The sequence below is a fragment of the Arthrobacter sp. UM1 genome (assembly GCF_020483305.1).
Taxonomy (GTDB): Bacteria; Actinomycetota; Actinomycetes; order Actinomycetales; family Micrococcaceae; genus Falsarthrobacter.
Map to the genome: position 1 here is coordinate 1 of NZ_JACWAB010000003.1, position 56464 is coordinate 56464.

Annotated in this window: 53 protein-coding genes (1 of these 53 cut by a window edge); 25 read left to right on the plus strand and 28 right to left on the minus strand. The window is 69.8% G+C overall.

Annotated elements, in window-relative coordinates:
- Positions 1 to 262: 262 nt before the first annotated feature.
- Positions 263 to 1102, minus strand: coding sequence for a PHP domain-containing protein (locus tag H9I38_RS05065; protein ID WP_226337676.1), 840 nt, complete (start codon positions 1100 to 1102; stop codon positions 263 to 265).
- 142 nt (positions 1103 to 1244) lie between these two features.
- Complete coding sequence (locus H9I38_RS05070; protein WP_226337677.1) at positions 1245 to 3281, minus strand: acyltransferase family protein; 2037 nt, start codon at positions 3279 to 3281, stop codon at positions 1245 to 1247.
- Between the two features lie 270 nt (positions 3282 to 3551).
- Here H9I38_RS05070 and H9I38_RS05075 point away from each other — a divergent pair, with 270 nt between their 5' ends.
- A complete protein-coding gene (locus H9I38_RS05075; protein ID WP_226337935.1) occupies positions 3552 to 5120 on the plus strand; it encodes an aminopeptidase P family protein in 1569 nt (522 codons plus the stop codon).
- 45 nt (positions 5121 to 5165) lie between these two features.
- On the opposite strand, the gene H9I38_RS05080 is transcribed toward H9I38_RS05075, so the two are convergent.
- Entirely contained in the window at positions 5166 to 5801 is a 636-nt protein-coding gene (locus tag H9I38_RS05080) for a general stress protein (RefSeq protein ID WP_226337678.1), read from the minus strand.
- 81 nt (positions 5802 to 5882) lie between these two features.
- Between H9I38_RS05080 and H9I38_RS05085 the strand changes: the two genes are divergently transcribed.
- Genes H9I38_RS05085 through H9I38_RS05095 form a run of 3 tightly spaced genes read left to right on the plus strand, consistent with a single transcriptional unit; the run spans position 5883 to position 8823 of the window.
- A complete protein-coding gene (locus H9I38_RS05085) occupies positions 5883 to 7142 on the plus strand; it encodes a magnesium transporter MgtE N-terminal domain-containing protein (RefSeq protein ID WP_226337679.1) in 1260 nt (419 codons plus the stop codon).
- On the plus strand, positions 7139 to 7717 hold the full coding sequence (locus H9I38_RS05090; RefSeq protein ID WP_226337680.1) for a DUF1003 domain-containing protein: 579 nt from the start codon (positions 7139 to 7141) through the stop codon (positions 7715 to 7717). Before H9I38_RS05085 ends, H9I38_RS05090 begins: the two co-directional genes overlap by 4 nt.
- A complete protein-coding gene (locus H9I38_RS05095; RefSeq protein ID WP_226337681.1) occupies positions 7714 to 8823 on the plus strand; it encodes a P-loop NTPase in 1110 nt (369 codons plus the stop codon). Before H9I38_RS05090 ends, H9I38_RS05095 begins: the two co-directional genes overlap by 4 nt.
- Positions 8824 to 8925: 102 nt before the next feature.
- On the opposite strand, the gene H9I38_RS05100 is transcribed toward H9I38_RS05095, so the two are convergent.
- Positions 8926 to 9324, minus strand: coding sequence for a Sec-independent protein translocase TatB (locus H9I38_RS05100; protein WP_226337682.1), 399 nt, complete (start codon positions 9322 to 9324; stop codon positions 8926 to 8928).
- Positions 9325 to 9401: 77 nt separating this feature from the next.
- Here H9I38_RS05100 and H9I38_RS05105 point away from each other — a divergent pair, with 77 nt between their 5' ends.
- On the plus strand, positions 9402 to 10040 hold the full coding sequence (locus H9I38_RS05105) for an O-methyltransferase (protein WP_226337683.1): 639 nt from the start codon (positions 9402 to 9404) through the stop codon (positions 10038 to 10040).
- A gap of 121 nt (positions 10041 to 10161) precedes the next feature.
- Here H9I38_RS05105 and H9I38_RS05110 read toward each other — a convergent pair whose 3' ends face one another.
- The 4 genes from H9I38_RS05110 to H9I38_RS05125 form a co-directional block, all read right to left on the minus strand.
- Positions 10162 to 10335, minus strand: coding sequence for a DUF3117 domain-containing protein (locus H9I38_RS05110; RefSeq protein WP_226337684.1), 174 nt, complete (start codon positions 10333 to 10335; stop codon positions 10162 to 10164).
- A 153-nt stretch (positions 10336 to 10488) separates the two neighbouring features.
- Positions 10489 to 11754 (minus strand): hypothetical protein, encoded by a 1266-nt coding sequence (locus H9I38_RS05115; RefSeq protein WP_226337685.1) that lies wholly within the window; start codon positions 11752 to 11754, stop codon positions 10489 to 10491.
- Positions 11751 to 12068, minus strand: coding sequence for a hypothetical protein (locus tag H9I38_RS05120; protein WP_226337686.1), 318 nt, complete (start codon positions 12066 to 12068; stop codon positions 11751 to 11753). Before H9I38_RS05120 ends, H9I38_RS05115 begins: the two co-directional genes overlap by 4 nt.
- On the minus strand, positions 12068 to 12919 hold the full coding sequence (locus H9I38_RS05125) for a TIGR00730 family Rossman fold protein (protein WP_226337687.1): 852 nt from the start codon (positions 12917 to 12919) through the stop codon (positions 12068 to 12070). Before H9I38_RS05125 ends, H9I38_RS05120 begins: the two co-directional genes overlap by 1 nt.
- 87 nt (positions 12920 to 13006) lie before the next feature.
- Here H9I38_RS05125 and H9I38_RS05130 point away from each other — a divergent pair, with 87 nt between their 5' ends.
- From H9I38_RS05130 to H9I38_RS05145, 4 genes are all read left to right on the plus strand, one after another.
- Complete coding sequence (locus H9I38_RS05130) at positions 13007 to 13789, plus strand: amino acid ABC transporter ATP-binding protein (protein WP_226337688.1); 783 nt, start codon at positions 13007 to 13009, stop codon at positions 13787 to 13789.
- Between the two features lie 47 nt (positions 13790 to 13836).
- Entirely contained in the window at positions 13837 to 14727 is an 891-nt protein-coding gene (locus H9I38_RS05135) for a glutamate ABC transporter substrate-binding protein (protein ID WP_226337689.1), read from the plus strand.
- A 99-nt stretch (positions 14728 to 14826) separates the two neighbouring features.
- A complete protein-coding gene (locus tag H9I38_RS05140) occupies positions 14827 to 15483 on the plus strand; it encodes an amino acid ABC transporter permease (RefSeq protein ID WP_226337936.1) in 657 nt (218 codons plus the stop codon).
- Entirely contained in the window at positions 15480 to 16382 is a 903-nt protein-coding gene (locus tag H9I38_RS05145; protein ID WP_226337690.1) for an amino acid ABC transporter permease, read from the plus strand. Before H9I38_RS05140 ends, H9I38_RS05145 begins: the two co-directional genes overlap by 4 nt.
- Positions 16383 to 17197: 815 nt before the next feature.
- On the opposite strand, the gene dapE is transcribed toward H9I38_RS05145, so the two are convergent.
- Entirely contained in the window at positions 17198 to 18322 is a 1125-nt protein-coding gene (gene dapE, locus H9I38_RS05150) for a succinyl-diaminopimelate desuccinylase (RefSeq protein WP_226337691.1), read from the minus strand.
- Positions 18323 to 18410: 88 nt separating this feature from the next.
- Between dapE and dapD the strand changes: the two genes are divergently transcribed.
- Genes dapD through galE form a run of 3 tightly spaced genes read left to right on the plus strand, consistent with a single transcriptional unit; the run spans position 18411 to position 21330 of the window.
- Entirely contained in the window at positions 18411 to 19340 is a 930-nt protein-coding gene (gene dapD, locus H9I38_RS05155; protein ID WP_226337692.1) for a 2,3,4,5-tetrahydropyridine-2,6-dicarboxylate N-succinyltransferase, read from the plus strand.
- Complete coding sequence (locus H9I38_RS05160) at positions 19330 to 20262, plus strand: hypothetical protein (RefSeq protein ID WP_226337693.1); 933 nt, start codon at positions 19330 to 19332, stop codon at positions 20260 to 20262. Before dapD ends, H9I38_RS05160 begins: the two co-directional genes overlap by 11 nt.
- A 51-nt stretch (positions 20263 to 20313) precedes the next feature.
- Positions 20314 to 21330, plus strand: coding sequence for a UDP-glucose 4-epimerase GalE (galE, locus tag H9I38_RS05165; protein ID WP_226337694.1), 1017 nt, complete (start codon positions 20314 to 20316; stop codon positions 21328 to 21330).
- Between the two features lie 211 nt (positions 21331 to 21541).
- Here galE and H9I38_RS05170 read toward each other — a convergent pair whose 3' ends face one another.
- The 5 genes from H9I38_RS05170 to fdxA all read right to left on the minus strand — a co-directional run bounded on the left by H9I38_RS05170 (position 21542) and on the right by fdxA (position 26349).
- Positions 21542 to 22297, minus strand: coding sequence for an ABC transporter permease (locus H9I38_RS05170; RefSeq protein WP_226337695.1), 756 nt, complete (start codon positions 22295 to 22297; stop codon positions 21542 to 21544).
- Positions 22294 to 23256 carry an ATP-binding cassette domain-containing protein gene (locus tag H9I38_RS05175; protein WP_226337696.1) on the minus strand — a complete coding sequence of 321 codons (963 nt, stop codon included), beginning with the start codon at positions 23254 to 23256 and terminating at the stop codon, positions 22294 to 22296. The genes H9I38_RS05170 and H9I38_RS05175 overlap by 4 nt, the downstream gene beginning before the upstream one ends.
- Positions 23257 to 23381: 125 nt before the next feature.
- On the minus strand, positions 23382 to 24665 hold the full coding sequence (locus H9I38_RS05180; protein WP_226337697.1) for a citrate synthase: 1284 nt from the start codon (positions 24663 to 24665) through the stop codon (positions 23382 to 23384).
- A gap of 207 nt (positions 24666 to 24872) precedes the next feature.
- Positions 24873 to 26021 carry a succinyldiaminopimelate transaminase gene (gene dapC, locus H9I38_RS05185; RefSeq protein ID WP_226337698.1) on the minus strand — a complete coding sequence of 383 codons (1149 nt, stop codon included), beginning with the start codon at positions 26019 to 26021 and terminating at the stop codon, positions 24873 to 24875.
- 7 nt (positions 26022 to 26028) lie between these two features.
- A complete protein-coding gene (fdxA, locus tag H9I38_RS05190; RefSeq protein WP_226337937.1) occupies positions 26029 to 26349 on the minus strand; it encodes a ferredoxin in 321 nt (106 codons plus the stop codon).
- 95 nt (positions 26350 to 26444) lie between these two features.
- Here fdxA and H9I38_RS05195 point away from each other — a divergent pair, with 95 nt between their 5' ends.
- The 3 genes from H9I38_RS05195 (at position 26445) to ppk2 (ending at position 28485) form a co-directional block, all read left to right on the plus strand.
- Positions 26445 to 26720 (plus strand): hypothetical protein, encoded by a 276-nt coding sequence (locus H9I38_RS05195; protein ID WP_226337699.1) that lies wholly within the window; start codon positions 26445 to 26447, stop codon positions 26718 to 26720.
- A 46-nt stretch (positions 26721 to 26766) separates the two neighbouring features.
- Positions 26767 to 27264, plus strand: coding sequence for an ArsR/SmtB family transcription factor (locus tag H9I38_RS05200; RefSeq protein WP_226337700.1), 498 nt, complete (start codon positions 26767 to 26769; stop codon positions 27262 to 27264).
- A gap of 150 nt (positions 27265 to 27414) precedes the next feature.
- Positions 27415 to 28485, plus strand: coding sequence for a polyphosphate kinase 2 (gene ppk2 / locus H9I38_RS05205; protein ID WP_226337701.1), 1071 nt, complete (start codon positions 27415 to 27417; stop codon positions 28483 to 28485).
- Positions 28486 to 28598: 113 nt separating this feature from the next.
- Here ppk2 and typA read toward each other — a convergent pair whose 3' ends face one another.
- The 6 genes from typA to H9I38_RS05235 all read right to left on the minus strand — a co-directional run bounded on the left by typA (position 28599) and on the right by H9I38_RS05235 (position 39107).
- The gene (gene typA, locus H9I38_RS05210) at positions 28599 to 30518 is read right to left on the minus strand and encodes a translational GTPase TypA (RefSeq protein ID WP_226337702.1); all 1920 of its coding nucleotides are present in this window, start codon (positions 30516 to 30518) and stop codon (positions 28599 to 28601) included.
- 216 nt (positions 30519 to 30734) lie between these two features.
- Positions 30735 to 32660 (minus strand): BCCT family transporter, encoded by a 1926-nt coding sequence (locus H9I38_RS05215; protein ID WP_226337703.1) that lies wholly within the window; start codon positions 32658 to 32660, stop codon positions 30735 to 30737.
- Positions 32661 to 33438: 778 nt separating this feature from the next.
- The gene (locus H9I38_RS05220) at positions 33439 to 35079 is read right to left on the minus strand and encodes a dipeptide ABC transporter ATP-binding protein (RefSeq protein WP_226337938.1); all 1641 of its coding nucleotides are present in this window, start codon (positions 35077 to 35079) and stop codon (positions 33439 to 33441) included.
- A gap of 149 nt (positions 35080 to 35228) precedes the next feature.
- Positions 35229 to 36197, minus strand: coding sequence for an ABC transporter permease (locus tag H9I38_RS05225; RefSeq protein WP_413463524.1), 969 nt, complete (start codon positions 36195 to 36197; stop codon positions 35229 to 35231).
- A gap of 196 nt (positions 36198 to 36393) precedes the next feature.
- On the minus strand, positions 36394 to 37320 hold the full coding sequence (locus H9I38_RS05230) for an ABC transporter permease (protein WP_226337705.1): 927 nt from the start codon (positions 37318 to 37320) through the stop codon (positions 36394 to 36396).
- Positions 37321 to 37469: 149 nt separating this feature from the next.
- The gene (locus tag H9I38_RS05235) at positions 37470 to 39107 is read right to left on the minus strand and encodes a peptide ABC transporter substrate-binding protein (protein ID WP_226337706.1); all 1638 of its coding nucleotides are present in this window, start codon (positions 39105 to 39107) and stop codon (positions 37470 to 37472) included.
- A 359-nt stretch (positions 39108 to 39466) separates the two neighbouring features.
- Here H9I38_RS05235 and pgi point away from each other — a divergent pair, with 359 nt between their 5' ends.
- On the plus strand, positions 39467 to 41149 hold the full coding sequence (pgi, locus tag H9I38_RS05240) for a glucose-6-phosphate isomerase (RefSeq protein ID WP_226337707.1): 1683 nt from the start codon (positions 39467 to 39469) through the stop codon (positions 41147 to 41149).
- A 113-nt stretch (positions 41150 to 41262) separates the two neighbouring features.
- Entirely contained in the window at positions 41263 to 41691 is a 429-nt protein-coding gene (locus H9I38_RS05245) for an organic hydroperoxide resistance protein (protein ID WP_226337708.1), read from the plus strand.
- A 23-nt stretch (positions 41692 to 41714) separates the two neighbouring features.
- Here H9I38_RS05245 and H9I38_RS05250 read toward each other — a convergent pair whose 3' ends face one another.
- Complete coding sequence (locus H9I38_RS05250; RefSeq protein WP_226337709.1) at positions 41715 to 41888, minus strand: hypothetical protein; 174 nt, start codon at positions 41886 to 41888, stop codon at positions 41715 to 41717.
- A 107-nt stretch (positions 41889 to 41995) separates the two neighbouring features.
- Here H9I38_RS05250 and H9I38_RS05255 point away from each other — a divergent pair, with 107 nt between their 5' ends.
- Entirely contained in the window at positions 41996 to 43018 is a 1023-nt protein-coding gene (locus H9I38_RS05255; RefSeq protein WP_226337710.1) for an NADP-dependent oxidoreductase, read from the plus strand.
- A 30-nt stretch (positions 43019 to 43048) separates the two neighbouring features.
- Here the strand turns inward: H9I38_RS05255 and H9I38_RS05260 are convergent, their stop codons facing one another.
- Positions 43049 to 43654 (minus strand): TetR/AcrR family transcriptional regulator, encoded by a 606-nt coding sequence (locus H9I38_RS05260; RefSeq protein WP_226337711.1) that lies wholly within the window; start codon positions 43652 to 43654, stop codon positions 43049 to 43051.
- 83 nt (positions 43655 to 43737) lie between these two features.
- Here H9I38_RS05260 and H9I38_RS05265 point away from each other — a divergent pair, with 83 nt between their 5' ends.
- The 6 genes from H9I38_RS05265 to H9I38_RS05290 all read left to right on the plus strand — a co-directional run bounded on the left by H9I38_RS05265 (position 43738) and on the right by H9I38_RS05290 (position 49688).
- Positions 43738 to 44346: a hypothetical protein gene (locus H9I38_RS05265; protein WP_226337712.1), complete on the plus strand. Its 609-nt coding sequence runs from the start codon at positions 43738 to 43740 to the stop codon at positions 44344 to 44346.
- 14 nt (positions 44347 to 44360) lie between these two features.
- Entirely contained in the window at positions 44361 to 45245 is an 885-nt protein-coding gene (locus H9I38_RS05270; RefSeq protein ID WP_226337713.1) for a siderophore-interacting protein, read from the plus strand.
- 135 nt (positions 45246 to 45380) lie between these two features.
- Complete coding sequence (locus tag H9I38_RS05275) at positions 45381 to 47609, plus strand: NADP-dependent isocitrate dehydrogenase (RefSeq protein WP_226337714.1); 2229 nt, start codon at positions 45381 to 45383, stop codon at positions 47607 to 47609.
- Between the two features lie 286 nt (positions 47610 to 47895).
- A complete protein-coding gene (locus H9I38_RS05280) occupies positions 47896 to 48558 on the plus strand; it encodes an SDR family oxidoreductase (RefSeq protein WP_226337715.1) in 663 nt (220 codons plus the stop codon).
- 44 nt (positions 48559 to 48602) lie between these two features.
- The gene (locus H9I38_RS05285; RefSeq protein ID WP_226337716.1) at positions 48603 to 49076 is read left to right on the plus strand and encodes a DedA family protein; all 474 of its coding nucleotides are present in this window, start codon (positions 48603 to 48605) and stop codon (positions 49074 to 49076) included.
- Positions 49077 to 49178: 102 nt separating this feature from the next.
- Complete coding sequence (locus tag H9I38_RS05290; RefSeq protein ID WP_226337717.1) at positions 49179 to 49688, plus strand: hypothetical protein; 510 nt, start codon at positions 49179 to 49181, stop codon at positions 49686 to 49688.
- A 104-nt stretch (positions 49689 to 49792) separates the two neighbouring features.
- Here H9I38_RS05290 and putP read toward each other — a convergent pair whose 3' ends face one another.
- The 6 genes from putP to H9I38_RS05320 form a co-directional block, all read right to left on the minus strand.
- Complete coding sequence (gene putP / locus H9I38_RS05295; RefSeq protein WP_226337718.1) at positions 49793 to 51325, minus strand: sodium/proline symporter PutP; 1533 nt, start codon at positions 51323 to 51325, stop codon at positions 49793 to 49795.
- Positions 51326 to 51464: 139 nt separating this feature from the next.
- Entirely contained in the window at positions 51465 to 52796 is a 1332-nt protein-coding gene (locus H9I38_RS05300; protein WP_226337719.1) for an MFS transporter, read from the minus strand.
- Positions 52793 to 53266, minus strand: coding sequence for a MarR family winged helix-turn-helix transcriptional regulator (locus H9I38_RS05305; protein ID WP_226337720.1), 474 nt, complete (start codon positions 53264 to 53266; stop codon positions 52793 to 52795). Before H9I38_RS05305 ends, H9I38_RS05300 begins: the two co-directional genes overlap by 4 nt.
- A 44-nt stretch (positions 53267 to 53310) precedes the next feature.
- On the minus strand, positions 53311 to 54708 hold the full coding sequence (locus tag H9I38_RS05310; RefSeq protein ID WP_226337721.1) for a carboxylesterase family protein: 1398 nt from the start codon (positions 54706 to 54708) through the stop codon (positions 53311 to 53313).
- Positions 54705 to 55361 (minus strand): DNA-3-methyladenine glycosylase, encoded by a 657-nt coding sequence (locus H9I38_RS05315; RefSeq protein ID WP_226337722.1) that lies wholly within the window; start codon positions 55359 to 55361, stop codon positions 54705 to 54707. Before H9I38_RS05315 ends, H9I38_RS05310 begins: the two co-directional genes overlap by 4 nt.
- A gap of 63 nt (positions 55362 to 55424) precedes the next feature.
- Positions 55425 to 56291, minus strand: coding sequence for a hypothetical protein (locus H9I38_RS05320; RefSeq protein ID WP_226337723.1), 867 nt, complete (start codon positions 56289 to 56291; stop codon positions 55425 to 55427).
- Between the two features lie 98 nt (positions 56292 to 56389).
- Between H9I38_RS05320 and H9I38_RS05325 the strand changes: the two genes are divergently transcribed.
- Positions 56390 to 56464, plus strand: partial view of a C4-dicarboxylate ABC transporter substrate-binding protein gene (locus H9I38_RS05325; protein ID WP_226337724.1) — the start only. It continues 1089 nt past the right edge of the window; only the first 75 of its 1164 coding nucleotides appear in the window; it begins with the start codon at positions 56390 to 56392; its stop codon lies off the right edge, out of view.

Below are 56464 nucleotides of genomic sequence, written 5' to 3' on the forward strand. Positions count from 1 at the left end.
CCGGCTGTCCGGCTGTCCGGCTGTCCGGCTGTCCGGCTGTCCGGCTGTCCGGCTGCGGGACCCTGGTTCCTTTTTGACCCCCTGTCAAATCCGTACCAATTTTGGTACGCAATTGACACAAGTACAAAAGGAAACTACGTTCCCTCGCCCCGGGGGGGGGGGGGGGGGGGACTGCGCTCCTTACCAGCGAGGCCGCCAGCGAGACGGGGCGGCTCCGAGGGGGCCGGGGCCCCGAGGACGTCACGGCCGAAGCACCGCCCGCCTAATCCAATCCGCTGCGGACCTCGGCGAGGAGACGTTCGAGCATCTCGGGCGTCGTCGTGTGCTCGCCCAGGCGATTGGGCTTGCCGCGACCGTGGAAGTCCGAGGAGCCCGTGACCAGCAGCCCGTGCTCCGCGGCGTAGTCCCGCAGCCAGCCGCGCTCGGCCTCGGGATTGTCCCGGTGGTCCACCTCGAGCCCGGCCAGTCCCGCCTCGGTCATCGCATCCATGACCTCCACGCCGACCACTCTCCCCCGAGCGCGGGCCCTGGGGTGCGCGAAGACCGGCACGCCGCCCGCGGCGCGGACGAGGCGCACGGCCTCTTCAGGGGCCGGAGCCGGGTGGGGCACGAAGTACGGGGAAGACCCGGCGAGGAGGCCTTCGAACGCCTCCTCCCGCGTGGCCACCACGCCCCGCTTGATGAGCGCGTCTGCGATGTGCGGCCGCCCGATCGCGGCACCCCGGCCGGCCACGCCCTCGACGTCGGCCCAGGTCAGCGGGAAGTCCGCGGCAAGGAGGTCGACCATGCGCCGGGCCCGGACGTCGCGGGCGTTCCGGGCCTCGTGCAGCGCAGTGCTCAGACCCTCGTGCCCGGGATCCGGCAGGTATCCGAGCAGGTGGACGCTGATGCCGTCGTCAGTCCGGCAGGAGACCTCTACGCCGCGGATGACCCGCACGCCGTGCCGCCGTCCAGCCTCGAGGGCCTCGTCCCAGCCGGCGAACGTGTCGTGGTCCGTGAGCGCGAGGACCTCGATCCCGCACTCCGCCGCCTCGGCCAGCAGCTCGTCGGGCGTCTGGGTTCCGTCGGAATGCGCGGAGTGCGTGTGGAGATCGATGGCCATGGTCCCGATCCTAGCCTTGGCCCCCGTCAGGCCCTCGTCAGTGGCCGGCCCCGGGTCAGCCCCGGGTCGGCCCCGGGACAGCCCCGAGGGGTGCAGGCCCAGGGGGAAAGCAGGCGGGAGCAGGCCCGCAGCCACGCCCGAGTCAGTCCGTCCGATTGACGTCCTTGATCGCCCGCGTCACGGTGCGGACCCAGATCCGGTCCCCCTGCGGGCCGGGGTGGACTCCGTCCGCTGCCATGTCGTGGGCCTGGGGCGCCGCCTTCTCCCAGTCGGCGATCGCAGCCTTCTTCGGGTGCGCCTTGGCGTAGGCCCGCAGGCGCGCGTTCGCGTCCGGGATCCACTCCTTCTGCCCATAGGCCGTCACGAACACGAAGCGGGTCTCGGGGCCACCCGCCTCCACCGTCTTCTCGAGGTTGCGGTCCGTGAACGTCCCGTTCGTGCCGAGGGCGACCACAACGGTGCTGCCGAGCCGCCCCTGCTCTCGGAGCCGTGAGATGCGGTCCGCGGCCGTCCACATCTGCTGTCCCACACTCGCCTCGATCCGGGACTTCGGGTACGCCTTCGCGATGGTGTCCGAGGCCGCCACCGTGACGGAGTCGCCGATGAACGTCACCTGCGAGGAGTCGATTCCCGAGGCATCGGCCGTGTCGGCCACGTGGTCGCCGGCACCCGGCCGGACCGCCGGCCCGTGCCCCTGCGGACCGCTGCCCTCCTGATTCGAGCCGCGCTGGGCCTTGGACTGCAGCGCCTCCAGGCTGGCCTGTTCCTGCGTCTTCGCAGGGGCGGTGAAAGCCGCGAACGCCGTCGCCCCGGCCAGAAGGAGGGCCGCACCGGCCGCGACGGGACGCGCCCACGCCCGGCCCTGCGGACGCGCCCACGCCCAGCCCCGCGGACGCGCCCACGCCCGGCCCTGTGGACGGACAGCCGAGCCGAGCCGAGCCCACGCTCCTCGGAAGCCGCGGGCGAGCACCGGCGCCTCGACGAGCCGATAGGAGACCTCCGCGAGGACGAACGCAGGAATGCCCGCGAGGGCGGCTCGCCCCCACAGGATGCCGGGCTCGACTGCGCCGCCGTTGGGGTCCGGAATCCACGCCGTCGCCAGAACCATGAGCGGCCAGTGCCACAGGTAGAGGGCGTAGGAGCGGTCCGCCACCCAGCGGACCGGCACGAACCACGCCTGATGCGCGGACGCTCCGCCGAGCGCGCCCGTCGTTCCGATCCTCACGAGGACCGCCACCGCGAGGCTGAACGCGAAGATGCCGCCGTACTGGCTCGCGGCCGAGGTGTCGGGCAGGAGGATGAGGCAGAGCACCGCCACGCAGATCGCGCCGGCGAACGCGAGGGCGCGCCTTACCGGCGAGGTCCTCGTGATGATCGGCATGCACGCCACATAGGCCCCGAGGAGCAGTCCGCTCGCGTGGGTGAGGGAGTTGAGATAGGCCTGGTTCGTGTCGCCGGTCGCCGCATACACCACGGCCATGCCCGCCGCCGAGGCGACGGCTGCCGCGAGCGAACCGGTCGCGAGCCGCGTCCGCAGACGCACGCCGGGCCGGGCCAGCCGGGCGGCCCCCGCGACCGCGAGAAGGACCACGGCAGGCCAGACGAGGTAGAACTGCTCCTCGACGGCCAGCGACCACATGTGCTTGAGCAGCTGCGGCGTTCCGGCGTCGAAGTAGGAGGACCCGGCGGCCAGCTGCACCCAGTTCGCCGTCGACGTGAGCGCTCCCAGGACCTGGCGTCCGAGATGCACCCGCACGTCAGGCGGCGCCGCCAGGGAGAGCGAGCAGACCGTGACCAGCATGAGCGCGAACGCCGGGAAGAGCCGCCGCAGCCTCTTCACGTAGAAGTCGCCGAGGAACCGCCGCGCCGAGACCCGCGTGCCCTCGCGGGCCTCGAGCCGCTGGGCGCTGGCGCGGCCCACGAGGCCGCGGGTGATGAGGAACCCGGAGAGCACGAAGAACAGGTCCACGCCGAGGTACCCCGCCGGGAGGGACCCGGGCAGCAGGTGGTAGACGATGACGAGCAGCACGGCCGCAGCGCGCAGCACGTCGAGGACGATGAACCTCCGCCCCAGCGACGTCCGCCTCGGCTCAGCCGGACCGTGTTCGGCGTGCCTCTGCTCCGCGCGGGCATCGTCGGGCCGGGCCTGCAGCCGCCGGAACCGGGGTACGGTGGACAAGAACGGTTCTCCTCGGAATCTTCGGATCGGTGTGCGCGAGGCCGACGGTCCGAATGCCGGGCCGCCCCGACTCGCGCGTGTGCATTCGCTTTACTCCACGGTAGGGGCGGAACACGGATGAAATCGCGTGCGACGCCAGGGAGTTGTCTTAAGGCAACCGAATCGTGACCTGCGGGCGGCCCGCGGGCCGCCGAGAGGACCGATGCCACAGACGACGAGAGGATTCGCATGTCGACAGAGCAGCCGCAGGACGAGACCCCCCGGGGCTCCATGGACACCCCGGCCCCCGGCGAGCAGCCGGGCGGGCAGCCGCTCGAGGAGCGCGGCGACAACCGCTCCCAGCGCCCCTCGAGCGAGAGCTTCAAGGCCTTCATGTCGAGCCAGTGGGGCGCCGAGCCCGCCGAGCTGCCGGAGCGGGACGCTGTGGCGGACCACGCCGCCCGCCGCCGGAAGGCCCTCTCCCTGAAGTTCCCGGGCGAGCGCCTCGTCATCCCCGCCGGCCCGCTCAAGGTCCGCTCGAACGACACGGACTACCGCTTCCGCGCCCACTCCGCCTTCGCACACCTCACGGGCCTCGGCCTCGACCACGAGCCGGACGCGGTGCTCGTCTTCGAGCCGACCGACGAGGGCGAGGGCGACGACGGCGGCAACCACCACGCCACCCTCTACTTCCGCCCGCTCGCCGGCCGGGACTCGGAGGAGTTCTACTCGAACGCCCGCTACGGCTCCTTCTGGATCGGCGAGCGCGCGGGCCTCGACGAGATCTCGGCCAGCCACGGGATCTCGACGGCGGACGCCTCCGGCCTCGAGGTCGCGGTGACCAAGGACGCCGGCGCCGTCGAGATCGGCGGGACCCGCATCCGCCTGGTCCGCGAGGTGGACCTCAACTGCGACGCGCTCGTGGACACCTCCCGCATCAACACCGGCGTGGCGCTCGAGGCCTCGGACGCCCTCGACGCCGAGCTCGCCGCGGCCTGCTCCGAGCTGCGCCTGCGCAAGGACGAGTGGGAGGCCGGCGAGATGCGCAAGGCCGTGGACGCCACGCTCAAGGGCTTCGACCGCGCAATGGGTGAGCTCGCCCGCGCCGTCGCCCACCAGCGCGGCGAGCGCGTCCTCGAGGGGGCCTTCTTCGCGAACGCCCGCGAGGAGGGCAACGACCTCGGCTACGACACGATCTCGGCCTCGGGCAACAACGCCACCACGCTGCACTGGATCCGCAACAACGGCCGCGTCAACGAGGGCGAGCTGCTCCTCATGGACGCCGGCGTCGAGGTGGACTCGCTCTACACCGCGGACGTGACGCGCACGGTTCCGGTCTCCGGCTCGTTCTCCCCCGTCCAGCGGAAGGTGTACGAGGCCGTGCTCGAGGCGGCGGACGCGGCGTTCGAGGCGGCCAAGAAGCCCGGGGCCAAGTTCGCGGACCTCCACGCGACCGCCGTCGAGGTCCTCGCGAAGAACCTCGACGCCTGGGGCGTGCTGCCGGTCAGCCTCGAGGAGGCCCTCTCCCCCGAGGGCCAGCAGCACCGCCGCTGGATGCCGCACGGCACGAGCCACCACCTCGGCCTCGACGTCCACGACTGCGCCCAGGCCAAGCGGGAGCTCTACCTCGACGCGGAGCTCGAGGAGGGCATGTGCTTCACGATCGAGCCCGGCCTCTACTTCAAGAAGGACGACCTCTCGGTCCCCGAGGAGTACCGCGGGATCGGCGTGCGCATCGAGGACGACATCCTCATGACCGCCGAGGGCCCGGTCAGCCTCTCGGCTGCGCTTCCGCGCACGGCCGACGACGTCGAGTCCTGGATCCAGTCCAAGCTCGGCGAGGCGGGCCAGCGCGGCTAGGACGGGCCGCCCGGCTGTCCCGTGAGGTCAGGCCGCGCGGCGCGGCTAGAAGGAGCGCTCGTCGAAGGGGCCCTCGCTCGGCGGGGGCCCCTTCCGCGTGTCAGGACCCTGCGGCGCTCCCGGGCCGCTCCGCTCCTGCGGCGCGTCGGTGCTCTGCGGAGTGCCAGGGCCCTGCGGGCCGCGGGCGAGCAGCGCCCGTGCCGACGCCGCCGCGTCCGGCTCGCAGACCACGTCATAGGAGCTCGCCACGATCTGGCTCTGCGAGACGAAGTCCCGCTTGCCCCGCTGCCGCGCATACCCGATGACGTTCATGATGACCCAGAGGCAGGCGCCGATGACCATCATGGGCAGCACGTGCATCCAGCTGTGGTCCGGGAGGAAGAGGGCGAACCCGATGCCGATGAGCAGGCCCATGGTCATGCCCGTCATGGCCGCGGAGAGCGCCACCTTCGGGTAGGAGAGGCGCTGGACCACGCGCTCCACGTTGACGAGGTCCTTGCCGATGATCGTGATCTTCTGCACCTCGAACTCGGCGTCCGCCAAGCGGTCCACGAGCCGCTGCGCTCCCTCGTACTCGGAGAAGGAGCCGAGCACGGCGCCCTGGACGGGCGGGGCGGAGGGCTTCACGGAGGAGGCTCCCGGGCGGCTGGGACCCGGCTGCGGCGAGATGGGGTGGCTCATGCCCTCCATCGTGCCACCCTTCCCTGGACGCAGCCGAGGGACGCTGGAAGGGCTTTGCCGCCCGCGTACTAGTCTTAAGGCGTGACTACCCCAGGAACCACCATCTTCGTCGCGCGGCTCCTCGGCCTCGACGTCTTCGACCCCCACGGCGACCGCATCGGGCGCCTCCGTGACGTCGTCGTCGTCAACCGAAGTCAGAACAGACCGCCGGCCGTGGTGGGCCTGGTCATCGAGGTGCCCGGGAAGAAGAGGGTCTTCGTTCCGATGACCCGCGTCAACGCGATCGACGCGTCCCAGATCATCACCTCCGGCCTCATCAACATGCGCCGCTTCGAGCAGCGCGGCGCGGAGCAGCTCGTCGTCGCGGACCTGTTCGACCGCCGCGTCACCCTCCGAGACGGCTCGGGGGACGCCACGGTCGAGGACGTCGGCATCGAGGCCTCCCGCTCGGGCGACTGGTCCGCGGTGGAGCTCTACGTGCGGCGCCAGGTCCGGGGCTCCCGCCTGTCCCTGCGCCGCGGCGAGCGGCTCATCGTGGACTGGGCGGACGCCCTCCAGGGCTCGAGCGTGGAGCCCCAGGGCGCCACGCAGTTCCTCGCCGCGCACGAGGACCTCAAGGCGGCCGACTTCGCCGAGGCGATGCACGACATGACGGAGAAGCGCCGCCTCGAGGTGGCCGCCGAGCTCCAGGACGAGCGGCTCGCGGACGTCCTCCAGGAGCTCCCGGACGACCACCAGGTGGAGATCCTCACGTCCTTCGACGCCGAGCGCGCCGCGCACGTCCTCGAGGAGATGGATCCCGACGACGCGGCCGACCTCCTCAACGAGCTGCCGGACGAGCAGAAGGAGGCCCTGCTCGGGCTCATGGAGCCGGAGGACGCCAAAGACGTCCGGCGCCTCCTCTCCTACGAGGAAGGCACGGCGGGCTCCATCATGACGCCGCTGCCCGTCGTCGTCGCCCCCGAGGCCACGGTGGCGGAGGCGCTCGCCATGGTGCGCAAGGAGGAGCTGACCCCCGCGCTCGCCTCGCTCATCTGCGTGGTGCGCCCGCCCCTGGAGACCCCCACGGGGCGGTACATCGGCGTGGTCCACATCCAGCAGCTGCTGCGCTCCGCTCCCCCGGAGCAGCTCGGCAACCTCGTGGACTCCACCCTGGAGCCGATCTCCGACATGGCCCCCCTGTCCGAGGTGGCGCGCATCCTGGCCACCTACAACCTGACCGCCGTGCCCGTGGTCAACGACCAGTCCCGCCTCGTGGGCCTGGTGACCATCGACGACCTCCTCGACCACCTCCTCCCCGAGGACTGGCGCGAGCACACCGATGAGGAGTGGACCGCATGAGCGATGCCCTCAAGACCAAGAAGGAGTCCTCGAAGAAGGACCCCGTCAAGAAGGAGCTCACGCCGAGCGGGCGCTCGGAGCTCTCCACCCCGTTCCACCGGCGCCGCATCTTCGAGCAGTTCCGCCCGGACCCGGACGCCTTCGGCAACATGACGGAGAGCTTCGCCCGCTTCATGGGCACCCCGGCGTTCCTCATGTGGATGACGGTCTTCTGTGCGGTCTGGCTGTGCTGGAACACCCTCATGCCGGAGTCCCAGCAGTTCGACCCCCGCTCCCAGAACTTCACGCTCCTCACTCTCATGCTCTCCCTCCAGGCGTCTTACGCGGCTCCCCTGCTCCTCTTGGCGCAGAACCGCCAGGATGACCGGGACCGCGTGGCCTTGGACGAGGACCGCCGCCAGGCCGACCGCAACCTCGCGGACACCGAGTACCTCACCCGCGAGGTCGCGAGCCTGCGCATCGCGATGCGGGACGTGGCCACGCGAGACTTCGTCCGCTCCGAGCTCCGCGACCTCCTCCAGGAGATCCTCGAGGACCGGGACCGCGAGGACGAGGACGCCCAGGAGACGCCGTGACTCGCTCGTCTGAGGAGACGGCCTCCGCGATCCGGCGGCAGCTTGCCGGTGTCCTGGACCCGGAGCTGCGCCGCGACCTCGTCAGCCTCGGCATGATCGAGGCCGTGGAGGTGCGGGAGGACGGGGCCTCGGCTCGCATCGTCCTCAAGCTCACGATCGCCGGCTGCCCCAAGAAGTCCCATCTCACCGAGGCGGTCCGCGAGGCGGCGGAGCGCGAGGTGTCCTCCGCCGAGGTCGAGCTCACCGTCATGACCCCTGAGGAGCGGGACGCCCTCACCCGCGAGGTCAAGGGACCGGAGCGCCGGATCCCGTTCGCCGAGCCGGACTCGCTGACGCGCGTCATCACCGTCGCCTCCGGCAAGGGCGGGGTGGGCAAGTCCACCGTCACCGCCAATCTCGCCTTCGCCCTCGCGGCGCGCGGGCTGAGCGTGGGCGTGGTGGACGCGGACATCCACGGCTTCTCCATCCCGCCGCTCATGGGCGTCTCCGAGGGCCCCACTAAGGTGGGCGAGCTCATGATGCCGCCCCGCGTGGCGGACGTTCCCGTCATGAGCATCGGCATGTTCGTCGGCTCCGACCAGCCGGTCTCGTGGCGGGGGCCCATGCTGCACCGGGCCGTGGAGCAGTTCCTCCGAGACACGTGGTTCGGGGACCTCGACATCCTCCTCCTCGACCTGCCCCCGGGCACCGGAGACGTGGCCATCACCGTCTCGCAGCTCCTGCCCTCCTCCTCCATGCTCGTGGTCACGACGCCGCAGGCGGACGCCTCCGCCGTCGCGGAGCGGGCGGGCGCTCTCGCCGCGCAGACGGGCCACGAGGTCCTCGGCGTCGTGGAGAACATGTCCTGGATCGAGGCCGGCGGGCAGCGGCTCACGCCGTTCGGCGAGGGCGGCGGCCAGATGCTGGCGGACCGCCTCACGGCCCGCCTCTCCGAGTCCCAGCCGTCCGGGGTGCCCCTCCTCGCGCAGATCCCCCTGAGGGACGGGGTCCGGGACCTCCCCCAGCGCCACGGGCACGACGACGCGTTCACCGGCCTCGCCGAACGTCTCGCGGCCCGGCCGCGCGGGCTTCAGGGAAAGCCGCTCGGCGTCTCTCCGGCTCGATAGGACGCGCGCTTCAGCCGCCCGAATCAGCCTGCCGGGGCGGGCTCCGGCCGGGCCGAGCTCTGGCCGGGCGGAACGCCGACAGGGGCGGTCAGGTCAGACTGCTCAGGTGGCCTCGGAGTCGAACGGCGCGGGAACGCCGGGCTCGAGACGTCGGAACGGGCGCGCCGGGGCCGGGGCCGCGGCGAAGGCGGGCGAGGGAGACTGCGCGAGGTGGCTGCCCTCGCTCTTCTCAGCGGGCTCGTCGAAGGACAGCTCCTCGGTGAGGGCTTCCTTGATGATCCGGCGCGGGTCATACTGGCGGGGGTCCATGCGGCGCCAGTCGATGTCCTGGACTTCCGGGACCTCTTCCTTGAGGCGCTGCTTGGCGTCCTCGCTCATCCGGCGGAGATCACGCACCCACTGCGCCAGGGTGCGCGAGTACTCGGGCATGCGATCGCCGAACAGCAGCACGGCGAGCAGGAGCAGGGCGGCTCCCTCGAGCCCATTGATTCCGAAAAACACCCTCCCAGTCTAGCGGGGAGCCCTCCGGCTCATGAAAGAATGAGGAGTTCCCGCCGCCCCACCAGAGAAAGGTGTCCATGCCAGCCGACAAGCGCAGCGCCTGGTCCTACGCCGAGGGCTTCCACTCAGACGACGAGACCATGCTCGCCGCGCGCGAGCGCGCTTTCGAGCTCGGCATCGACTCCGTCTCCTCCTCCGTCGCCACCGCGCTCACCGTGCTCACCACCGCCATGGCCCCGACCCACGTCGTCGAGGTCGGAACCGGGGTGGGCCTGTCCTCCCTCGCGATGCTCCGGGGCCTCGGCCCCAACGCGGCGCTCACGACGATCGACCCCGACGTCGAGCACCTGCGCGCCGCCCGCGAGACCTTCGCCGAGGCGCGCGTCCCTCTCTCCCGCATCCGGTCCATCGCCGGCCGCGGGCAGGACGTGCTCCCCCGCCTGACCACGGGCGCCTACGACCTCGTCTTCATCGACGCGGATCCGGAGAGCACGGACGAGTACGTCGAGATGAGCGCCCGCCTCCTGCGGCCCGGCGGCGTGATCGCCGTGAACAACGCGCTGGACGGAGACCGCGTCCAGCAGCCGACGAGCCGGGGCGCCAGCACGGTCAGCGCTCGCAACGCGGCCCGCTTCCTCTCCGAGCGGGAGGACTTCGTCACGAGCCTCTCCCCGCTCAGCGAGGGCCTCCTCCTCGCCGCGAAGAAGCGCGGCTAGGGCCTCACAGGAACACCCAGCAGACAGAGCGGCGCCCCCGGCTGATCAGCCGGGGGCGCCGCTCTGTCTGCACCGAGCACGGTGTCTCGGGGCCCGTCGCCGCGGGGGATGCGGCGGCCGGTCAGCGAGAGGACTGGAAGCCGGAGATGACCGACTCGAGCTCGTCGACCTCGTCCTGGTTAAGCTCGACGACGAGGCGTCCGCCTCCGTCGATCGGGAGGCGGAAGATGATGCCGCGCCCCTCCTTGGCGAGCTCCATGGGGCCGTCCCCGGTGCGAGGCTTCATAGCGGCCATGTGTTGGTCCCTTTCGCGAGTGGCAGCCCGGTCCTGCCGGCGCCGAGACGCCGTGATCCGGTGGCATGAGGATGAATTAGTCCGCTATCTATTCTCTCCCAAACTTTGTTGATTGAGAAATCAGTCACACAGTCTAAAATCCGCACACTTGTGTTAGGGCGGATAATCGCCGCCGCCGGGGAGCGGTGTCCACCGCCAGAGCCACGCGACCCAGGCCAGCTGGAGGACGACGCCGAGGGCGAGCCATGCCCAGAGCTCGGCCTTCCGGGCGCCCGGAGTCTGCGCAGGCCTGCGCCTCGAACGGCCCTTGACCGCACCGGGACCGGTCAGCTCGAGGGCCGTCAGTCCGCCGCTGCGGAACCCGGCGGCCATGACCGCGGCCACGGGGAACAGGGGCAGGAGCAGGCGGAACGTGGAGGTCTGCGGATCGAAGACAGCCGCCAGGTAGAGCACGTAGGCGAAGCACCAGCTCCAGAGCGTCACACCGGCGGCGCGCAGCGGCCTCGAGACGAGCAGCGCGGCGAAGAGCAGAACGACGAGCCCGAGGGCGGCCCAGGCCAGGGGCCCGGGGCCGAACATCGCCTCGGCCCGGTCGAGCCACGGCGAGAAGAGGTCGAGCGAGCCGCCCCTCCACACCGTCTCGGTGTCCGTGTAGGCGCTCGGCTCCCCCGTGCGGATCCAGGCGATGACGGGCCACGCGACGCCCGCGATGAGCGCGGCGACGGCGCATCCGAGCAGCGCGACGACGTCCCCCGGCGCGAGCCCCCGCTTCCGCTCCCCCGTCATCCAGTAGCCGCAGAGGACGAGCACCGTGAGCGCGAGCGGCGCCGCCGTCGGCCTCGCAAGCGCCGAGAGGACGATGAGCGGAATGGCCGCCGCGAACCGGCGCTGCCCCAGGCAGAGCAGGGTGAGCGCCACGAGCCCGAGGTGCAGAGGCTCCGCATAGGGGACCTGGAAGAGCGCGCCGAGCGGGGAGAAGAGCACGAGCGCCATGGCCCAGAGCGCCCGGCCGTGGCCGAGCAGCGGGCGGAAGAGCAGGTACAGCGCGGCCGCCGCGAAGAGCCCGCAGACCGGGGCGAGCACGGCCGCCGTCGGCATCCACTGGCCGCCGAAGAACGGCGAGACGGCGCGGACGAGCATCGGGAAGAGGGGCAGGAACGCCCACGTGTTCTCCCGGGCGGCGCCGGTGCCCGTGCGGGGAACGACGTCGGGATAGCCGTGCTCGAACACCCTGCGGTACCACTCCGAGTCCCAGAAGCCGAGGAAGTCCAGGTAACCGGGATGTGCGGCTCCCCAGGGGCTCGCCGGCTGCGTGGCCGCGACGCCGAGCAGCACGGCCGTGGAGACGGCGCGCGAGGCGAGGAAGACGCAGAGGACGGCCAGCGGCCAGGGCCAGCGGGAGAAGGCGGCCCGGCTCACGCGGGCGGGACCCGGTGGGAGCCGGTCTCGCCGTGCGCAGAGCGAGCGTCCTCGAGGGCGCGCTCGAGCTCCGCGTTCTCCGCCTCGAGGCGCGCGATGCGCCGGTCCACCTGGTCCATGCGGTAGCCGCGCAGGACGACGTCGAACCCGTCCCGGGCCCGGGCCGCCTCGGCCCGCTCCTCGACCGAGTCCGGGAGCCGGGCGTCCTCCGCGAGCGCCTCGCCGCTGAAGGCCCTCTCGCCCCGGGGACGGCGGGCGTCCACGGCGACGAGCGCGGCGAGCGCGGCCACCGCGATGAGCACGTAGACGGCCATCAGGCCTCGCCCTCGTCCGGGAGTCCGCTCAGGGAGGCGTCGGTGCCGCCGGCCGCCGCGTCAGGGCGCGCCGGCGCGGGGTCCACGCGGGGCAGGCGGCTGAGGACGGCGTCCACCGCCTCCTCGGGAGTGTCCACGAGGCGGAAGAGGTCGAGGTCCTTGGGCGAGATGGTGCCCTCGGAGACGAGCGTCGTGGAGATCCAGTCGAGCAGCGGCTGCCAGTAGTCGCGCCCCACGAGGACCACGGGCGGGGCCTTGACCTTCTCGGTCTGGATGAGGGTGATGGTCTCGAAGAGCTCGTCCAGGGTGCCCACGCCGCCGGGGAGGATGACGAACGCCTGCGAATACTTGAGGAACATCGTCTTCCGCGTGAAGAAGTAGCGGAAGTTCATGCCGAGGTCCACCCACTCGTTGAGCCCCGTCTCGAAGGGCAGCTCGATCCCGAGCCCCACCGAGATGGCCCCCGCGGCGCGCGCCCCCTTGTTGGCGGCCTCCATGATGCCCGGTCCGCCGCCCGTGATGACGGCGTGCCCCGACTCGCCGATGAGCCGGCCGACCTCCTCGGCCTGCCGGTACGCCTCCGTGTCCGGTCCGAGCCGCGCCGAGCCGAAGACCGCGATGGCCGGGCCGAGCTCCGCGAGCGCTCCGAAGCCCTCGACGAACTCGCCCTGGATGCGCAGGACGCGCCACGGATCCGTGTGGACGAAGGAGCCGCCGTCGCTCGGCGTGCGGAAGAGGTTCTCGTCCGCCATCGGGGCCTGGGACAGGCTGCCCTTGAGGCGGATCGGGCCCCGGTAGCGCTCGGCGCCGCGCTCCCGGCGGGCGCGCTCGACGTTCTCAGGTGGAGTCATGCCACCAGGCTATCGGCTTGCCGCAGCACGCGAAGGGAAAACGCATGGGGGCACCGAAATGACACAGAATGCGCTAGATTTCTGTGCATGGCATCACATCACACGCGTCCGGCGAACTCGGAGGACGGCCGCTCGGAGGAGCCGCTCGTCTCCCTCAAGCGGGTCAACAAGCACTACGGATCCCTCCACGTGCTCCAGGACATCAGCCTGGACGTGGCGCGCGGCGAGGTCGTCGTCGTCATCGGGCCGTCCGGCTCGGGCAAGTCGACCCTCTGCCGCACCGTCAACCGCCTCGAGACCATCGACGACGGCGAGATCACCATCGAGGGCCAGCCGCTGCCCGCCGAGGGCCCCGAGCTCGCGCGGCTGCGGGCCAAGGTGGGCATGGTCTTCCAGTCCTTCAACCTGTTCCCGCACAAGACCATCCTCGAGAACGTCACGCTCGGCCCGATGCGCGTCAACGGGGTCTCCAAGGCGGACGCGGAGAAGCGCGCCATGGAGCTCCTCGAGCGGGTGGGCGTGGAGAAGCAGGCCCCCAAGCTGCCCGCGCAGCTCTCCGGCGGACAGCAGCAGCGCGTGGCCATCGCCCGGGCGCTCGCCATGGACCCGGAGGTCATGCTCTTCGACGAGCCCACGAGCGCGCTGGATCCCGAGATGATCAACGAGGTCCTCGACACGATGGCCGGACTCGCGAAGCAGGGCATGACGATGATCGTGGTGACCCACGAGATGGGCTTCGCCCGCCGGGCCGCGGATCGAGTGGTGTTCATGGCGGACGGCCAGATCGTGGAGCAGGCGCCCCCGGAGGAGTTCTTCTCCAGCCCCCGCTCGGACCGCGCCCGGGACTTCCTCGGCAAGATCCTCCACTGACCTCACTCCTCGGCCCTCTCCACTCCGGCCCTCCGAAAGGACTCATCATGAAAGCACCCAAGGCCATCGCGGCGACGCTCGCGATCGCGGCCCTCGCCCTGACCGGCTGCGGCAAGTCCGGAGACCCGAGCGCCTCGGGCTCCGGCACCGGGGACGCGGCCCCGTACAAGGTCGCCTCGAACGCCTCGGTCCCGGGCTCGCCCACCTTCGAGAAGATCAAGAAGAGCGGCAAGGTCGTCGTCGGAGTCAAGCAGGACCAGCCGAACCTCGGCTACAAGGACCCGGCGACGGACACGTACTCCGGCTTCGACATCGAGATCGCCCGGTGGATCGCCGCAGACCTCGGCGTCCCGGCGGACAAGATCGAGTACAAGACCATCCCGTCCGCGAACCGCGAGGCGGCCATCGCCAACGGCGACGTCGACTACTACGTGGGCACCTATTCGATCACGGACAAGCGCAAGAAGAAGGTGGACTTCGCAGGACCGTACTTCACCACCGGGCAGTCGCTGCTCGTGCGCAAGGACGACGGCTCCATCAACTCGGACAAGGACCTGAAGGGCAAGACGGTCTGCTCGGCCACGGGCTCGACGCCGATCCAGAACATCCGCGACAACTACCCCGGCACGCAGACCAAGGAGTTCGAGACCTACTCCCAGTGCGTGGACGCCCTGAAAAGCAAGCTCGTGGACGCGGTGACCACCGACCAGGCCATTCTGCTCGGCTACGCGGCTGCGGAGCCGGACGCCCTCAAGGTGGCCGGCGAGCCGTTCACCACCGAGAAGTACGGCATCGGCATCAAGAAGGGGGACAAGGCCCTCCGCGACCACATCAACGCCATGCTGACCAAGGGCGGCGACATCTGGAAGAAGCTCTACGACGGCTCGCTCGGAAAGTCCGGCGAGAAGGCCGAGCAGCCGAAGGTCGAGAGCTACTGAGCCCGCACGGCCCGCTCCGAGCGGCGGGCCGGGGCCATGATCCCGGCCTCAGGGCCGCCGCTCCCCCTCCCTCGAGAAAGCGACTGACTCGTGGACTTCATCCGCACTCTGACCGACAACCTGGACGTCTACGGCCAGGGACTCTGGAACACCCTCGTCATGTTCCTCAGCGCCGGGGCGCTCTCGCTCGTCCTCGGCACGCTCGTGGCCGGACTCCGGGTCTCCCCGGTGCCCGTCATGCGCACCTTCGGCTGGCTGTACGTCAACCTCATCCGCAACACGCCGCTGACGCTCGTGTTCTTCTTCTTCGCGTTCGGCGTGCCCAAGCTCGCGCCGGAGGGGTCGCCGCCGCCGTCGTACCTCGCGCTGGCCATCGGGGCGCTCACGGTCTACACGGCCACGTACGTGTGCGAGGCGATCCGCTCCGGCATCAACACCGTCCCGCTGGGGCAGGCGGAGGCGGCGCGCGCCATCGGGCTGTCCTTCACGGACACGCTGCGGCTCGTCATCATGCCGCAGGCCGTCCGGTCCGTCATCCCGCCCATGATGAGCGTGTTCATCGCGCTCCTCAAGAACACGACCATCGCGGCGGGCTTCTCCGTGCTGGACCTCGGCGCCGTGCGCGCCTACATGTCCGAGCGCGGCGAGGACGCCATCTTCACGCTGCTCTGGGTGGCCCTCATCTTCGTGGTGATCGTTCTGGGACTCACCGCCCTGCAGCACTCCCTCGAGCGCAAATGGAGGATTGTCCGATGAGCGCTTCTGTTCTCTTCGACGAGCCCGGCCCCAAGGCCCGGGCCCGACACCGCGTCTGGGCCGTGGTCTCCGTGGCCGTGGTCGTGGGACTTGTCGGCTTTGTGCTGTGGCGCTTCGCGGCCACGGGGCAGTTCTCGCCGACCAAGTGGAACCTCTTCACCTACGAGAAGGTGCAGATCCAGTTCCTCGAGGCGACGCTCAACACGCTCAAGGCGTTCGCCCTCGCCTCAGTCATGTCGCTGGCGTTCGGCATGGTGCTGGCCCTCGGCCGCCTCAGCCACGTCCGGTGGCTTTCCGCGGTCTGCCGGTGGGTCACCGAGCTGTTCCGTGCGGTGCCGCTGCTCGTGCTCATCATGCTGCTCTACTACGGCCTGGCGACGGTCACCGCGGGCGATGAGCGCCTGTTCCCGTGGCTTACGCCGTTCTGGTCGGTGGTCATCGGCCTGACCCTGTACAACGGGTCCGTGCTGGCCGAGGTCTTCCGCGCCGGCGTCGAGTCCCTGCCCCGCGGCCAGACGGAGGCGGGACTCGCCATCGGGCTGAGCCGCTCCCGCACCGTGCAGCTCATCCTCATGCCGCAGGCGATCCGCGCCATGATGCCCGTCATCGTGGCGCAGCTCGTGGTGGTCCTCAAGGACACGGCCCTCGGGTTCATCGTGACGTACGAGGAGATCCTGTTCCTCGCGAAGAACCTCGGCTCGAACGTCCTCTACGGCTCGCCCATCATCCCGGCGGCGATGATCTCTGCGGTTCTCTACATCGGGCTCTGCCTGCTGCTCAGCTCCGTGGCGTACTGGCTGCAGCGCCGGATGGCCCGCGGCGGCAAGGTCGCGGGGCGGGGCTCCTCCACGCAGGCCGCCGTGGCAGGCACCTCCACCGGCGCGGGCGCGGTGGCGTAGGCCGGGGGCTGCCGCTGCGGCCGGGCGCACCCATTCCCCCTCGCCCGCCCCGTTCCACACCCATTTCCGCTCGCCACCCCCCGTTCCACACCCGAAAATGAACCGATACACCCGGAATCGAACGGTTTTCTGAGCGATTCCGGGTGTCTCGGCATTTTCGGGTGCGGCGGAGCTGGGACCATGGACTCGGCAGCGACGGTTCACGCCTCTGGCCGCCGTCGCCCTCCTGCCTTCTCCCCCGCCCCTTCCGCGTCCTCTCCGTCCCGTCCGCGTCCCCGCTCCGTCCCGCTCCCTCCCTGCTCCGTCCCCGCTGGCCGAAACGGTGCCGCCTCGCTCGGGGCACACCCGTTTCCGCCGACACACCCGGTTTTTGACGTTTACACCCGTTTCCGCGCGGGTTTTTGAGCAGAAACGGGTGTGAACTTGGGTGAGCGAGCGAAAACGGGTGCAACCGGCCGGATCTTGAGCCAGGTGGGCGGCTGACGAGGCTGAGCTAGAACAGCCAGCAGCGCTCAGGTCGGGGCAGCCACGGGAACGTTCGACGCGACCCTGGACGTGAGCGCGGGCCTGAATGCGGATCCTCACCACACCCGTTTTCGCCAACACACCCACAATCTGACGAATACACCCGTAAACGAGCATGATTTTGAGCAAAAACGGGTGTGGATCGGAACGGGCTCGCGAAAACGGGTGTGAATCGGAACGAGTGCGCGGAAGCGGGTGTAGGCGGCCACAACCTGAGCAGAAGCGGGTGCGGAAGGGCGCGGCGGGGGCAAGGGCCCCAAGGCCGACGCCGCAGGTCAGCGCCGCCCCGGTCACCCCTCCGGCTCGGCCAGCCAGGTCTGCAGGGCCTCGAGGCAGGTGCGGACGGCGCTGAGGGAGACGTGCTCGTCGTCGGTATGGGCGAGGAGGGCGTCACCCGGCCCGAAGTTCACGGCCGGGATGCCGAGCGCCGAGAGCCGGGCCACGTCCGTCCAGCCGTACTTCGGCTTGGGCTCCCCGCCCACGGCCTTGACGAAGGACGCCGCCGCGGGGTGGTTCAGGCCCGGCCGCGCACCTGAGGCGGAGTCCGTGACCCGCAGCGTGGCTCCGGGAAGGACGCTCCGCACGTACGCCTCGGCCTGCTCGGGGGTCTTGTCCGGCGCGAACCGGTAGTTGATCTCGATGGTCAGCGCGTCCGGGATGACGTTGCCCGCCGTGCCGCCCGAGATGCGGACGGCGTTGAGGCTCTCCCGGTAATCGAGACCCTCGACCGTCACGGTCTGCGGCTCGTGCTCGGCGAGGCGGCGGAGCACCTCGTGCCCCTTGTGGATCGCGTTCTCGCCCATCCACGCTCGCGCTGAGTGCGCCGCGACGCCCGTCTCCGTCGCCTCGAGCCGGATGGTGCCGTTGCAGCCGCCCTCGACCACGCCGTTGGTCGGCTCCAGGAGGACGCCGAAGTCCGCCCCCAGCAGGTCCCCGTGCCGCTCAACGAGCCGCCCGAACCCGGAAAGCTCCGCGGAGACCTCCTCGTGGTCGTAGAACACGAACGTCACGTCCCGGCTCGGCGAGAGGCGGCCCGTGCCGATGAGGTGGGCGATGGCCAGCTGCACCGCCACGCCGCCCTTCATGTCCGTGGTCCCGCGGCCGTAAAGCGTCTCCCCCTCGAGCGAGGCGGGGACGGTGCCGCGGGAGCCCGGCGTCGTCGGCAGGGGCACGGTGTCGAGGTGCCCGGCGAGCATGACTCGCTCGGAGCGGCCGAGCTCCGTGCGGGCGATGATCGAGTCGCCGGCACGCTCGAGCCGCAGCCCCTCGAGGGCGGAGAGGGCCTCCCAGACGGCGTCCGCGAGGGCGGTCTCCCCGTCGGAGACGGACTCGATGTCGACCAGATCTCGCGTGAGAAGCGCCACATCCTGGGAGAGGTCAAGCGGGCCGCGGGGGGAGTTCGCTGAGACAGTCATGGCAAAAGCCTACTGTCTGTCTCAGAATCGCCGTCCGGGCCGTCCCGCGGCTGAAATCAGCCCCTCCCGCCTGGCTAAGCTTGAACCCATGACCCTCGCATCAGGACTCGGCCTCGCAACTGTCCACTCCTCGGGAACCGTCCTGGACGTCTGGTTCCCGGAGCCCCGTCTCGGGGCCCTGGAGGACAGCCCTGAGCTGCGGCGCACCCTCGAGGGGCTGGCCTCGGAGGACGCGGACCGCGAGACGCGCGGCGAGGTAGTCCGGGTCGAGATCGAGACGGACAAGGCTCCGGCGGACACCGCCGACGCGTACCTGCGCCTCCACCTCCTCTCCCACCGCCTCATGGCGCCGAACTCCATGAACCTGGACGGCGTCTTCGGCAAGCTCGCCAACGTCGTGTGGACGAGCGAGGGCCCGTGCGCCGTCGCCGGATTCGAGACGACCCGCGCGCGCCTGCGCCGCCGCGGCCAGCTGACCGTCTTCGGCGTGGACAAGTTCCCGCGGATGGTGGACTACGTGGTGCCGTCCGGCGTGCGCATCGCGGAGGCGGACCGCGTGCGCCTCGGCGCCCACCTCGCCGAGGGCACCACCGTCATGCACGAGGGCTTCGTCAACTTCAACGCCGGCACGCTCGGCACCTCGATGGTCGAGGGCCGCATCAGCGCGTCCGTCGTGGTCGGCAACGGCTCGGACGTCGGCGGCGGCGCCTCCATCATGGGCACGCTCTCGGGCGGCGGCACGGAGAAGATCGTCATCGGCGAGGGCGTGCTGCTCGGGGCCAATGCGGGCGTCGGCATCTCCATCGGGGACCACTCGGTGGTTGAGGCCGGCCTCTACGTCACGGCCGGCACCAAGGTGGTCGTCAAGGACGCGGACGGCGAGCGCACGGTCAAGGCCCTCGAGCTCTCCGGCGTTCCCAACCTCCTCTTCCTCCGCAATTCGGTCACCGGCGCCGTCGAGGCCCGCACGCGCGTCTCCGGCACCGTCGAGCTCAACTCGGAGCTCCATGCCAACTGATCGGCGCACCGTCTTCCCCCAGCCGCGCCCTCAACGACGACGCCGCGCGGGCAGCTCCGCGGCAGGCCTGCGGCGCTCCCGGCGCACCACCGTCGTCGCACTCCTCGTGACGCTCGCCATCGTGGCGGGTGTCGGCCTCTGGGCGTTCATCGCCAAGCCGTGGAGCAGCGTTGTGGTCCGCGAGGAGTGCACGGCCTCCGCGAACGGCTCCTCTTACACCCTCACGGCGGATCAGGCGCACTTCGCGGCGAAGATCGGCGCGATCTCCCTCAAGCGCGAGCTCCCCATCCGTGCGGCCACCATCGCGACGGCGACGGCGATGCAGGAGTCCGGCCTCAAGAACCTCGACTACGGGGACGACGCCGGACCGGACTCGCGCGGCCTGTTCCAGCAGCGTCCGAGCCAAGGCTGGGGCACGGAGCAGCAGATCATGGAGCCCGCCTACGCGATCAACTCCTTCTACTCGGCGCTGGAGAAAGTGTCCGGTTACACGACCCTCCCGATCACGCAGGCGGCGCAGAAGGTCCAGCGCTCGGCCCTGCCGGACGCGTACGCGCAGCGCGAGCCGGAGGCGCGGGCCTTCGCCGCGGCGTTCCGCGGCCAGACCCACGCGAACCTGACCTGCCGTCTCCGCGACGCCTCCGCCCCGGGCAAGCCGAAGGCGGCCCAGGCGGCCCTCTTGGAGGACCTGGGCCTGACGGGCACTATGGGCGCCAACTCGATGTCCGTGGACTCCGTGGACACGCAGCACGGCTGGGCGGTGGCCCACTGGGCCGTGGCCAACGCGAACGAGTACGGGATCGACTCGGTGACCTTCGCCGGGCAGACGTGGACGCGTTCCTCCGGCACCTGGAGCGAGGCGAAGTCGGCCGACGCCGTCAGCTCTCCGACGGTGAGCGTCTCCTTCCACCCCGGATCCTGATCCCGTCCGATTTCCCGGAACGGGCGTTTTCGGCTGTGTAGGCTTGACGGCATGAAGATTCTCGTGACCGGCGGCGCCGGCTACATCGGCTCGCACACTGTTCTCCAGCTGCTCGAGGCAGGCCACGAGGTCGTGGTCTTCGACAACCTCGCGAACTCCTCGCGGGAGTCCCTCAACCGCGTGCACGAGATCGCGGGCCGGGAGTCCGAGTTCATCGAGGGAGACCTCCTGGACCGCGCGGCGCTGGACGCTGCGTTCGAGGGCCGCGGGATTGACGCGGTCATCCACTTCGCCGGGCTCAAGGCCGTGGGCGAGTCCGTGGAGAAGCCCCTCTTCTACTACTCCAACAACGTGGCGGGCACCATCAACCTGCTCTACGCCATGGACAAGGCGGGCGTGCGGCGGATCGTCTTCTCGTCGTCGGCCACGGTGTACGGCAACCGCGCCGTGGCGCCGATGGTGGAGAAGATGGAGCTGGACGCGGACAACCCGTACGGCCGCACCAAGGAGCAGATCGAGGACATCCTCGCGGACCTCGGCGCGAGCGACTCCCGCTGGTCCGTGGCCCTGCTGCGGTACTTCAACCCGGTGGGCGCCCACGAGTCGGGCCGGATCGGCGAGGATCCCAAGGGCGTCCCGAACAACCTCCTCCCATTCGTGGCGCAGGTGGCCGTGGGCCGGCGCGAGAAGGTCATGGTCTTCGGCAACGACTACCCGACGCCGGACGGCACGGGCGTGCGCGACTACATCCACGTGGTGGACCTCGCGGACGGACACCTCGCGGCCCTTGACTACATCGCCGAGCACGAGGGCGTCTTCCGCTGGAACCTGGGCACGGGCAACGGCTCGTCCGTGCTCGAGGTCATCGAGGCGTTCGGCAAGGCGGCCGGCTTCCCGATCCCCCACGAGTTCACGGACCGGCGCCCGGGCGACGCGGCCACGTCCTACGCGGACCCGAGCGCCGCCCTCGCGGATCTGGGCTGGTCCGCCCACCGCTCGCTCGAGCAGATGTGCGCGGACCACTGGCGCTGGCAGAAGAACAACCCGAACGGGTACGCAGCCGAGTAAACGGCGGCGCATGCGCGCCGGAAGCGGCCGGAGGCCGGGACTCACCATGGAGTTCCGGCCTCCGCTGTCTTCCGCGGTGTGCGCCAGGGCTCCGCTCAGGACCTCCGGCCGACTCCCCGCAGGCTCAGCGCGAAGAGCACCGCAGACCACGCGATGACCACAGCCACGTTCCAAGGGTCGGCGCCCTGCCCAGGGAAGAAGCCTTCCCGAATCAGGCAGACACGATCCTCCCGAACCGCTTCATCCCGAGGACCCAGGTCGCGGCGGCCACGATCACGAGGACCCCGGAACACAGGGCGGGATGCAGGGCGGAAACCGCTCCAGCTCGAGCCAGCTCGCTCGCATACGTGAGCGGATTGAGCAGGGTGGCCCACTGGAACAGCGGAAGAGCGTGCAGCGAGGCCCAGGTGTACTGAGCGCATCCCGTGAAACCCACGATGCTGACTGACGCCGCGGCCATCGCATCGATGTTCTTCACATCGACGAACCCTGCCAGGACCATCCCGACGCCGCTGCCGACGACGGCCGCAAGGAACGCCGCCCCGAAGACGCCCGCGCCGTAGTCGAGCGGCGAGCGCCCCACAAGCAGCCAGGCCACCAGCAGGAAGCAGAGGGCTCCCAAACAGGAGCGGATGACGGCTCGCGTCATCTTCGCCGCAGCCACGAGCGCAGCGGGGACGGGTGCGGCCAGGCGGTCTTCCAGCTCCCGCGTGTAGTGCAGCTCAATGAGGACCGGCAGGCAGACGCCGGTCACTGCCGACGTCATCGCCGTCATGACGGTCAGCCCGGGAACGAGCACCGACAGGTAGCTTCGGTCGATACCGCCCACCGCCGGCAAGACGAAGGCGAAGACGAAGAGAAAGAGGAGCGGCTGGAGGAACAGCTCGGCGAATACCCCCGGTAGCGAGGCGAGGTCCTTGCGGAGGTCGCGCTCGACGAACGCGGTGAAGACAGCGAGCCGCCTCATCGCTCCCCCACCAGCGCCATGAACACGTCCTCCAGGGTGGGCTCGCGAGCAGCGGCTCCGAGGTCGACGACTCCGGCGGCAGCAGCTCTTTCGATGACCGTTCGCGCCGCTCCGGCCTCCACGGAGTCCAAGCCCACGAACAGGGCCGCCCCCTGCCTGGAGACGCGGAGCACGCCCGGGACCTCTGCCATCGAGTGGGTCAGATGGGGCAGGGCTTCCGCCGCGCGGCTCGCCGAAGAGCAGGAGATCTCAACAATCTGCGCCCCAAGCCCGCACTCCCGCATGAGGACGTCTTTCGGCCCCTGGGCGAGGACCCGCCCTTCGTCGATGACCGCGATTCGGTCCGCGAGAAGCGCCGCCTCGTGCATGTCATGGGTCGTCAGGAGAACAGCCTTGCCCTGCCTCTTCATGAGCAGCGCAAGCTCGTGCGTCTGGCGCCGGGCCAGGACGTCCAGTCCGGTCGAGGGCTCATCGAGGAGGATCAGGTCGGGATCGTGGACCAGGGCTCGGGCCCAGGTGACCTTCTGGACTTGGCCGCCGGACAGGCTTTCCGTCTTGCGCCCGGCGAGGTGCTCGATGCCGAGCACTCCCAGAGCCCGCGCCGCGTGCTCTCTCGCCTCGCGCCGAGCCATTCCGAAGTAGCGCCCGTGGTAGACGAGGTTCTCCTCGACGGTGATCCCCCGGTCCAGGGTGTCAGCCTGGGGAACCACAGAGAGACGACGTCGGGCCGCATGCGGCTGGGCTGCGACGTCGAGGCCCGAGACCTCAGCGGTTCCCGCCGTAGCCCTCACTCGTGAGCTGACGATTGAGGTCAACGTCGTCTTTCCCGCCCCGTTCGGGCCGAGAAGGCAGAGGCACTCGCCCGGCGCGATGGAGAGGGAGACGCTGCGCAAGGCGGGCGCCTCCGCCTTCGGGTAGGTCTTCGAGACGTCTCGGAGAACCAGGGCGGGAGCGCTCAACGTACACCTCTCCTGTCCGGCCGACTGTGAGCCCGATCATACCAAGCGCGGCGGCGCCCCTCCCATTCCTGGGAAGGGCGCCGCCGCGGTGAAGTCGAAAGCAGGCAGTCCGTCTGCCGCCGGGATCACATGCCCGGGTACTGACGCTCCGTCTCGCCCGTGTAGATCTGGCGCGGACGGCCGATCTTCTTCTCCGGGTCTTCCATGAGCTCGCGCCACTGGGCGATCCAGCCCGGGAGGCGGCCCATGGCGAAGAGGACGGTGAACATCTTCTCCGGGAAGCCCATCGCCTTGTAGATGAGGCCCGTGTAGAAGTCCACGTTCGGGTAGAGCTTGCGCTCGATGAAGTAGTCGTCCGCGAGGGCCTTCTCCTCGAGGCGCTTGGCGATGTCGAGAAGCTCGTCGTTGCCGCCGAGCTTCTCGAGGATCTCGTCGGCGGTCTTCTTGACGATGCGAGCGCGCGGGTCGTAGTTCTTGTAGACCCGGTGGCCGAAGCCCATGAGCTTGACCCCGTCCTCCTTGCGCTTGACCTTCTCCATGAACTCCTCAGGCGAGATGCCCTCAGCCTTGATCTTGCGGAGCATGTTGAGGACGGCCTCGTTGGCGCCGCCGTGGAGGGGGCCGAACAGGGCGTTGATGCCCGCGGAGACGGACGCGAACATGTTGGCGTCCGCAGATCCGACCAGGCGGACCGTGGACGTGGAGCAGTTCTGCTCGTGGTCCGCGTGGAGGATGAGGAGCTGGTCCAGCGCCTTGACGATGAGCGGGTCCGGCTCGTACGGCTCGGCCGGCGTGCCGAAGGACAGGCGGAGGAAGTTCTCCACGAGGCCCATCGAGTTGTCCGGGTAGAGCATCGGCTGGCCGATGGACTTCTTGTGCGCGTATGCCGCGATGACCGGCATCTTGGCGAGGAGGCGCACGGTGGAGAGCTCCACGTGCTCCGGGTTCTTCGGGTCCAGCGAGTCCTGGTAGAAGGTGGACAGCGCGGAGACGGCCGAGGAGAGCACCGGCATGGGGTGCGCGTCCCGCGGGAAGCCGCCGAAGAAGCCCTTGAGCTCCTCGTGGAGGAGGGTGTGGCGGCGGATCCGCTGGTCGAACGCCTCGAGCTCGCTCGCCGACGGCAGGTTGCCGTAGATGAGGAGGTAGGCGGTCTCGATGAATGTGGAGCCCTGGGCGAGCTGCTCGATCGGATAGCCGCGGTAGCGGAGGATGCCCTCCGCGCCGTCGATGTAGGTGATGGCGGACTTGGTGGCCGCCGTGTTCACGAAGCCGGGGTCATACGTCACCGCGCCCGTGGAGGACAGCAGCTTGCCGATGCCGAGGCCCTGGTTGCCCTCGACAGCGGGCACCGCGTTGAGCTCAAGCTCGCTGCCGCCGAAGCTGAGGCTTGCAGCATTCTGCTCAGACATGTTTTCCCCTCGTGATCGTGAGAAGTCGTTGGTCTGCGAACCGCGGCGTGGAGGTGCCTCGCGGTTCGACGTCAGATCCAAACCTACCCGCCGGGAGGTTGCGAAAACGAATCCGAACGCCCCGCTGAGGCCCGAGGTGACGGGTCTCAAATCGGACAGGAAGGGAGCCTACACGCCCCCGGTCAGGGCCGACGGCGCCCCGGCCGCTCAGCGGGCAGCCGCGCGCAGCCTCTCGGCCGCCGCCTGCACGCGCTCGGTGGGGGCGGTCAGCGCGATCCGGACGAACTGCGCCCCGGCGTCCCCGTAGAACACGCCCGGGCCCGCCACGATCCCGAGGTCCGCGAGGCGGCCGATGGTCTCGAACGCGGGCTCGCCCAAGGTGCACCAGAGGTAGAGCCCGGCTTGCGAGCCCTCGATCCTGAAGCCGTACTCCTCGAGCGCGGGCTTGAGGATCGCGCGCCTCTCCCGGTACAGCGCCTTCTGCGCCCTCACGTGCGGGTCCTCCTGGACGGCCGCCTCGAGCGCCGCCTGGACGGGCTTGGGCACGATCATCCCGGCGTGCTTGCGGGAGTTCACGAGGTTGCGCACGAGGTCCCGGTCCCCCGCCACGAACGAGGCGCGGTAGCCGGCGAGGTTGGACTGCTTGGAGAGCGAGTACACGGCGAGCAGGCGCTCGTGCGAGTCCCCGCAGACGCGAGGGTCCAGCACCGAGGGGACGCGCTCGCCGCCGAGCTCCTCGTCCCACTCGTCCCAGCCGAGCTCCGCGTAGCACTCGTCCGAGGCCACGACGGCGCCGAGGGCACGGGCCTCGTCCACGAGCTCGCGCAGGCTCTCGGCGTCGCGAACCATGCCGGTGGGGTTCCCGGGCGAGTTCACCCAGACGAGGCGCACGCGGGAGCGGACGCCGTCGTCGAGGTCGGAGAGGGAGTCCGCGGCCACGGCCTCTGCGCCCGCGAGCCGAGCGCCGATGTCATAGGTGGGGTACGCGGCCTCGGGACGGACCACGACATCCCCGGGGCCCAGGCCCAGCAGCAGCGGCAGCCAGGCGACGAGCTCCTTGGAGCCCACCGTGGGCATGACGGCCTCCGGGGTGAGGCCCACGGCCCCGCGGCGGCGCGCGAACCAGTCCGCGATGGCGGAGCGGAGGGACTCGGGACCGTCCGTCGTCGGATAGCCGGGAGCGTCGGAGGCCGCCGCGAGCGCATCCTGGACGAACTGCGGCGTGGGGTCCACGGGCGTGCCGATGGAGAGGTCCGCCGTGCCGCCGGGATGCTCAGCCGCGCGCGTGCGGTACGGCGCGAGCTGGCCCCAGGGGTAGTCGGGGAGATCGAGGCCGAAGGCGCGGCTGGCGCTCATGGGGCTCCTACTGGTTCTGCGGGGGCAGGGCGAGGACGAACGGGTGGTCCTTGCCGGTGTTGCCGAGCTTGGCGGCTCCGCCCGGGGAGCCGATCTCGTCGAAGAACTCGACGTTGGCCTTGTAGTACTCGGACCACTCGTCGGGGACGTCGTCCTCGTAGTAGATGGCCTCGACGGGGCAGACGGGCTCGCAGGCGCCGCAGTCCACGCACTCGTCGGGGTGGATGTAGAGGGTGCGCTCGCCCTCGTAGATGCAGTCGACCGGGCATTCCTCGATGCATGCCTTGTCCTTGACGTCCACGCACGGCTGGGCGATCACATACGTCACGGGTTCTGCCAACTTTCCACTCGAACGGCTTCTCAGACTCTCCGACATTCTAGTCCGGGCGCACGGATTCGGCAGGGGCATTAGAGAATGGTCACGTGACGCATTCAGAGCCCCACCCCCTCAACGCGGCCCCGCTCGGCACGCGCTTCTCCGTGCGGTTCCGGATCGACGACGACGGCGGCCGCCACACACTCACCGACGTGCTCGGGGTCCTCCGTGAGAGGAATTCCACATCCGTGGTCCTCGAGACCCGGAGCGGCGAGCTGCGCACCGTCGAGAAGCGCCGGATCGTCGCGGCGAAGCCGGTTCCCCCTCCCCCGGCGCGGCGCGCGCGGAACGGCGGCAGGCCGGACGATTCGGAGCAGATCTGAAGGGCCCCGAAGCCATCGGAAAGGCCCAATCGCTATGATGGAGGCCATGACAGACGCCGCGTTCGATGCCGATTTCCAAGCGCGGGCCAGAGCCCTCAGCTCGCCCGTGCGCTTCCGCATCCTGCGCGCCTGTCTCCACGAGTCCCGGACCAACAAGGAGATCGCCGATCTCCTCGAGATGAACCCGGCCACCACGCTCCACCACGTGCGCACGCTCGTGGCCGCGGGCTTCCTCGCCGCCGAGGAGCCTCGCACCGGCAAGCGCGGCGCCCGCGAGATCCCCTACCGCTCCACCGGCGCCACGTGGGGGCGGCACATCCCCAACGTCTCCCACGTGCTCATCGAGACGTTCCTCGAGGAGACGCGCGAGCTGGAATCGGACGACATGGACATCTGGCGCCTCGGCGTGAAGCTCACCCCCGAGGACCGCGCCGAGATGATGGGCCGCATCCGCGAGGTCATGGAGGAGTACGCCCTGCGCGAGCCGGACCCGGAGGGCGAGCCGACCTCCCTGTTCCTCGCGCACTACCGGGACCGGGCCTGACCTGGCGGGCCCGAGCCGCCTCCCGACGCGCCGCACACCACCCCAGACCCCTCCGACTGGGAAAGCATTTCTACGCGGCGTAGAATATGAGAATCCCTCCGCCCGAGCGGAGGGCGAGTCTCCGCCCGCCCCCGAGGAAAGGCCCAGCCCATGGCCAAGAGCAAGAAGACCCGCACGTCCGATTCGATCCCCCGCCCGGAGGGCGCGCAGAAGGCCCTCGAGGAGCAGTCGCGCGTTCGCGCCGCCCAGGGCAAGTCCGTCACGGTGGACTACGCGGGCGAACTGGACGAGCTCCGCGAACTCGGCGCCCAGGGCCCCTCTGAGCAGGTGGCGTCCGCGCAGGTGGCCTCCGCACAGCGCGGCAAGGACGGCTCCGGCACGCCGATGCGCAAGAACAATGACGCTTGGCGCATCGACTACCCGTATGACAAGAAGCTCTCCCGGGACGCGTACGAGAAGGAGAAGCGCAAGCTCCAGATCGAGCTGCTCAAGCTCCAGATGTGGGTGAAGGAGACGGGCCAGAAGGTCCTCATCATCTTCGAGGGCCGGGACGCCGCCGGCAAGGGCGGCGCCATCAAGCGCTTCAACGAGCACCTCAACCCCCGCGGCGCCCGGATCGTCGCGCTCGAGAAGCCCACCGAGGCCGAGCAGACCCAGTGGTACTTCCAGCGCTACATCGAGCACCTGCCCTCCGGCGGCGAGATCGTCATGATGGACCGCTCCTGGTACAACCGCGCCGGCGTGGAGCGCGTCATGGGCTACTGCACGCCCGAAGAGTACGAGGAGTTCCTCCGCGAGGCTCCCGTCGTGGAGAAGATGCTGCAGAACAACGGCATCCACGTCATCAAGTTCTGGTTCTCCGTGGGCCGCGAGGAGCAGCTCGCCCGCTTCGCAGGACGGGAGACGGACCCGGTGAAGCAGTGGAAGCTCTCCCCCACGGACCTCGCCTCGCTGGACAAGTGGGACGACTACACCGAGGCCAAGGAGGCCATGTTCTTCTACACGGACACGCCGCGCACGCCGTGGACCGTGGTCAAGTCCAATGACAAGAAGCGCGCCCGCCTCGAGGCCATGCGCCACGTGCTCAACCAGCTGGACTACCCGGGCAAGAACCCGGCGTATGTCCACGAGCCGGACCCCGCCGTCGTCGGACCCGCCTCCTCCGTCCGCGAGCGGAGCGAGGGCGAGTCGAAGGAGTTCCCGAGCCTCGGGGAGATCTGACAGCCGGCAGGCGCCGGACACGCGGAAGGGCCGCGGAGCATGTGCTCCGCGGCCCTTCCGCTGTGCTGGACCGACCGGTCAGGCTCGACGTTCCGAGCCCGGCTCGCCGGGCGTCAGCCCTTCTTGCCGGAGCGGGCCGCCTTGACGCGGTCCGTGGCGGAGAGGATCACCTTGCGGATGCGAATGGCCTCCGGGGTGATCTCCACGCACTCGTCCTCGCGGGCGAACTCGAGGGACTCCTCGAGGGTGAGCTTCTTCGGCGGGGTGAGGCCCTCGAAGGTGTCCGCCGTGGAGGAGCGCATGTTGGTGAGCTTCTTCTCCTTGGTGATGTTGACGTCCATGTCGTCCGCGCGGGAGTTCTCGCCGACGATCATGCCCTCGTACACCTCGGACTGCGGGTCGATGAAGAACGTGCCGCGCTCCTGGAGGTTGATCATCGCGAACGGCGTGGCCGAGCCGGCGCGGTCCGAGATGAGCGAGCCGGACTGGCGGTACTCGATGTCGCCGGCCCACGGCTCGTAGCCCTCGGAGTAGGAGGACGCGATGCCCGCGCCTCGGGTCTCCGTGAGGAACTTGGTGCGGAAGCCGATGAGGCCGCGCGCCGGGACTGTGAACTCCATACGGACCCAGCCCGTGCCGTGGTTGGACATGCTCGCCATGCGGCCCTTGCGGCCGGCCATGAGCTGGGTGACGGCGCCGAGGAACTCCTCGGGGACGTCGATGGTCATGTGCTCCATCGGCTCGTGCAGCGTGCCGTCGACCGTCTTGGTGACCACCTGCGGCTTGCCCACGGTCAGCTCGAAGCCCTCGCGGCGCATCTGCTCCACGAGGATCGCGAGCGCGAGCTCGCCGCGGCCCTGGACCTCCCAGGCGTCCGGGCGCTCGGTCGGGAGGACCTTGAGCGAGACGTTGCCGATGAGCTCCTTGTCCAGGCGGTCCTTGACCTGGCGGGCCGTGACCTTGGCGCCCTTGACCTTGCCCGCGAGCGGCGAGGTGTTGATGCCGACGGTCATCGAGATGGCCGGGTCGTCCACCGTGATGAGCGGGAGCGGCTGCGGGTTCTCGAGGTCCGTCAGCGTCTCGCCGATCGTGATGTCCTCGATGCCGGCGACGGCGACGATCTCGCCCGGACCGGCCGACTCGGCGGGCTCGCGCGAGAGGCCCTTCGTGGCGAGCAGCTCGGTGATCTTGACCTGCTTGAGGGAGCCGTCATGACGGGCCCAGGCGACCTGCTGGCCCTTCTTGAGGGTGCCGTTGTAGATGCGCAGGAGGGCGAGGCGGCCGAGGAACGGCGAGGCGTCGAGGTTGGTCACGTGCGCCTGGAGGACGCCGTCCGCGTCATACGTGGGCGCCGGAATGTGCTCGATGATCGTCTTGAAGAGCGGCTCGAGGTCCTCGGAGTCCGGGAGGTCGCCGTCCGCCGGCTGCTCCGTGGAGGCCTTGCCGTTCTTGCCGGACGCGTAGACCACGGGGACGTCGAGGACCTTGTCCATGTCGATGTCCGGGACGTCGTCGATGAGGTCCGAGGCGAGGCCGAGGAGGAGGTCCATCGAGTCGGAGACGACCCCGTCGATCCGGGCGTCCGGGCGGTCCGTCTTGTTGACCACGAGGATGACCGGCTTGTCCGCGGCGAGCGCCTTGCGGAGCACGAAGCGGGTCTGCGGGAGCGGGCCCTCGGATGCGTCCACGAGGAGGACGACGCCGTCCACCATGGACAGGCCGCGCTCCACCTCGCCGCCGAAGTCCGCGTGGCCCGGGGTGTCGATGACGTTGATGGTGATGTTCTCGCCGTTGGCGGAGGGGCCCGAGTAGAACACCGTGGTGTTCTTCGCGAGGATCGTGATGCCCTTCTCCTTCTCGAGGTCCCCCGAGTCCATGACGCGGTCTTCGACCTCGCCGTGGGTGGAGAAGGCGCCCGTCTGGCGGAGCATGGCGTCCACGAGCGTGGTCTTGCCGTGGTCAACGTGCGCGACGATCGCGACGTTGCGCAGGTCCTCGCGGACGGCGCGCTGTGCCGAGGTGGTTTCACTCATGCGGATAAGGCTCGATTCCTGTCGGTTGCGGCCTTCCGGCGGCGCCTGCTGCGGTGCGGCGCTCGGCTGCGGCGGCCTCGTCTCATCGGCGGTCCGCCCAACGCGGATCGCCCTGCTCGATTCTACCCGGGAATGCGGAAAGGGCCGCCGACCCGGGGTTCGGGTCGGCGGCCCTTCGCCAAGAGGCCCTTCGTCAAGGGGCCCTTCGCCAGGCGGCTAGCGCCGAACGGCGGAGGAGCCGCGGGAGCGCCCGCCGTCGAGGCCCGACTCGATGCCGGCGTCCTCGAAGTGGGCGCCGACGCGCTCGTCGATCCAGCCGTGGACCGAGTCGTGGACGCTGCCCTTCACGTGCCGGGTCATCGCGTCCCGGAACTGGGCGCGCTCGAACCGCAGCCGCGCCTCGTGCTCGCGGTGGAACGCGAGCGCCGTCGAGGCGGCCATGAGCACCATGACCACGGAGAACGGCAGCGCCGTGAGGACGGCGACCGTCTGGATGGTGGTCAGCCCGTCGCCCGTGAGGAGCGCGATGGCGATGGCCGCCGCGGCGACCGCCCAGAAAACGCGCAGCCACGGCTTCGGCTCGGTGTCGCCGCCGGAGGCGATCATGCCCATCACCATGGCGCCGGAGTCAGCGGAGGTGATGAAGAAGACCGCCACGAGCAGCAGCGCTCCGACGATGAGGGCCGGTCCGCCCGGCATGTCGCCGAGCATGTCGAAGAGGACGTTGTTGACGTCAACCGCTCCGCCCTTGCCGACGAGCCCGCCGCCGCCCTTGAGCTCGCGGTACAGGGCGCTGCCGCCGAGGACCGAGAACCAGAGGAACGTGACGAGGGTCGGCACCACGAGCACGCCGCCGACGAACTCCCGGACCGAGCGGCCCTTGGAGACGCGCGCGATGAACACGCCCACGAAGGGCGCCCAGGAGATCCACCAGCCCCAGTAGAACGTGCTCCAGGAGGCCTGCCACTTCTCGCCGTCCGCGCCACGGAGCGCGAACGTGTTGAACGTGAGTCCGACGACGTTCTGCAGGTAGTTGCCGATCGACTGCACGAACTCGCGCAGGATGAACAGCGTGGGGCCCGCGAAGAGCACGACGACGAGCAGGACCGCCGCGATGACGAGGTTGATGTTGGAGAGCCACTTCATGCCCTTGTCCACGCCGGAGACCACCGAGGCGATCGTCAGCACCGTGATGCCGATGATGAGCCCGATCTGCGTGGTCTGCGTGGCCTTGGCGATGTTCTCGTGCTCCAGGCCCGCGGAGATCTGCATGACGCCGAGGCCGAGCGAGGTCGCCACGCCGAAGAGCGTGCCGACGAGCGCGACGACGTCGATCGTGTCGCCCCACGCGCCGCGGATGCGCTTGCCGAAGAGCGGCTCGAGCGCCCAGCGGATCGAGATGGGGTTGCCTCGGCGGTGCACCGAGTACGCCACGCCGAGCCCCACGATCACGTAGATGCTCCAGGCGTGCAGCCCCCAGTGGAGGAACGTCTGCGTCATGGCCCGCTGGGCGACGGCGGTCTGGTCGCCTCCCTGCCCGGGCGGCGGTGACGCGAAGTGGGACAGGGGCTCGGCGGCGCCCCAGAAGACGAGGCCGATGCCCATGCCGGCCGCGAAGAGGAGCGCGAACCAGGAGCGGAGGGAGAAGGCGGGCTCGTCGTCGTCCTTGCCGAGCTTGATGTCGCCGAAGCGGGACAGGCCCACCCAGAGGGCGAACGCCACGAACACCGCGACGATGAGGACGTAGTACCAGCCGAAGCCGCCGATCACGTTCTTCTGGATCGCGGCGATCGCCGTGGAGGACTGGTCCGGGAACAGGAGCGTCCAGCCGATGAACAGCGCGATGATGACCGCCGAGGGCCAGAACACGCCGCGCTTCACGCCGCTGCGGGCGGCGCCGCGTCCCCGGCGCGAGTCCGGGTCACGGACGTCAGGAGAGTCCGTCGCTGCGTTCGCCGCGGCTGCCGCGGCGCCGTCTCTTGCTCCACTCCCCCGCGTGGTCTCGCGCTCGCCGGGCGCCGTCCCTTCGACGCCAGGAGCCGTGTCTCCGGTGCCGGGCGGCGAGTCTGCGGCGCGGCGGGGCGCAGCGGGAGAATCCGCCCCAGCCGCTTCGGGCTTCAGGTTCTTGTGGGATGAGTCCATGTCTCTTCCGTTTTCCGACTGTGCCTTGCCGGTGTCGGCGCGGAGCTTACGCCCCGTCCGGCGACAGTCCCACGACTGTCAGAACCGGGCGCACGCCTCAGCGCAGACACCTCACTTCTTTAGGCTATTGATCAATCAGATGATTTCCATAGGCATATCACAAGAAGTTGTTACCGTTTTGTTATCGACGCCGGGGGCTTTTCGAGCGCATCATGCCCCTCCTCCCCGTCTCCTCCCCGTCTCCTCCGCACGGGCGCCCGGAGGCCCACTGCGCCTGGAACGCTTCGGGAATGAGCTCCGGGCAGTCGAGGAGGCCAGCTGGGACGGCTGGGCCGGTCGAGGAGGCTGGCCGGGCCAGCCAAGGAGACCACGGCAGCGAGCCACCCAGGGAGGCGTTCGGGGAGGCGTTCAGGGAGGCGAACGTAACAGCCCGACCCAGCTCGCGGAGGGTAGTTTCCGGAACACTTCCGGGCAAAAGCGAACCATTTTTGGTACGGATTTGCCTGGAAGGTCATTTGAGTATCCACCTCCATGGCCACAACAGAAGCTGAGACAATCCCGCGAACACGCGAATGCGGGCGCGCGGAATGGCGCGCGGACGGGGGGGGGGGGGAGGCACGGCGGGGAGGCACGGCGGGGAGGCACGGCGAGGGGGCACGGCGGAGAGCAAAGAGAAGGGCCGCCACCCTGAGGTGACGGCCCTTCTCCTCTGGCCTTCGGACCTGCTGCCCTTGTGCTCTGACAGCCTTGTGCTCCGGCAGCCTTGCGCTCAGCCTGCCTACGCGGCCTCGGGCGGGAGCATGAGGCCCGCGCCCGGGATGGCGGCGAGGAGCTGCTGGGTGTACGGCGTCTTCGGGTTCTCGAAGACGCCGTCCGTGGTGCCGGACTCGACCAGCTTGCCCCGCTCCATGACGCAGACGTTGTCGGCGATCTGGCGGACCACCGCGAGATCGTGCGTGATGAAGAGGTACGTCAGGCCGAGCTCGTGCTGCAGCTCCGCGAGGAGGTTGAGGATCTGCGCCTGAACGAGCACGTCGAGAGCAGACACCGCCTCGTCGCAGACCACGAGCTCCGGGTTGAGAGCCAGGGCCCGCGCGATGGCCACGCGCTGGCGCTGACCGCCGGAGAGCTCGTTCGGGTACCGCGCCATCATGGTCTGAGGCAGCGAAACCTGGTCCAGCAGCTCGCGGACCTTCTTCTCCCGCTCCTTCGCCGAGCCCACCTTGTGGATGCGCATCGGCTCCTCGATGGTGCGGAAGATGTTGTACATCGGATCGAGCGAGCCGTACGGGTCCTGGAAGATCGGCTGCACGCGGCGGCGGAACCGGAACAGGTCCCGGCCCTTGAGGCGGGCCACGTCCTTCCCGTCGAACTCGATGGAGCCTGAGGTGATGCTCTCCAGGCCCAGCAGCATCCGGGCCACGGTCGACTTGCCGGAGCCGGACTCGCCCACGACCGCCGTCGTCGTGCCCTTGGGGATGGAGAAGCTCACGCCGTTGACCGCCGTGAAGTCCTCCGACTTGCCCCAGGCCCCGCGGAGCTTGAAGACCTTGGTCAGGTCCTTCACCTGCACGTAGTCCTTGGCCTCCACGGCCAGGCGGCGCGCGGCCTCCTCCTCGGTGAGGAGGTCCTGGGACTGCACGCCCGCCTCCTTGGCCACCTGGATGCGGCGGGACGCCAGCGACGGCGCCGAGTCCACGAGCTTCTTGGTGTACGGGTGCTGCGGGTTGCGCAGCAGCTCGAGGGCGGGCCCCGACTCCACCACACGGCCCTTGTACATGACGACCACCTTGTGCGCGCGCTCGGCGGCGAGGCCGAGATCGTGCGTGATGAGCAGCACGGCGGTGCCGAGCTTGGCCGTCATCGAGTCGAGGTGGTCGAGGATGGTCCGCTGCACGGTGACGTCGAGCGCCGAGGTGGGCTCGTCCGCAATGAGCAGACGCGGCTGGCAGGACAGGCCGATCGCGATGAGCGCCCTCTGCCGCATGCCGCCCGAGAACTCGTGCGGGTACTGGCGGGCGCGCTTCTCCGCATCCGGAAGTCCCGCCTGCGAGAGCACGCGCGCGACGTCCTCCGGCCCGTCCGGCAGGCCGTTGGCCTTGAGCGTCTCGCGGACCTGGTGGCCGATCTTCCACACGGGATTCAGGTTGGACATCGGGTCCTGCGGGACCATGCCGATCTGGCTGCCGCGGAGCTTGACCATCTCCTTCTCCGAGGCGTGGCTGATGTCCTGGCCGTCGAAGATGATCTGGCCGGAGGAGACGCCGCCGTTGCTCGGGAGCAGGCCGATGGCCGCGAGGGCCGAGGTGGACTTGCCCGAGCCGGACTCGCCCACGATCGCCACGGTCTCGCCGGGCATGACCGTGAAGTTCGCGTCCTTGACGGCGTGGACGTCTCCCCCGCTCGTGGCGAAGGTGATGCCGAGGCCCTTGACCTCGAGGAGCGGCTTCTCGGCCGAGACCGCCGCACGGGACGAGGACTGCTCCGCGCCAGTGGGCTCCGTGCCCGCGGCGCCGGACTCGGGGCGCTCGGCCCCGGGATTCGAGGGTGCTGCGTGAGACACGTCGATCACTTCTTTCGCGACTTCGGGTCCAGCGCGTCACGCAGGGCGTCGCCGAGCATGATGAAGCTGAGAACCGTCAGGGACAGGGCCAGGCCGGGCCAGAACACGGGCATCGGGTTGGAGCGGAACGCGTCCTTGCCGTCGGAGATGTCGTTGCCCCAGCTCATGACCTCCGCCGGGAGGCCGATGCCGAGGTAGGACAGCGTGGACTCCGCCACGATGAACGTGCCGAGCGAGATCGTCGCGATGACGATGACCGGTGCCATGGCGTTCGGGATGATGTGCTTCATGAGGATGCCCATCGAGGACACCCCGAGCGAGCGGGCGCTCGTGACGTAGTCCGCGTTCCTCACCTCGACGACGGCGCCGCGCATGATGCGGGCCACCTGCGGCCAGCCGAGGACCACGAGGATGAGGACGATCGTCCACACGCTGCGGTGCTGGCGGAAGACCGGCAGCTGCATGATGACGAGCGCGCCGAGGATGAGCGGCAGCGCGAAGAAGATGTCGCCGATGCGGGCTAGCACCGCGTCGATCCAGCCGCCGAAGTAGCCGGCGAGCGCGCCGATGATGCCGCCGAGCACCACCACGCCGAGCGTGGAGAACAGGCCCACCGTCAGAGACGCGCGGGTTCCCGCGACGACGCGCGAGAGCACGTCACAGCCCTGGGCCGTGAAGCCCATGATGTGGTCGCCGCTCGCCTTGCCGTTGGAGTTCTGGAGGAGGCACTGCGTGGACTGCGCCGTCGGGTCCTGGTTCCAGAACAGCTGCGGGAAGAGCGCGACGACGATCGCGAAGAGGATGAGCAGCGCCGAGACGATGAACGTCGGCTTGCGGCGCAGCTGGCGCCACGCGTCCTTCCACAGGCTGAGCGGGGCGTCGCCGGACACCTTCGAGTCGGTCGCCGAGACGGGGGTCTCGTCGATGTCCGCCACGTAGTGCTCGATCTCGTAGGACGAGGTCTTCGGCGTCACGGGCGGCTTGATGGCCGTGCCCTGGACGGGCGCGGCGGCAGCCTGCGCCGTCGTCGCCTCCGCGGGAGCCGCCGAGGAGGCGGCCGCCGAGGAGCCTTCCGAGCCGGAGCGCTGCTCGTGTCCGGGAGGCGGGGTCACGGCGTGCGCGCCGACGCTCTCGGGGGTCGAGTTGTTCACGTTCTTGTCCTTTGCGCGCTTAGGCATAGCGGATCCTCGGGTCGAGCCAGGCGTAGAGCAGATCGACGATCAGGTTCGTGACACAGAAGATGAGCACGAGGATCGAGACGATCGAGACGACGGTGGGAGCGTCGCCGAGGGTCAGCGCCTTGTAGAGCTGGTTGCCGATGCCGGGCACGTTGAAGATGCCCTCGGTGACAACGGCTCCGCCCATGAGCGCTCCGAGGTCCGCGCCGAGGAACGTCACCACGGGGATCATCGAGTTGCGCAGGATGTGCACGCGGACGACCCGGCCGCGGGTGAGGCCCTTCGCCGTCGCCGTGCGGACGTAGTCGGCATTGGCGTTCTCTGCCACCGACGTGCGCGTCAGGCGCAGGACGTAGGCGAAGGAGACGAGGCCGAGCACGATGCCGGGGAGGATGAGGTCGCTCCACGAGGCCGCGCTGGAGACGGTCGGCTTGGCGAGGTGCAGCTTGACGCCGAGGAAGTACTGCATGACGAACGCGAGCACGAAGATCGGCACCGAAATGACCACGAGGGACAGGACGAGGACGGTCGAGTCGAAGAGCTTGCCCTTCTTCAGACCGGCGTACAGGCCGAACGCGATGCCGAAGACCGCCTCGAAGACGATGGCGATGATGGCGAGGCGCAGCGTGACCGGGAAGGCCTTGGCGAGGATCGAGCTGATCTCGCGGCCGGAGAAGTTCACGCCCAGGTCACCCGTGAAGAGGCCCTTGAGGTAGTTGAGGTACTGGACGAAGAACGGGTCGTTGAGGTGGTACTGCTCCTTGAGCTGGGCGGCGACGCCCGGGGTGCAGCCCTTGTCGCCGCAGAGGGCGGCCAGAGGATCGCCCGGCAGCATGAAGACCATGAAGTAGACGAGCAGCGTGGCGCCGATGAAGACGGGGATGAGCTGGAGGAGCCGCTTGACGAGGTACCAGGTCATGCGCGCGATCCCTCCTCGGTGCGGGAAGCGGCCGGGGCGAGGCCCGGTCGGGTGGAGTGGTTCATGGAGGTGTCCTTCGGTGGGAACAGCCGAGCGGAGGGCCGCGGGGACGGCCCTCCGCTCACGAGGGCTGGGATGCGGTCAGAGGACTAGGAGCCCTGCTTGGTGACCTTGTAGTACATCGGAACGCCGTTCCAGCTCGTGGTGACGTTCGAGACGTTCTCGGACCAGCCGACGTTCGCCTGGTTGTACCAGAGCGGGATCGAGGGCATGTCCTCGAGGAGCTTGGAGTCGGCCTCCTGGAACTTGCCGGCGGCCTGCTCCTTGTCCTTCGCGCCGAGACCCTGCTTGAGAAGGTCCTGGAACTCGGGGTTGTCGTAGCGCGAGTCGTTCGAGGCGGCGCCCTTGGAGAACGTCGGGCCCATGAAGTTGTACATGGACGGGTAGTCCGCCTGCCATCCGGAGCGGATGGCGCCGGTCAGCTTGCCGGCGTTGGCGTCCGTGCGGGCCTCCTTGAAGGTGGCGTAGGACTTGCCCTCGACCTCGACGCCCAGGTTGTTCTTGAGCTGGTTGGCGACGGCGTCCACCCACTTCTTGTGGCCTCCCACGTCGGCGTTGTAGCCGATCGTGAGCTTCTGGGACTTGTTGTACGGCTGGATCTTCTCGGCCTGGGCCCAGAGCTCCTTGGCCTTCTTCGCGTCGAACTTCGTGTTCTCGGAGCCCGGCAGCTGGTCCTTGTAGCCCTCGAGCACCGGAGCCGTGAAGTCGGTGGCCGGCTTGCGGGTCTCGTGGAAGATGACCTTGGTGATCTCCTCGCGGTTGATGGCGAGCGAGAGGGCCTGGCGGCGGAGCTTGCCGGCCTCGCCCTTCCAGTTGTCGAGGTAGTACGGGATGGCGATCGTCTGGATGCCCGCGTACGGCTTGTCCGAGCTGCGGTCGGAGAGGTCCGACTTGTAGTTCGCGAGAGCCGAGGTGGGGATCTGCTGCAGGACGTCGAGGTTGTTGGCGAGGAGATCCTGATACGCCGTGTCCGGGTTCTGGTACAGCTTGAACGTGATGCCGCCGTTCTGCGCCTTCTCCGGACCGTCGTAGTCCGGGTTCTTGACGAGCTCGATCTGCGTGTTGTGCTGCCAGGCGCCCTTGGCCTTCATCTTGTAGGGGCCGTAGCCGACGGGGTTCTCGCCGAACGCCTTCATGTCCTTGAACGCGGACTCCGGCATCGGGACGTAGGCGGAGTAGCCGAGGCGCTGGGGGAAGTCGGACTGCGGCTCGACGAGCTCCACGGTGAACGTGGTGTCATCCACAACCTTGAGGCCGGACATCTTGTCCGCTGTGGAGCCCTCGCCGGAGACCTCGTCATAGCCCTTGATCGGCTCGAAGAAGGTCGAGGCCTGCTGCGCGTTCTTGGCAGCCGCGCCGTAGTTCCAGGAGTCGACGAAGTTCTTGGCCGTGACCTTCTCCCCGTTGGAGAACTTCTTGCCCGGCTTGATCTTGATGGTCCAGGTCTTGTTGTCCTTGGACTCGATCGACTGCGCGAGGTCGTTGACCGGCTTGCCGTTCTCGTCATAGGAGACGAGGCCGTTGAAGATCTGCTCGACGACGTTGCCGCCGCCCGTCTCCGCGGTGTTGGTGGGCACGAGCGGGTTCTGAGGCTCCGCTCCGTCAACGGTGATGACCGCGTTGGCGTCGCCGGACGAGTCCGAGGACCCTCCGCCGCCGCAGCCGGCCAGGCTGAGGGCGGCCAGCGTGGCGACGCCCACGATCTTGGATGCACGCGAGATACGCATTACGACTCCTTGAGTGATGAGGATGAGGAGCCCCTCCGCCTCGCGGGGCCACGCGGGAAGACCCCGGATGGACTGTCTGCGGAGGGTGCACGGCCTGCTTGCGGCACGTGCGGCGGCTCACAATGAAGCAACTGTAGCCCAAGTGAAGGGCACCTGTGTGACGGATCACGTGATCAGACATCTTCTCAACCCCGTCTCACCCCCTGGGACGCGGCCCAAGACCGGCGGAATAACGGGCGTCTTCCCTGTCGGGCGGCGGAGAAGAATCCCCTCGACCCCGCGTGTCGTGCCGTAGATCACGCCTTTCCCCAGTGACGGGCGGCACTGGACAGACGCCTCGGCAGGGAGAGAATTGAGGCATGAGCGAATCCTCGATTCCAGACGTCACCGAGACCCCCGCCTGGCAGGAGCTCGAAGAGCTCCGCGACAGCGCCGACATCGACCTCCGGTCCGAGTTCGAGGCCGATCCGCGGCGCGCCGAGTCCTTCTCCTTCGAGGCCGCGGACCTCTTCGTGGACCTCTCCAAGAACCTCGTCAACGAGGAGATCGTGACCGCGCTCCTCTCCCTCGCCTCGAGCGTGGGCGTGGAGCAGCGCCGGGACGCGATGTTCGCGGGCGAGAAGATCAACGTCACCGAGGGCCGCTCGGTCCTCCACACCGCGCTGCGCCGCCCGAAGGACGCCTCCCCCGAGCTCGCCGTGCACGGCCAGGACGTGGACCGCGACGTCCACGCTGTCCTGGAGAAGGTCTACGCCTTCGCGGACAAGGTCCGCTCGGGCGAGTGGAAGGGCGTCACAGGCAAGCCGATCGAGACCGTGGTCAACATCGGGATCGGCGGCTCGGACCTCGGTCCCGTCATGGTCTACGAGGCGCTCAAGCCGCTCAAGAACGAGCGCCTCTCGGCCCGCTTCATCAGCAACATCGATCCCACCGACGCGGCCGAGAAGCTCGGGGACCTGGATCCTGAGACGACGCTCGTCGTCGTCGCCTCCAAGACGTTCACCACGCTCGAGACGCTCACCAACGCGCGCGTGGCGAGGGCGTGGCTCCTCGACGGCCTGCGCGCCAAGGGCGCGATCGGCGAGGGGCAGGAGGCCGGCGCCGTCGCCAAGCACTTCGTGGCGGTCTCCACGGCGCTGGACAAGGTCGAGAAGTTCGGCATCGACCCGGAGAACGCGTTCGGATTCTGGGACTGGGTGGGAGGCCGCTACTCGGTGGACTCCGCGATCGGCACGGTCCTCGCCGTCGTGCTCGGCCCGAAGGTGTTCGAGGAGCTGCTCGCGGGCTTCCACGCGATGGACGAGCACTTCCGCACCGCGCCGCTGCACAAGAACGTCCCCGTGCTCATGGGCATGCTCAACATCTGGGACAACAACTTCCTGGGCGCCGAGACGCACGCGGTCCTCCCCTACGACCAGCACCTGCACCGCTTCCCGGCCTACCTGCAGCAGCTGACCATGGAGTCCAACGGCAAGTCCGTGAAGTGGGACGGCAGCACCGTGGACACGGAGACCGGCGAGATCTTCTGGGGCGAGCCGGGCACCAACGGCCAGCACGCCTTCTACCAGCTCATCCACCAGGGCACCCGGATCATCCCCTGCGACTTCATCGCGTTCGCCACGCCGGCGTACCAGACGAAAGACGGGGACCAGGACGTCCACGAGCTGTTCCTCGCCAACTTCTTCGCGCAGACCAAGGCGCTCGCCTTCGGCAAGTCCGCGGACGAGGTCCGGGCTGAGGGCGTGGACGAGTCGATCGTCCCGGCCCGCACGTTCCACGGCAACCAGCCGACCACCTCGATCATGGGCCCCAAGCTCACGCCGTCTACGCTGGGCCAGCTCATCGCGCTCTACGAGCACATCGTGTTCGTCGAGGGCATCGTCTGGGGCATCGACTCGTTCGACCAGTGGGGCGTGGAGCTCGGCAAGAAGCTCGCCAAGGACCTCGCGCCGGCCATCGCAGGCGACGAGCAGGCCATCGCCGAGCAGGACGGCTCCACACGCGGGCTCATCGAGTACTACCGCGCCAAGCGGGAGCGCTAGGAGCCCGTGTTCCGGCGGCGCAGGGTCCGCGGGGAATGAACTCCCTGCGGGCCCTGTTGTGCGCAATGAGACCCTCCGGGACAGCCCCGGAACCCCTCGAGAAAGGACACGCCATGTCTGACGTCCTCTACTCCATCGACGCCCTCTCCACCGGCGACGCCCGCAACGGGCACGTGCGCACCTCCGACGGCGCACTGGACCTGGATCTCGCCGCCCCGTCCTCGATGGGCGGCTCGGGCAACGGCTTCAACCCCGAGCAGCTCTTCGCGGCCGGCTACGCCGCGTGCTTCCACGGCGCCCTCAAGGCGGTGGCCCGGGAGAAGAAGTCCTCGGTTGAGGATTCCTCCGTCGAGTCGAAGGTGGACTTCCTCAAGGACGCGTCCGACGGCGGCTTCCGCCTCGCCGTCACCCTCACGGTCCGGATTCCCGGCATGGAGGAGGAAGCGGCGCAGGAGCTCGCGGACGCGGCCCACGCCATGTGCCCGTACTCCAAGGCCACGCGCGGCAACATCGACGTCACGGTGACGGTCGCCGACGCGTAACACTTGCGACGCGCGGCGGCGGATCAGTGGGTGGGGAACCCTCTGCCCGAGTCGATCCGCCGCCGGATGTCGGCCAGCTCTCTGCGGCTCTCGGGCGGAATGCCCTTTCGGTTCGCCAGCCCCCGATCCACGGAGAGCAGGTACGCCGCCGCGAAGCAGCCGACGATGACGAGTGCGGTGACGATGATCCAGAACATCGCGCCTCCCAAAAGCGTCCTGTGGGCTGATTGTCTCGCGTTCCGCCCGCCCGCGCCAGGCCCCAGCGCCTTTCCGAACCGCCTGCACACCCCGCCAAGGAGCCCCGATGACTGACAGCAGCCTTCCCACCCAGACCCGCGCCGTGACGCTCGCGGCCCGCCCCAAGGGCGCGCCGAGCGAGTCCGACTTCGAGATGAAGACCCTCGACCTCTGGGAGCTCAACGCCGAGCAGGTCCTCATCAAGAACACCACCATGAGCGTGGACCCCTACATGCGCGGCCGCATGGACGACCGCGAGTCCTACATCCCGCCCTTCGAGATCGGAGAACCGCTCACCGGCGGCGCCGTCGGAGAGGTCATCGCCTCGCGCTCGGACGATCTGCCGGTGGGCACCAGGGTCCTCCACTTCTACGGCTGGCGGGACTACGTGGTGCTCGACGCCGAGATGGTCACGCCCGTCGACACTGAGAAGGCCCCCGAGGCCGCCTACCTCGGCATCCTCGGCATGACCGGCCTGACGGCCTGGGTGGGCCTCACGGTCATCGGCGAGTTCAAGGAGGGCGACACGGTCTTCGTCTCCGCGGCGGCCGGCTCGGTGGGCTCCGCCGTGGGCCAGTTCGCGAAGCTCCTCGGCGCCAAGCGGGTTATCGGCTCGGCCGGCGGCCCGGAGAAGTGCGAGTACGCGACGTCCCTCGGGTTCGACGCCGTCATCGACTACAAGAAGGGGGACATCGCCGGCCAGCTCGCCGAGGCGGCGCCGGAGGGCGTGGACGTCTACTTCGACAACGTCGGCGGCGAGACCCTTGAGGCCGCCCTCGGCGCCATGCGCCGCGGCGGACGCGTGGTCATGTGCGGCGCCATCTCGCAGATGAACACCGCCGAGCCGGCCCCTGGCCCGCGCAACCTGGCCCTCGCCATCATCAAGGGCCTCAAGCTGCAGGGCTTCACGATCGGCGGCTACCAGAAGGACCACCAGGCGGAGTTCTACAAGCACGTGCTCCCCTGGGTCGCCGAGGGCAAGGTCCAGTGGCAGACCACGGTCCGCCACGGCCTCGAGAACGCCGTCGGCGCCTTCCTCGAGCTCTTCTCCGGCGGGAACACGGGCAAGATGGTCGTCGAGCTCGGCTGACGGCCGCTCCCCTGAGGCTCTGGCGGCCAGTCAGTCCGCCAGGGCCTCGATCTCTGCGCGGAGCACCCGGAGGACTTCCGCGTCGGCACGCTCGCCGTCGTCTGCGAGAAGGTGCAGCGCCAGCCCGTCCAGGAGGGCGTGCAGGCGGCGGGCCTCGGGCTCGTCCTCGCCCGGCCCGTCCCCGAAGGCGGCTGAGGTGCAGCCGCGCACGCGCCGGACGACGAGACGGCAGACCTCCCGCAGATCCCTGTAGGCGGCGTCCCGCACTGTGCGGATCCCCGGGTTGGCGGGCGCCTCGGCGAAAAGCGCGAGGTTCACCTCCATCTCCGCCCGGGACTCCTCCGTGAGGGGAAGCAGGTGACGCAGGACGCGCAGGGCGGATTCCGCCGGCTCGTCCCCGGGGCGAGACGCCTCGGCCTTGATCCTCTCCTCGACGCGACGGGTCATGAGCTCCGCGGAGAACTGGATGAGCTCGGCGCGCGTGGGGAAGACGTGCCGCAGCGAGCCGACTGCCACGCCGGCCTCCTCGGCGACGCTTCTGACCGAGACGGCAGAGACGCCTCGGTCCCTCGCCACCGCCCAGAGCGCCTCGGCGATCTCTTCTCGGCGAGCGGCTGTGTCGATGGTCTTTGGCATGGGCCCATCGTAGACACGCCAGCAGTGTTGTGACACAGTTGTGCTAGAAAAGTTCTAGCACACTCGTGCCATCAGGAGCTGACTTGGTTCTCATCACGATCATCGCCTGCGAGGTGTCCTTCTGGGTGCTCCTCGTCGCCGGACTGGCGGCCCGCTACCTGTTCCGGCGCAAGCGCCTCGGCGCCGCTCTTCTTATCGCGGCACCCGTCGTGGACCTCGTGCTCCTCGGCGTCACGGCGGTGGATCTCAGGCGAGGAGCGGAGCCCACGTTCGCTCATTCGCTCGCGGCGCTCTACATCGGCGGCTCCATCGCGTTCGGCCACTCCATCGTGCGCTGGATGGACAACCGGTGGGCGGCACGGCACGAGGGCGCTCCCCTGCCGCCCAAGCCCACGGGACGCGCGCACTCCCTCATGGCCTGGAAGAACTTCGGCCTCGGCGTCATCGCGGCCGGCATCTCCTGGGGCCTGCTGCTCGTGCTCGAGCACCTGGCCCTCGACGGCGTGGACGTCACGGCCTTGACCAGCACCCACGACACCATCCGGCGGGGTCTCGTCATCGGCTTCGTCATCGCGCTCTCCTACACCATCTGGCCGCGGAAAGCGGAGGACGACGACGCCCGCGACGACGACCACCAGCCCGGCTCCGCCCGAAACGTCGAAGACCCTAGAATCGAGGTAAGGAGAACCTAACCCGAGGAGCCTCGATGACCGAGACCGCCCGTCCCGAACACCGCCCCGAGCAGCCGGAGGGCGGCGGCACCGTCCAGCCGAAGCCCGCGAAGAAGCCCAAGCCGCAGACGATGCTCGAGGTGACGGAGACGCAGCGGATCGGCCCGCACATGGTCCGGGTCTTCCTCGGGGGTCCGGAGTTCGAGTCCTTCCCTGCCAACGAGTTCGCGGACATGTACGTCAAGCTGCTCTTCAACCAGGACGGCACGGTTCCGGCGGAGAAGCTGGACCTCGCGCAGGCCCGCGCCTCGCTGCCCGCGGACCAGGTGCCGGTGACACGCACCTACACGATCCGCGCGGTGGACCCGGTCAACAAGGAGCTGGCCATCGACTTCGTCACCCACGGGGACGAGGGTCTTGCAGGCCCCTGGGCCCAGCGCGCCGAGCCGGGCGACCGCCTCCTCCTCCAGGGGCCCGGCGGCCGCTACGCTCCTCGGCCGGACGCGTTCCACCTCCTCCTCGGGGACGAGTCCGCCGTGCCCGCCATCAGCCGGGGCGTCGAGTTCATGGGGCCGGGCGCCCGGGGGCTCGTCGTCGTCGAGGCAGAGAGCGCGGAGGACGTCGTCGAGCTGGACGCCCCGGAGGGCGTCGAGGTGCGGTGGCTGCTGCGCGACGGCGCCGGGCACAGCGAGGAGCGGCTCGTCGATGCCGTCCTCCCCGCGCTCGGAGGCGAGTGGCCGGAAGGGCCCCTCCAGGTCTTCGCCCACGGAGAGCGGGGCGGCATCAAGGCCCTCCGCCGCCTGCTCCGCGAGCGCGGGGTGCCCAAGGAGGACCTTTCGATCTCTGCGTACTGGGCGCTCGGCCGCACCGAGGACAGGTTCCAGGCGGAGAAGAAGGAGCCCATCGGCAAGATCGAGTAGTCCGCGCTGTCCACAGGGCGCCCGGAGGCCCGCCGCGGACCCCGGCCCGTCCGATACAGTGACACGTATATGGGCGCGCCGTCCCGCGGGGACGCGCGCCGTGGTCCCGAGTGAAGTTGGAGAGACGCCCACACTATGGCAACCATCATTTACACCAAGACGGACGAAGCGCCGATGCTCGCCACGTTCTCCCTCCTGCCGATCATCGAGGCCTACGCCTCGACCGCCGGCGTGGCCGTGGAGACGCGTGACATCTCGCTGGCCGGCCGCATCATCGCTCAGTTCGCGGACCGCCTCCCGCAGGAGCAGCAGGTGCCGGACTCCCTCGCCGAGCTGGGCCGGCTGGCCCAGACGCCTGAGGCCAACATCATCAAGCTCCCGAACATCTCGGCCTCGGTGCCGCAGCTCAAGGCCACCGTCAAGGAGCTCCAGGGCAAGGGCTTCGACCTTCCGGACTACCCGGACGAGCCGAAGACGGACGATGAGAAGGACATCCGGGCCCGTTACGACAAGGTCAAGGGCTCCGCCGTCAACCCGGTGCTGCGCGAGGGCAACTCGGACCGCCGCGCTCCCCTCTCGGTCAAGAACTACGCCCGCAAGCACCCGCACTCGATGGGCGCGTGGAGCAAGGACTCGAAGACCAACGTGGCCACCATGGGCCAGGACGACTTCCGCTCGAACGAGCAGTCCGTCATCCTCCCGCAGGACGACGTGCTCACGTTCAAGCTCGTCGGCAAGGACGGCAGCACCACGGTCCTCAAGGAGGGCCTCAAGGTCCTCAAGGACGAGATCGTGGACGCCACGTTCATCTCCGCCAAGAAGCTGGACGAGTTCCTCGCCGCGCAGGTCAAGCGCGCCAAGGAGGAGGGCGTCCTCTTCTCGGTCCACCTCAAGGCCACGATGATGAAGGTCTCTGACCCGATCATCTTCGGCCACGTGGTCCGCGCGTTCTTCCCGCAGGTGTTCGAGCAGTACGGCGAGCAGCTCGCCGCCGCCGGCCTCTCCCCCAACAACGGCCTCGCCTCCATCCTCTCCGGGCTGGACGCGCTGGAGCCGTCCGTGGCGGAGGGCGTCAAGAAGGGCATCGAGCAGGGCCTCGCCGAGGGCCCCGAGCTTGCGATGGTCAACTCGGACAAGGGCATCACCAACCTGCACGTGCCCTCGGACGTCATCGTGGACGCCTCGATGCCGGCCATGATCCGCACCTCCGGCCACATGTGGGGCCCGAACGGCGAGGAGCAGGACACCCTCGCCGTCATCCCGGACAGCTCCTACGCGGGCGTGTACCAGACGGTCATCGAGGACTGCCGGGCCAACGGTGCCTTCGACCCGACGACGATGGGCTCCGTCCCGAACGTCGGCCTCATGGCGCAGAAGGCCGAGGAGTACGGCTCGCACGACAAGACCTTCGAGATCCCCGCGGACGGCACCGTCCAGGTGGTGAACCAGGCGGGCGAGGTGCTCATGCAGCACGAGGTCGAGGCCGGGGACATCTGGCGGGCCTGCCAGACCAAGGACGTCCCGGTCCGCGACTGGGTCAAGCTCGCCGTGACGCGCTCCCGCGCCTCGAACACCCCCGCGGTGTTCTGGCTGGACCCGTCCCGCGCGCATGACCGCAGCCTCATCGAGAAGGTCGAGGCGTACCTCAAGGACCAGGACACGGACGGCCTCGAGATCAGCATCAAGTCCCCGGAGGAGGCCACGGCCTACTCGCTCGCGCGCATCCGCCGCGGCGAGGACACCATCTCGGTGACGGGCAACGTGCTCCGCGACTACAACACGGACCTGTTCCCGATCCTCGAGCTCGGCACCTCCGCGAAGATGCTCTCCGTGGTCCCGCTGCTCAACGGCGGCGGCCTCTTCGAGACGGGCGCCGGCGGCTCCGCCCCGAAGCACGTCCAGCAGCTCATCGAGGAGGACCACCTGCGGTGGGACTCGCTCGGCGAGTTCATGGCCCTCGCGGAGTCCTTCCGCCACGCGGGCGAGAAGGACGGCAACGCCTCCGCACAGGTGCTCGCCTCCACGCTCGAGCGCGCCACGGAGACGTTCCTCAACGAGAACAAGTCCCCGAGCCGCAAGGCCGGCGAGATCGACAACCGCGGCAGCCACTACTACCTGGCCCTCTACTGGGCGCAGGAGCTCGCGGCGCAGAAGGACGACGAGGACCTCGCGGCCAAGTTCGCCCCCGTGGCGGACGCGCTGGCCTCCGGCGAGGACCAGATCGTCAAGGAGCTCCTCGAGGTCCAGGGCAAGCATGCGGACATCGGCGGCTACTACCGTCCGGACGAGCAGAAGACCTCCGCGGTCATGCGTCCGTCCGCCACGCTCAACAAGGCCATCGACGGCCTCAAGGAGCGCGTCTGACGCACAGCGAGCCGGACGCCTGATCCGCTCGCCCGAGGGGCCCGGGAAGCATGCTGCTTCCCGGGCCCTTCTGCGTCCGCCGTCGGCCCCGGCGCCCCAAGCCCCTCCGTACGCTGTCCCCGGCGCCCCCAGTCCCGCCGGACGCACACCACGCGTTCGCCGGTGGACGAAGGGCGCTGCTCCCCTGTCTCCCCAGGGACGCCTTCGATAAGGTTCCAAACAAAGACAGCAACGCGACCCGTCGGGACGCCCGGTGGAAGGGCGCCCTCGGAAGGAGGACCCGGACATGAAGCGCGCACTCATCATCGGAGGACACGGCAAGGTGGCCCTGCTCGCGGCCCCGCTCCTCGCGGAGAAGGGCTGGAGCGTGGCCGGTGCGGCCCGCAACCCGGACCACGCCGCGGACATCGAGGCCGCGGGCGCCGAGTTCGTCGAGGCGGACGTGGAGCGCATGAGCCCCGAGCAGCTCGCCAACCTCGTGGCGGACTACGACGCCGTCGTCTGGTCGGCAGGCGCGGGCGGAGGCAGCCCGGAGCGGACGCAGGCCGTGGACCGCGAGGCGGCCGTCCAGACCGTCGAGGCCGCGATGAACCGCGGCGTCCGCCGCTTCCTCATGGTCTCCTACTTCGGCGCCAGCCAGGAGCACGGGGTCCCCGAGGACAACGACTTCCACACCTACGCCCAGGCCAAGGCGGACGCGGACGACCACCTCCGCAGCTCGCCGCTCGACTGGACCATCCTCGGCCCCAGCATGCTCACCGAGGACGAGCCGTCCGGCAAGATCGACGTCCGTCTCGACCGCAAGGACTCCACCCTCGAGGGCGGCAAGGTCTCCCGCGGCAACGTGGCGCGTGTCATCGCGGAGACGCTCGGGGACCAGAACACGCACGGTCTCACGATCGAGTTCAACGACGGCTCCTCCCCCATCGCCGAGCATCCCTGGGCCTGACCCGGGCCGAGCCGGCTGTGCGGCGCTGGAGATAGAATCGGCTCATGCATGACTGGATCCAGAGCCTCCACGTGGGGTGGGCGATCCTCTTCTTCTTCGGCGTCGCCGTCCTCCGCTCGAGCCTGGTGTACGCCCTCGGCCGCCTCGCGTCAGCGGGCGGCCGCCGCCTCGAGCGCATCCGGCGCTCCTTCGACTCCCCTGCGTTCCGCCGTGCCGAGCGGTTCGTCAACCGCTGGGGCGTCCTGGCCGTGCCGTTCTGCTTCCTCACCATCGGCTTCCAGACCGCCGTCATCACGACGACGGGCCTCACCCGCATGCCGCTGACCCGCTGGGTCCCGGCCATGCTGTTCGGCGCGGCGATGTGGGGAGTTGTCTATGGGACAGTCGGCATGGCCGTGGTCTGGGCGTGGCTGCGGACTCCGTGGCTGCTGGCGGTCGTCGTCGCCGTCGTCGCCCTTGCTGTCACGGCTGTCAAGCTGATCCCTCGGGTGCGCAGAGCCCGAGCGGACGCTGAATGATTGAACTTTGCAGTAGCTTGACCCAGGGACAGACCTCCGCAAAGGTGAGGGTCGAGCGCGTTCCCCCGAACGCGCCGACATCCCCGGAAGGAAGGTCGAACCATGATGAAGAAGACCATCACCGCAGCAGCAGCCCTTCTCGCGGCCGGAGCGGCCGTCGCGGCCCCCGCCGCGAACGCAGCCACCCCGTCCACGACGGCGGACGCCGCCGTCTCCATCAAGAGCGGCGCCCCGGTGCAGGGCCTCATGACGGCCGGCTCGTTCAAGATCGCCAACAACGGCCCGCAGGCGCTGCCCACGGGAACGCAGTTCAAGGTGCACTTCAGCGCACTGGACGGCTCCGCGTCCCGCTCGGGCCACACGGTGACCTGCCCGGACCTCCAGGCGTGCACCGCCCAGCAGGATCCCACGGACAACAACAGCTACATCGTGACGCTGAACCGTCCGCTGGGCGTGGGCAAGAGCGTGAACGGCCTCTGGTCCAACCACCACTACCTCAACGGCACCCGTGACAAGGTGACCATCGAGGAGACCTCGGTGCCGCAGGGCACGGTCGATCCCAACAAGGCGAACAACACCGCGGTGTACGACAACGCCAACCTCGGCTTCTAGCCTCCGAGGCCCGGCGGCCGACGCCGGAGACCGCAGTCGAGGGGCCCGCACGCTCAGGCGTGCGGGCCCCTCTCCTGTTCGCTCGGCTCCTGTCCTCTCGGCTCTCAGCCGCGCAGGGCCGGAGCCTCGGCGAGGCGGACGGCCTCGTTGAACTCCGCGTCCGTCTCCGCGTGCGGGCGGAAGGTGAAGAGCGAGACGACGACGGCGACGAGGCCGCAGACGATGAACCCCGGGATGATCTCGTACACGTCCGTGCCGAGGCCCTTCCAGGCGAACACGGTCACGGATCCCGTCACAATGCCGGCGAGAGCGCCCCACGCCGAGAGGCGGCGCCAGTAGAGGGACAGGATGACCACGGGGCCGAAGGCCGCGCCGAACCCGGCCCAAGCGAAGGCCACGAGCTTGAGGATGCTGCTGTTCGGGTTGAGGGCCAGGAGCATCGCGATGAGCGCCACGCAGAGCACGCCGGCGCGGCCCAGCCACAGGCTCGCCCGCGGGGAGAGCGGCCGGTTGAAGACCATCGAGGCGAGGTCCTCCACGAGGGCCGAGGAGGAGACGACGAGCTGGCTCGAGATCGTGGACATGATGGCCGCGAGGACGGCGGCCAGGACGAATCCGGCGATGAGCGGGTGGAAGAAGATCTGCGAGAGGTCCAGGAAGACGGACTCGGCCGACTTCGCGTCCGTGAGCTTCGCCTGCGGGTGCGTGGCGAAGTAGGCGATGCCCACGAGCGCCGTGCTCGTGGCGCCGAGCACGGTGAGCAGCATCCAGCCGATGCCGATGCGCCGGCCGGCCGCCGCGTCCGCAGCAGAGCGCAGGGCCATGAAGCGGACGATGATGTGCGGCTGTCCGAAGTACCCGAGGCCCCAGGCGGCGGCGGAGATGCCGCCGATGAGCGTGCCGCCGGCCACGAGGGAGAAGGCGTGCGGCTTGACCGCGATGACCTCCTGGTAGACGTGCGCGGGGCCGCCGAGCTGGATGATGCCGACGATCGGGACGAGGATGAGCGCGGCCAGCATGAGCAGACCCTGGGCCACGTCCGTGAACGTCGCGCCGAGGAAGCCGCCGAAGAGCGTGTACAGCACCGTGATGCCGCCCACGAGCAGCATGCCCTGGAGGTACGCCGCCTCCGGCGAGCTGGCCTTGAACAGGTCCGCGAAGGACGCCTGGAAGAAGGTGCCGCCGGCGACCATGCCGGAGGAGACGTAGAAGGTGAAGAAGACGAGGATGACGAGCCCGGCGACGATCCTCAGCACCCGGCTGATCTGCGGGCCGGAGCCGCGCAGACGGTTGTCGAAGAAGGAGGGCACCGTGATCGAGTTGTGCGCCACCTCGGTGTAGGCCCGCAGGCGGGGAGCCACGAACTTCCAGTTGAGCCAGGCGCCGATCGTGAGGCCCACGGCGATCCACGCCTCGAAGAGCCCGCCCATGTAGAGGGCGCCCGGCAGGCCCATGAGCAGCCAGCCGGACATGTCCGAGGCACCGGCCGAGAGGGCGGCGACGCCGGGGGTCAGCCCTCGGCCGCCGAGGAGGTAGTCGTCGAGGTCGTTGTTCTTCCGGTTGGCCCAGAAGCCGATGAAGACCATCGCCCCGAAGTACACGAGGATGGCGATGAGCTGGTAGGTCTGCGCGGACATGCGGAGGCCCCTTTCGCGAGCGGTGAGTCCCCGGAGCCGCAGCAGTCACACACTGTGATTCACAGCACTCCGATTGGCGACGATCTTACCTGAACACAGCCTGAACGTCCTCTCGGAGCCGCCGGAGGAGCTGCCTCCGCTACGCCTCGCTCCCCTCCACGGCGTCGAGGGCGAGCTCGGCGTCTTCGTCGTCGTCGGCACGCGAGGACTCCTCCGCCTGCTCCGCCGCAGTGACCAGGCGGTGGCCGCTCGCGAGAACGGGCACGGCGAGGAAGAAGGCCGCAGCCGCCACGATGAAGGCCATGGAGGTGTTCGTGGCCTCTGCGATCTTGCCCGCGAAGAACGGCGCCAGGCCGCCTCCGATGAAGCGGACGAAGCCGTACGCGGAGGACGCCACCGCGCGGTCCACGGGCGAGACGAGCATGACGGCCTGGGTGGTCAGCGTGTTGTTCACGCCGATGCAGGCGCCGGAGAGGACCACCGCAGCCATGACGATCCCCGGCGTGTCCACGCCGAGCGCGATGACGAGCATGAGCACGGCCAGCACGAGCAGATTGGCGTAGAGCGTGGCCGCTGTCCCGAATCGCCGCTGGAGCATCGGGGCCAGGAAGACGGCGAAGACCGCCACGAGGAGCCCCCACCCGGTGAAGACGAGGCCGAGCTGCATCGCCTCGAGGTGCATGGGGTACGGGGCATAGCCGAGCATCGTGAAGAAGCCCCAGTTGTAGAGGAGCGCCACGATGCCCATCGTGAGGAGGCCGCGGTGGGAGAGCGCCTTGAGGGGCGCGCTGAGGTCCGTCTTGACCGCGGGCCTCGGCAGCTTGGGGATGAAGAGCAGGGTGGCCACGAGCGCGATGCCCATGAGCACGGAGACGCCGAGGAACGGGCCGCGCCAGCTGATCCCGCCCAGGAGGCCGCCGAGGAGCGGCCCCGTGGCCATGCCGATGCCGAGCGCCGCCTCGTAGAGGATGATGGCGCCGGAGAAGCCGCCCCGCGCGGAGGCGACGATGACGGCGAGGCTCGTCGCGATGAACATCGCGTTGCCCAGCCCCCAGCCGCCGCGGAAGCCGATGATGCCGTTGATCGAGCTCGAGAGTCCCGCGAGTCCCGCGAAGACCACGATGAGCGCGAGCCCCGTGATGAGCGTCCACTTGGAGCCGATCCGGCTGGAGAGCCAGCCGACGCCGAGCATGGCGATGGCCGTGACCACGAGGTAGCTCGTGAACAGGAGCGAGACCTGCGCGGGGCTGGCCTGGAGGCCGTGCGAGATGGCCGGGAGGATCGGGTCCACGAGCCCGATCCCCATGAAGGAGATGACGCACGCGAATGCCACGGCCCAGACGGCCTTCGGCTGGTCGAGGAGGGACGGCTTCGGGGTGCGGCGCGCGGCGGGTGCGGCCTCGGCGCCCCGGGCGGTCTCGGCACCCCGGGCGGACTCTGTGCCGGCCTCGACGGAGGGCGCCCGGGTCACGCGGTCTCCTTTCCCGTCGGGCAGGGGCGCGCAGCCGCCGCCACGACGTCCGAGAACCGCTCGAGGGGCCGGATCGCCGCGGCGATCTTCGTCTGGTCCTCCGCGTCCAGCTCCGCCAGGTAGCCGGAGAGCTTGGCGCGGCGGCGGGCGCGGCGGGCCTGGAGCGTCTCGCGTCCGGCGTCCGTCAGCTCGACGACGACGGCGCGGCGGTCCTCAGCCGAAGGATGGCGCTCCACGAGGCCCTCCCGCTCGAGGCGGTCCACGGACTGCGTCATGGCCGGCTGGGACACGCCCTCCTGGCGGGCGAGGTGCATGATCCGCTGCGGGCCGTTGAGGTCCAGGCGGACCATGAGGCCGGCGGCGGACTGGGAGAGGGCCTCGTCAGCGGCGTCTGCGCGGAGGCGGCGGACGAGGAGCTCGAGCGTCCCCTGGAGGTGCTCGGCGAGGCGGTCTGGCGTCGCGTTTTCCATGGAACAGTTTATATCATAACTTACCTATGCAACGCGAGCAGGCCTCAGTCCGGCGGGGTCTCGAGCGGCCCGAACCGGATGAGCCCGGGGTAGGACTCGAGCTCCACCGTGCCCGTGCGGGCGAAGCGCGCCCAGAGCGAGCGCAGCATCATCCCCTGCGGCTCCACGTCCTCCCAGACCGCCCCGGCGATGAGCGCGGCCTTCTCCCACGCCGGGCGGGACCCCAGGAGCAGCGGCAGCTCAATCGTGTGGGCGGCCTTGTACGGAGACCCCTCGGGCCCCCAGTCGATGACGTACTGCACTCCCCGGCCACCGGCATCCGCGTGACGGGCGGCGAAGGCGTGGGCCGGATCCGCGTAGATCCGACGGGTCAGCGCGGTGACGAGCCCCTCGGAGATGGCCTCCCCGATCCTCGCTTGCCGGGCGAACCGGTGCATCCCCGGCACTTCGCCCGTGAAGAGCGAGGCCTCGCGGGCGGTGTGGCCGATCATGATCTGCACGCGGGAGGCGGCGTCCCGCCAGGCGTCGTCGAGCTCCTCCTCCGCGGGAAGCGGGTCGAAGCCGTACTGGACGCCGAAGGGCATGGCTCCGCGGAGGCCGAACGGGAGCGCCCAGCGCGCCACGCGCTCCTCGCTCCCCAGGATCTCGGCGAGCGGGGCGTTGTCCTCCGTCCGGGAGGCCTCGCGGGCCATGAGGGCCGTCATCCTCGAGCGGTTGGGCATGATCCCCAGCGGGGCGGACTGGAGGATCGCCTTGGCGAACAGCCCCTCCGCGCCGCGGGCGATCATGAGGTGCGCGGCGGCATCCGCGCCGGCCGACTGCCCGAACACGGTCACGTTCTCCGGGTCCCCGCCGAAGGCCGCGATGTTCCGGCGCACCCAGCGCAGCGCCTCGATCTGGTCCAGCAGGCCGAGGTTCGCGGGGCGCCCGCCCTCCCAGCCGAGATACCCGAGGATGCTGAGCCGGTACGTCACGCTCACGACGATGACGTCCTGCTCGCTGACGATCGGCGCCGCCTCGAACACGTGCGCGTCTCCGGCGCCGGCCGTGTAGGAGCCGCCGTGGATCCAGACCATGACGGGCAGCGATCCGGCCGGGTCCGCGTGCGCAGGAACCGTCACGGAGAGGTTGAGGCAGGCCTCGTCCTCCTCCATGCCCGCGTCCGGATGCCAGAGGAGCTTCTCGAGGATGTCCATGGGCACCTGCGGGCAGGCGGGCGCCCACCTCCGGGCCTCGACGGGCTCGGCGCTCGGCTCCGCGGGGACGGGCCGGCCGAACCGCTCGGCCGTGGCATAGGGAATCCCGGTGGCGCGGGCGACGTCCCCGTCCAGCCAGCCGCGGATCTCCCCCGCGGGCGCGCTCCACGTGCGCTCGGGAGCGTCCCGGCCGTCCGCCCGGTCCCGGTCATCCGTGAACGCGTTGACGCGATCCTGCCAGTTCATGCCCCAGCGCCTCTTCCCGCGGCCTCCCCGGCCGTCTGGCTCGCGGACCGAGCGGCCCGGCGGAACGCGGAGACCGTGGGGTCTCCGGCGAAGGCGAAGCGCAGCGGCTCCTCCTCCGCGCGCGGCACTCCCACACGGGGGCCGACGACGACGGCGCGCGCGTCCGGCGCCTCCCCCGCGGCGCCCGAATCGCGGTCCGGGGCCCAGAGCTGCACGGGCGAGTCCGGGCTGAGGAGCTCCGCGGCCGAGTCCTCCATGGTGATGCCGAGCGCGCGCGTCAGGCAGCCCGGACCGCGGGCCAGACGGGCGTCCTCCACGCCGGGGCGGCGGGAACGGGCCTCCTCGAGCCCGGCGACCACGCGGCCGGCGCGAACCAGGACGGCCCGGGCGACGCCTTCCGGGGAGCAGACCACGTTGCAGCACGTGTGGCCGTGCATCGAGTACGTGTAGAGCCGGCCGGCCGGGCCGAACATGACGGCGTTCTTGCGGTTGGGGCCCTTCCAGGCGTGGGAGGCCGGGTCCGCCTCCCCCTCGTAGGCCTCCACCTCGGTGATCTCCACCGCCACGCCTCCGCGGCGGAGCTCGCACCCCAGGAGCCTGCGCGCCGTCACGGCAGCGGACTCGTCGAGGAGGGAGGGGCGGGCCAAACGCATGCCTCCAGCGTATCGGCGCTCCCTCGGAGCCTCCTGCGAACGGATGTCAGCTGTGCCGGGAGGTCAGGGGAACTGCGGAGCCGTGAGCTCAGCTTGGGCGGACTCGTCCGCGATGACCACCGTGCTCCTCGCCACCCCCGGATCCGCAGGCTGCACCTCGATGACTCCGCTTGCGACCGTGACCGTGGAGGCGAAGGAGGCGAGCACATGCGCGTCGTAGAAGACCGGCGACTGGCTCGTGAGCACCTGGCCGTAGGGGGTGTCCGGGCCGGAGACGACGAGCGGCTCGAGCAGCGTGATGGTGATGCTCCCCGTCCAGACGTTCCCCTGCACCTCCCCCTGGGAATAGGAGACGGTGTACGCCGCGCCGTTCAGGGACTCGCGCAGGCCGGTTGCCGCGCCGGCCCGCGAACGGGTCTCGCGGACCCCCGGCGCCCAGTTGATGGGCTCGTAGGCATCCCACCCCTCGGGGAAGGTGGCCGTGTAGCTCTGACGGATCTGGGCCCCTGCCTTGAGCGTCGAGGTTCCGGCCACAAACTCTCCATCCGGTCCCACCGGAGCCGAGATCCAGAGTCCGCTGCCGCCGTAGAGGCCGTCCTGGCTGCCGAGCGAGCCGCCCGGGGTGAACGAGCCGCTCCCCACCGCGAGCGCCCCGGGCGGTCCGGAAACGCTGCCGGAGGAGTCCGAAACGGCGCCGAGATACGAGGCGACGCCGATGGCCGTCTCGAACTCGTTCCCCGGGTCGGCATCGACCACCTGGACGAAGACGCCGTGCCGCGCGGTGACGGGCGGGAGAGAGGCCTGAGCGGCCGGGGCGGCGGTGGACAGCACCACGGCCGGCGCAGCCCAGGCGGCCCCGCGGGCGACCTCCCGGCGCGAGGGATGCACGGCAGGGCCGGGGACGCGGATCTGAGTGGGCTCTGGGGTCATGGAGAGGGCTCCTGAGGGGGCATGAGAGTTGTTCAGACGAACCGTTGCAATAACAGTACACTGTACTGACAACTCTCGAACGACCCCAGGAGACCCCTGTGCCTGCTCACTCCCCCATCCGGCACGCCGGACGCGCCGCCCTCGCCCTCGTCATCTGTGCCTCCCTGCTCCTC

Coding starts and splice junctions, on each gene's coding strand:
- H9I38_RS05065 (WP_226337676.1), bottom strand. CDS start 1,102: ATGGCCATCGATCTCCACACGCACTCCGCGCATTCCGACGGAACCCAG.
- H9I38_RS05075 (WP_226337935.1), top strand. CDS start 3,552: ATGGACACCCCGGCCCCCGGCGAGCAGCCGGGCGGGCAGCCGCTCGAG.
- H9I38_RS05080 (WP_226337678.1), bottom strand. CDS start 5,801: ATGAGCCACCCCATCTCGCCGCAGCCGGGTCCCAGCCGCCCGGGAGCC.
- H9I38_RS05090 (WP_226337680.1), top strand. CDS start 7,139: ATGAGCGATGCCCTCAAGACCAAGAAGGAGTCCTCGAAGAAGGACCCC.
- H9I38_RS05105 (WP_226337683.1), top strand. CDS start 9,402: ATGCCAGCCGACAAGCGCAGCGCCTGGTCCTACGCCGAGGGCTTCCAC.
- H9I38_RS05110 (WP_226337684.1), bottom strand. CDS start 10,335: ATGGCCGCTATGAAGCCTCGCACCGGGGACGGCCCCATGGAGCTCGCC.
- H9I38_RS05120 (WP_226337686.1), bottom strand. CDS start 12,068: ATGGCCGTCTACGTGCTCATCGCGGTGGCCGCGCTCGCCGCGCTCGTC.
- H9I38_RS05125 (WP_226337687.1), bottom strand. CDS start 12,919: ATGACTCCACCTGAGAACGTCGAGCGCGCCCGCCGGGAGCGCGGCGCC.
- H9I38_RS05130 (WP_226337688.1), top strand. CDS start 13,007: ATGGCATCACATCACACGCGTCCGGCGAACTCGGAGGACGGCCGCTCG.
- H9I38_RS05135 (WP_226337689.1), top strand. CDS start 13,837: ATGAAAGCACCCAAGGCCATCGCGGCGACGCTCGCGATCGCGGCCCTC.
- H9I38_RS05145 (WP_226337690.1), top strand. CDS start 15,480: ATGAGCGCTTCTGTTCTCTTCGACGAGCCCGGCCCCAAGGCCCGGGCC.
- dapE (WP_226337691.1), bottom strand. CDS start 18,322: ATGACTGTCTCAGCGAACTCCCCCCGCGGCCCGCTTGACCTCTCCCAG.
- dapD (WP_226337692.1), top strand. CDS start 18,411: ATGACCCTCGCATCAGGACTCGGCCTCGCAACTGTCCACTCCTCGGGA.
- H9I38_RS05160 (WP_226337693.1), top strand. CDS start 19,330: ATGCCAACTGATCGGCGCACCGTCTTCCCCCAGCCGCGCCCTCAACGA.
- galE (WP_226337694.1), top strand. CDS start 20,314: ATGAAGATTCTCGTGACCGGCGGCGCCGGCTACATCGGCTCGCACACT.
- H9I38_RS05170 (WP_226337695.1), bottom strand. CDS start 22,297: ATGAGGCGGCTCGCTGTCTTCACCGCGTTCGTCGAGCGCGACCTCCGC.
- H9I38_RS05180 (WP_226337697.1), bottom strand. CDS start 24,665: ATGTCTGAGCAGAATGCTGCAAGCCTCAGCTTCGGCGGCAGCGAGCTT.
- dapC (WP_226337698.1), bottom strand. CDS start 26,021: ATGAGCGCCAGCCGCGCCTTCGGCCTCGATCTCCCCGACTACCCCTGG.
- H9I38_RS05200 (WP_226337700.1), top strand. CDS start 26,767: ATGACAGACGCCGCGTTCGATGCCGATTTCCAAGCGCGGGCCAGAGCC.
- ppk2 (WP_226337701.1), top strand. CDS start 27,415: ATGGCCAAGAGCAAGAAGACCCGCACGTCCGATTCGATCCCCCGCCCG.
- typA (WP_226337702.1), bottom strand. CDS start 30,518: ATGAGTGAAACCACCTCGGCACAGCGCGCCGTCCGCGAGGACCTGCGC.
- H9I38_RS05215 (WP_226337703.1), bottom strand. CDS start 32,660: ATGGACTCATCCCACAAGAACCTGAAGCCCGAAGCGGCTGGGGCGGAT.
- H9I38_RS05230 (WP_226337705.1), bottom strand. CDS start 37,320: ATGACCTGGTACCTCGTCAAGCGGCTCCTCCAGCTCATCCCCGTCTTC.
- H9I38_RS05235 (WP_226337706.1), bottom strand. CDS start 39,107: ATGCGTATCTCGCGTGCATCCAAGATCGTGGGCGTCGCCACGCTGGCC.
- pgi (WP_226337707.1), top strand. CDS start 39,467: ATGAGCGAATCCTCGATTCCAGACGTCACCGAGACCCCCGCCTGGCAG.
- H9I38_RS05245 (WP_226337708.1), top strand. CDS start 41,263: ATGTCTGACGTCCTCTACTCCATCGACGCCCTCTCCACCGGCGACGCC.
- H9I38_RS05250 (WP_226337709.1), bottom strand. CDS start 41,888: ATGTTCTGGATCATCGTCACCGCACTCGTCATCGTCGGCTGCTTCGCG.
- H9I38_RS05255 (WP_226337710.1), top strand. CDS start 41,996: ATGACTGACAGCAGCCTTCCCACCCAGACCCGCGCCGTGACGCTCGCG.
- H9I38_RS05260 (WP_226337711.1), bottom strand. CDS start 43,654: ATGCCAAAGACCATCGACACAGCCGCTCGCCGAGAAGAGATCGCCGAG.
- H9I38_RS05270 (WP_226337713.1), top strand. CDS start 44,361: ATGACCGAGACCGCCCGTCCCGAACACCGCCCCGAGCAGCCGGAGGGC.
- H9I38_RS05275 (WP_226337714.1), top strand. CDS start 45,381: ATGGCAACCATCATTTACACCAAGACGGACGAAGCGCCGATGCTCGCC.
- H9I38_RS05280 (WP_226337715.1), top strand. CDS start 47,896: ATGAAGCGCGCACTCATCATCGGAGGACACGGCAAGGTGGCCCTGCTC.
- H9I38_RS05285 (WP_226337716.1), top strand. CDS start 48,603: ATGCATGACTGGATCCAGAGCCTCCACGTGGGGTGGGCGATCCTCTTC.
- H9I38_RS05290 (WP_226337717.1), top strand. CDS start 49,179: ATGATGAAGAAGACCATCACCGCAGCAGCAGCCCTTCTCGCGGCCGGA.
- putP (WP_226337718.1), bottom strand. CDS start 51,325: ATGTCCGCGCAGACCTACCAGCTCATCGCCATCCTCGTGTACTTCGGG.
- H9I38_RS05305 (WP_226337720.1), bottom strand. CDS start 53,266: ATGGAAAACGCGACGCCAGACCGCCTCGCCGAGCACCTCCAGGGGACG.
- H9I38_RS05310 (WP_226337721.1), bottom strand. CDS start 54,708: ATGAACTGGCAGGATCGCGTCAACGCGTTCACGGATGACCGGGACCGG.
- H9I38_RS05315 (WP_226337722.1), bottom strand. CDS start 55,361: ATGCGTTTGGCCCGCCCCTCCCTCCTCGACGAGTCCGCTGCCGTGACG.
- H9I38_RS05320 (WP_226337723.1), bottom strand. CDS start 56,291: ATGACCCCAGAGCCCACTCAGATCCGCGTCCCCGGCCCTGCCGTGCAT.